Origin of the sequence: Kitasatospora indigofera (assembly GCF_014655955.1) — a bacterium.
GTDB classification, from domain to species: Bacteria; Actinomycetota; Actinomycetes; order Streptomycetales; family Streptomycetaceae; genus Kitasatospora; species Kitasatospora indigofera.
Genome location: NZ_BNBO01000020.1, coordinates 96,373 through 138,329, shown reverse-complemented (window position 1 = coordinate 138,329; position 41,957 = coordinate 96,373). Strand labels below are relative to the sequence as shown.

General features: G+C 74.6%; 39 protein-coding genes. 18 read left to right on the top strand and 21 right to left on the bottom strand.

Annotated elements, in window-relative coordinates:
• The first annotated feature begins 160 nt into the window (after positions 1–160).
• Both IE329_RS19045 and IE329_RS19040 read left to right on the top strand, forming a co-directional pair.
• Positions 161–880, top strand: a complete 720-nt coding sequence (locus IE329_RS19045) for a TetR family transcriptional regulator (protein ID WP_229927578.1) — start codon at positions 161–163, stop codon at positions 878–880.
• A 650-nt stretch (positions 881–1,530) separates the two neighbouring features.
• Positions 1,531–2,040 carry a Zn-ribbon domain-containing OB-fold protein gene (locus IE329_RS19040; protein ID WP_190212109.1) on the top strand — a complete coding sequence of 170 codons (510 nt, stop codon included), beginning with the start codon at positions 1,531–1,533 and terminating at the stop codon, positions 2,038–2,040.
• A gap of 82 nt (positions 2,041–2,122) precedes the next feature.
• On the opposite strand, the gene IE329_RS19035 is transcribed toward IE329_RS19040, so the two are convergent.
• Together IE329_RS19035 and IE329_RS19030 are read right to left on the bottom strand one after the other, a co-directional pair.
• Entirely contained in the window at positions 2,123–2,572 is a 450-nt protein-coding gene (locus IE329_RS19035) for a MarR family winged helix-turn-helix transcriptional regulator (RefSeq protein ID WP_190212108.1), read from the bottom strand.
• A gap of 544 nt (positions 2,573–3,116) precedes the next feature.
• Positions 3,117–3,881 (bottom strand): AAA family ATPase, encoded by a 765-nt coding sequence (locus tag IE329_RS19030; protein ID WP_229927577.1) that lies wholly within the window; start codon positions 3,879–3,881, stop codon positions 3,117–3,119.
• A gap of 250 nt (positions 3,882–4,131) precedes the next feature.
• Here IE329_RS19030 and IE329_RS19025 point away from each other — a divergent pair, with 250 nt between their 5' ends.
• From IE329_RS19025 to IE329_RS19010, 4 genes are all read left to right on the top strand, one after another.
• Positions 4,132–6,048, top strand: coding sequence for a N,N-dimethylformamidase beta subunit family domain-containing protein (locus IE329_RS19025; protein ID WP_190212106.1), 1,917 nt, complete (start codon positions 4,132–4,134; stop codon positions 6,046–6,048).
• Between the two features lie 167 nt (positions 6,049–6,215).
• Positions 6,216–7,616, top strand: a complete 1,401-nt coding sequence (locus IE329_RS19020) for a condensation domain-containing protein (protein ID WP_190212105.1) — start codon at positions 6,216–6,218, stop codon at positions 7,614–7,616.
• A 124-nt stretch (positions 7,617–7,740) separates the two neighbouring features.
• The gene (locus IE329_RS19015) at positions 7,741–9,264 is read left to right on the top strand and encodes a class I adenylate-forming enzyme family protein (RefSeq protein ID WP_190212104.1); all 1,524 of its coding nucleotides are present in this window, start codon (positions 7,741–7,743) and stop codon (positions 9,262–9,264) included.
• A 244-nt stretch (positions 9,265–9,508) separates the two neighbouring features.
• Positions 9,509–9,811 carry an acyl carrier protein gene (locus IE329_RS19010; protein WP_190212103.1) on the top strand — a complete coding sequence of 101 codons (303 nt, stop codon included), beginning with the start codon at positions 9,509–9,511 and terminating at the stop codon, positions 9,809–9,811.
• A gap of 96 nt (positions 9,812–9,907) precedes the next feature.
• Here IE329_RS19010 and IE329_RS19005 read toward each other — a convergent pair whose 3' ends face one another.
• A complete protein-coding gene (locus IE329_RS19005) occupies positions 9,908–10,393 on the bottom strand; it encodes a cysteine/serine endopeptidase inhibitor (RefSeq protein ID WP_229927576.1) in 486 nt (161 codons plus the stop codon).
• 312 nt (positions 10,394–10,705) lie between these two features.
• Between IE329_RS19005 and IE329_RS19000 the strand changes: the two genes are divergently transcribed.
• Together IE329_RS19000 and IE329_RS18995 are read left to right on the top strand one after the other, a co-directional pair.
• Positions 10,706–11,101, top strand: a complete 396-nt coding sequence (locus IE329_RS19000) for a contact-dependent growth inhibition system immunity protein (protein ID WP_229927575.1) — start codon at positions 10,706–10,708, stop codon at positions 11,099–11,101.
• Positions 11,102–11,434: 333 nt separating this feature from the next.
• Positions 11,435–11,983, top strand: a complete 549-nt coding sequence (locus IE329_RS18995) for a DUF6939 family protein (protein WP_190212102.1) — start codon at positions 11,435–11,437, stop codon at positions 11,981–11,983.
• Positions 11,984–12,109: 126 nt separating this feature from the next.
• Here the strand turns inward: IE329_RS18995 and IE329_RS18990 are convergent, their stop codons facing one another.
• The 4 genes from IE329_RS18990 to IE329_RS18975 form a co-directional block, all read right to left on the bottom strand.
• Positions 12,110–13,891, bottom strand: coding sequence for a S8 family peptidase (locus tag IE329_RS18990; RefSeq protein ID WP_190212123.1), 1,782 nt, complete (start codon positions 13,889–13,891; stop codon positions 12,110–12,112).
• A 538-nt stretch (positions 13,892–14,429) separates the two neighbouring features.
• Positions 14,430–15,044 carry a GNAT family N-acetyltransferase gene (locus tag IE329_RS18985; protein WP_190212101.1) on the bottom strand — a complete coding sequence of 205 codons (615 nt, stop codon included), beginning with the start codon at positions 15,042–15,044 and terminating at the stop codon, positions 14,430–14,432.
• A complete protein-coding gene (locus tag IE329_RS18980) occupies positions 15,041–15,640 on the bottom strand; it encodes a helix-turn-helix domain-containing protein (RefSeq protein WP_190212100.1) in 600 nt (199 codons plus the stop codon). Before IE329_RS18980 ends, IE329_RS18985 begins: the two co-directional genes overlap by 4 nt.
• A 43-nt stretch (positions 15,641–15,683) precedes the next feature.
• Entirely contained in the window at positions 15,684–16,688 is a 1,005-nt protein-coding gene (locus tag IE329_RS18975) for a LysR family transcriptional regulator (RefSeq protein ID WP_229927574.1), read from the bottom strand.
• Positions 16,689–16,920: 232 nt separating this feature from the next.
• Between IE329_RS18975 and snpA the strand changes: the two genes are divergently transcribed.
• Positions 16,921–17,568 carry a snapalysin gene (gene snpA / locus IE329_RS18970; RefSeq protein WP_190212121.1) on the top strand — a complete coding sequence of 216 codons (648 nt, stop codon included), beginning with the start codon at positions 16,921–16,923 and terminating at the stop codon, positions 17,566–17,568.
• Positions 17,569–17,674: 106 nt separating this feature from the next.
• Here the strand turns inward: snpA and IE329_RS18965 are convergent, their stop codons facing one another.
• The 7 genes from IE329_RS18965 to IE329_RS18935 form a co-directional block, all read right to left on the bottom strand.
• A complete protein-coding gene (locus IE329_RS18965; RefSeq protein ID WP_190212099.1) occupies positions 17,675–19,144 on the bottom strand; it encodes an extracellular catalytic domain type 1 short-chain-length polyhydroxyalkanoate depolymerase in 1,470 nt (489 codons plus the stop codon).
• A gap of 436 nt (positions 19,145–19,580) precedes the next feature.
• A complete protein-coding gene (locus IE329_RS18960; RefSeq protein ID WP_229927573.1) occupies positions 19,581–20,513 on the bottom strand; it encodes an alpha/beta hydrolase in 933 nt (310 codons plus the stop codon).
• A 37-nt stretch (positions 20,514–20,550) separates the two neighbouring features.
• A complete protein-coding gene (locus IE329_RS18955; protein WP_190212098.1) occupies positions 20,551–21,681 on the bottom strand; it encodes a branched-chain amino acid ABC transporter permease in 1,131 nt (376 codons plus the stop codon).
• Positions 21,678–22,565, bottom strand: coding sequence for a branched-chain amino acid ABC transporter permease (locus IE329_RS18950; protein ID WP_190212097.1), 888 nt, complete (start codon positions 22,563–22,565; stop codon positions 21,678–21,680). The genes IE329_RS18955 and IE329_RS18950 overlap by 4 nt, the downstream gene beginning before the upstream one ends.
• A complete protein-coding gene (locus tag IE329_RS18945; RefSeq protein WP_190212119.1) occupies positions 22,565–23,398 on the bottom strand; it encodes an ABC transporter ATP-binding protein in 834 nt (277 codons plus the stop codon). Before IE329_RS18945 ends, IE329_RS18950 begins: the two co-directional genes overlap by 1 nt.
• A 62-nt stretch (positions 23,399–23,460) precedes the next feature.
• Positions 23,461–24,273, bottom strand: coding sequence for an ABC transporter ATP-binding protein (locus IE329_RS18940; RefSeq protein ID WP_190212096.1), 813 nt, complete (start codon positions 24,271–24,273; stop codon positions 23,461–23,463).
• A gap of 3 nt (positions 24,274–24,276) precedes the next feature.
• The gene (locus tag IE329_RS18935; protein ID WP_190212095.1) at positions 24,277–25,503 is read right to left on the bottom strand and encodes a substrate-binding domain-containing protein; all 1,227 of its coding nucleotides are present in this window, start codon (positions 25,501–25,503) and stop codon (positions 24,277–24,279) included.
• A 326-nt stretch (positions 25,504–25,829) separates the two neighbouring features.
• On the opposite strand from IE329_RS18935, the gene IE329_RS18930 reads away from it, so the two are divergent.
• The 3 genes from IE329_RS18930 to IE329_RS18920 all read left to right on the top strand — a co-directional run bounded on the left by IE329_RS18930 (position 25,830) and on the right by IE329_RS18920 (position 28,265).
• Positions 25,830–26,600, top strand: coding sequence for a CoA transferase subunit A (locus IE329_RS18930; protein WP_190212094.1), 771 nt, complete (start codon positions 25,830–25,832; stop codon positions 26,598–26,600).
• 2 nt (positions 26,601–26,602) lie between these two features.
• Positions 26,603–27,256: a CoA transferase subunit B gene (locus IE329_RS18925; RefSeq protein WP_190212093.1), complete on the top strand. Its 654-nt coding sequence runs from the start codon at positions 26,603–26,605 to the stop codon at positions 27,254–27,256.
• Between the two features lie 349 nt (positions 27,257–27,605).
• The gene (locus tag IE329_RS18920; RefSeq protein ID WP_229927582.1) at positions 27,606–28,265 is read left to right on the top strand and encodes a VIT1/CCC1 transporter family protein; all 660 of its coding nucleotides are present in this window, start codon (positions 27,606–27,608) and stop codon (positions 28,263–28,265) included.
• 40 nt (positions 28,266–28,305) lie between these two features.
• On the opposite strand, the gene IE329_RS18915 is transcribed toward IE329_RS18920, so the two are convergent.
• From IE329_RS18915 to IE329_RS18900, 4 genes are all read right to left on the bottom strand, one after another.
• Positions 28,306–28,539, bottom strand: coding sequence for a hypothetical protein (locus IE329_RS18915; RefSeq protein ID WP_190212091.1), 234 nt, complete (start codon positions 28,537–28,539; stop codon positions 28,306–28,308).
• 101 nt (positions 28,540–28,640) lie between these two features.
• On the bottom strand, positions 28,641–29,786 hold the full coding sequence (locus tag IE329_RS18910) for an inorganic phosphate transporter (protein ID WP_190212090.1): 1,146 nt from the start codon (positions 29,784–29,786) through the stop codon (positions 28,641–28,643).
• A 166-nt stretch (positions 29,787–29,952) separates the two neighbouring features.
• The gene (locus tag IE329_RS18905) at positions 29,953–30,411 is read right to left on the bottom strand and encodes a DoxX family protein (protein WP_190212089.1); all 459 of its coding nucleotides are present in this window, start codon (positions 30,409–30,411) and stop codon (positions 29,953–29,955) included.
• Between the two features lie 563 nt (positions 30,412–30,974).
• Positions 30,975–31,706, bottom strand: a complete 732-nt coding sequence (locus IE329_RS18900; RefSeq protein WP_190212088.1) for a sugar phosphate isomerase/epimerase family protein — start codon at positions 31,704–31,706, stop codon at positions 30,975–30,977.
• Positions 31,707–32,197: 491 nt separating this feature from the next.
• On the opposite strand from IE329_RS18900, the gene IE329_RS18895 reads away from it, so the two are divergent.
• The gene (locus tag IE329_RS18895; RefSeq protein ID WP_190212087.1) at positions 32,198–34,729 is read left to right on the top strand and encodes an RICIN domain-containing protein; all 2,532 of its coding nucleotides are present in this window, start codon (positions 32,198–32,200) and stop codon (positions 34,727–34,729) included.
• 290 nt (positions 34,730–35,019) lie between these two features.
• The gene (locus tag IE329_RS18890) at positions 35,020–35,970 is read left to right on the top strand and encodes a helix-turn-helix domain-containing protein (protein WP_190212086.1); all 951 of its coding nucleotides are present in this window, start codon (positions 35,020–35,022) and stop codon (positions 35,968–35,970) included.
• 527 nt (positions 35,971–36,497) lie between these two features.
• On the opposite strand, the gene IE329_RS18885 is transcribed toward IE329_RS18890, so the two are convergent.
• Positions 36,498–36,938 carry a hypothetical protein gene (locus IE329_RS18885; protein ID WP_190212085.1) on the bottom strand — a complete coding sequence of 147 codons (441 nt, stop codon included), beginning with the start codon at positions 36,936–36,938 and terminating at the stop codon, positions 36,498–36,500.
• A gap of 305 nt (positions 36,939–37,243) precedes the next feature.
• Here IE329_RS18885 and IE329_RS18880 point away from each other — a divergent pair, with 305 nt between their 5' ends.
• The 3 genes from IE329_RS18880 (at position 37,244) to IE329_RS18870 (ending at position 39,557) form a co-directional block, all read left to right on the top strand.
• Entirely contained in the window at positions 37,244–37,489 is a 246-nt protein-coding gene (locus IE329_RS18880) for a hypothetical protein (protein ID WP_190212084.1), read from the top strand.
• A 182-nt stretch (positions 37,490–37,671) separates the two neighbouring features.
• A complete protein-coding gene (locus tag IE329_RS18875) occupies positions 37,672–38,919 on the top strand; it encodes a sensor histidine kinase (RefSeq protein ID WP_190212083.1) in 1,248 nt (415 codons plus the stop codon).
• Positions 38,907–39,557 (top strand): response regulator, encoded by a 651-nt coding sequence (locus IE329_RS18870; protein ID WP_190212082.1) that lies wholly within the window; start codon positions 38,907–38,909, stop codon positions 39,555–39,557. The genes IE329_RS18875 and IE329_RS18870 overlap by 13 nt, the downstream gene beginning before the upstream one ends.
• A 258-nt stretch (positions 39,558–39,815) precedes the next feature.
• Here IE329_RS18870 and IE329_RS18865 read toward each other — a convergent pair whose 3' ends face one another.
• Positions 39,816–40,331 (bottom strand): Imm7 family immunity protein, encoded by a 516-nt coding sequence (locus IE329_RS18865; RefSeq protein ID WP_190212081.1) that lies wholly within the window; start codon positions 40,329–40,331, stop codon positions 39,816–39,818.
• Positions 40,332–40,399: 68 nt separating this feature from the next.
• Positions 40,400–41,353, bottom strand: coding sequence for a helix-turn-helix domain-containing protein (locus tag IE329_RS18860; protein ID WP_190212080.1), 954 nt, complete (start codon positions 41,351–41,353; stop codon positions 40,400–40,402).
• A gap of 179 nt (positions 41,354–41,532) precedes the next feature.
• Between IE329_RS18860 and IE329_RS18855 the strand changes: the two genes are divergently transcribed.
• Positions 41,533–41,957 (top strand): protease inhibitor I9 family protein (locus tag IE329_RS18855; protein WP_229927572.1); only part of this gene is annotated, 425 nt, incomplete at its 3' end.

The following is a 41,957-nucleotide window of genomic DNA, read 5'->3' as shown; positions in this document are numbered from 1 at the left end:
CACCGCCTCCCGGAGCATGTCGTGCTCCTCGGTGGTACGGAAGAGATCGAAGTCCTGGTTCATGGAAAGCTCCCTCGCAATGGCACTCAGTACCCCAAATTATGCACACTGAGTGTCGCCCGGCCCAGCTCCTGAGGGTACTCGGTGCTACCGTCCCTGCATGAGCGAGGTGCGCAAGCAGGACCAGGCGGCGGCCGTCGAGAAGCCGACCATGCGGGACGCGCTGGTGACGGCGGCGTTCCGGCTGTTCATGGAGCGGGGCTTCGAGCAGACCACCATCGACGACATCGTCGCCGAGGCCGGGGTCGGGCGCCGGTCCTTCTTCCGGCACTTCCCCTCCAAGGAGGACGTGGTCTTCCCGGACCACGACGGCTGCCTCGCCGAGATGACCGCCTTCCTCCAGGACGCGGACGACGCCGGCGACCCGGTCGAACAGGTCTGCGACGCCGCCCGGCTGGTGCTCCGCGCGTACGCGGTGAACCCCGCCTTCTCGGTGCAGCGCTACCTCCTCACCAAGAAGGTCCCGAACCTCCGCGCGCACGAACTCTCGGTGGTCTGGCGCTACGAGCGGGCGCTGGCCGCCCACCTGAGGGCCCGCTACGCGGCCCGCGCCGACGGCGCGCTGCGGGCCGACGTGATCGCCGCGGCCGTCGTGGCGGCGCACAACCACACCCTCCGCACCTGGCTGCGCTCCGGCGGCGAGGGCGATGTGACGGCGGCGGTCGGCCAGGCGCTGAGCTTCGTGGCCGAGACCTGGAGCGGCTCGCAGGCACCGTCCGCGCCAGAGTCGCAGGACGACGAGGTCGTGGTGGTGGTCGCGAGGCGCGGGACGCCCATGTGGCGCGTGGTGCGCGGCGTCGAGGCCGCCCTCGACGTCTGACGGCCGCCTGTCGTCCCCCCGTCCGTTGCCCGCTGTCCTTCGTCGGCCGTCGCGTTCCCCGCTGTCCTTGCGTCCGGGGCCCGGGGTGCGCCGCGTCCGGTGCCCTGCTCCTGGCCTGGACTTTTCCGGGGTCGGCAGGGCTGTCGTGCGGGCTGTCACGAGGGTGGATGGCACTGCGTTCCCCCATCGAGGGCACTGAGTGCCTTTACAGGTCGACACCCAGTGCCATATCGTCCGGAGGAGCGGGCCCCTCGGCCGCCGGCTCGGCGCGAGCGGCCGGCCGGGCGGCCCGCCAAGGCGGTGGTGGTCCGCCACGCCCTCCGTCGGCGCCAGGGAGGTACGGCATGGGTGCGAGGACGCCGGACCCGGCCGGGGCCGCAGGTCGTGGCGGGCGGGGCGCGGGGGTGATCGGCCGGTGCGACGGCCGGGGCCACCGCGGGTGCGCCGCCCGCTGACCAGCCCCCACCCCGCCGGATCTCCACGAGCCACCCGGACAGCACGAACAGCAGTACCCGGAGAGGTCCGGCGAAGTGCCGGCCCCGACGACACGGCGTCCGGGAGCGAGCCAGGGGCGGGGGCCGCCCCGGCCCGGCGCCGGACCGCCCGCCCGAGCCCGTCTTCCTGTTCTCCTCACCCCTCAAGGAGTCACCATGGAACTCGCCGTCGCCACCCCCGTCGCCGCCCTTCCCGCCACCGCCCTTCCCGCGGCCGGCCCGGCGGGTGCGAGCATCGCGCTCGCCGACCTTCCGGTCGCCGAACCGGCCTTCCCGGTGGCCGAGTTGATCCACCTGCGGTGCCGCTGGTGCCGTGCCGCGACGGCGCCGACCTGCCTGCTCTGCCCGGTCTGCGGGTCGGCCGACCTGCTCAGGGAGCGCGGCTCCGGCGCCGGTACCGTGCAGCGGCTGCTGCCGGCCGCCCAGCGCGGACAGCACCGCCTGACCCCGTACGTGATCGCGCTGGACGAGGGCTTCACCGTCCGCGCGGCGGTGGTGGGCGCCCTGCCCGGCGCGGTCATCGCCGGCACCCGGGTCCAGCTGTCCGCCGTGACGGGCGCCGGACGGATCCTCACCTTCCAGGTCTCGCCGGACCAGGTCTACGGCCACCTCCGCAACCCGGCGCCGGCCCGGCATTCCGTCAGGTCCAGCTACTGGGACCTGTGACGCCGGGTTCCTCCGACGGGCGCGGCTCCACCGCCCGTTCCCGGCTCCACGGCCCGCTCCCGGGTGCCCGGCCGGCCGGGGCTCAGGGGCGGGGCGGGGTGAGCTGCTCGGCCAGCTGCCAGAGGTCCGGCAGGGCGGCCGAGATCCGGTCCAGGGACTCGGCCGGCAGGTCGGCCAGCGCGTTGGCGACCCCGAGGTGCAGGTTCGAGTCGATCTGCCGGCCGGCGCCGAGCATCGCGCGGGTCGGCCGGAGCTGAGCCGTCCGGCGGTCGTCGGGGTGCGGCGTGCGGTCGAGCAGCCCGTCCCGCACCAGGAGGGTCACCAGGGTGCTGACGTTGTGCGGCTGCATGTGCAGTGCCTCGGCCGCGTCCCGGACGCTGATGCCGGGCTCGTCCCGGACCAGCTGCAGCAGCTCCACCTGCGCCGGTGGGCGGACCTGTTCACCGGCGGGCGGCCGGCCCGCCTGGTTCAGGACGCGGTGGAGCGTCCAGACCAGCCGGGTGAGTTCGGCGGGCACGTCACGGGTGTTCATGCTTCGGATTTTACGTCTGAACTGCGACGATCCGGCTCGGGCGGCCGGTGGCGCGGGCGATCCGGACCGCGCGCGGAACCTGGTGCGGAGGGTGTCTCCCGGGGCGGGTGGGGCGTACCATGCAAATGGCTCTAGCGATAGAGCGTTCCGCCCGGACGGCGGGCGGGCAGCCCCTCCCGGAGCGGGCGGCCCGGACGTGCCGGGCGGGGGCGGTCGCCCGCCCGGGAGTGGAACCCGTCGAGGGACCCGGCCGGACGGCTTCGCGCGCACGGGCCGTCGGCGCCTCCGGTGCCGACGCGCTCCGGTCGTGCGAGACGGCCGGCAGACCGTGGGGACGGGATGCCGGCCGTTCGTGCGTCCGGGCGGTTTCGTGGGCCCGGCTCGGACCGGTGGTCGCTGGTGGCCGGTACCGGTGGTGACCGGCAGGCGGCCGCTGGCGGGTGACCCGTGGCTGGCGTCCGGCGAAGGCGCCGGGGAGGTCGCCCCGCCGAGGCGCCCGGCGAAGGCGTCCCGCCAAGGCGCCCGGCGAGGGCCTCCGGCGGGGTCAGCCCCGGGGTGGCCCCTGGGCCGCCGCCGCGTCCCCGGCCGCAGCGGCCTCCGCCGGCCCGAAGGCCGCCGTGGCGTGCTCCCGGGAGGACCGGTCGAGCAGGAGCACCGAGCTTGTCTCCGCCAGGGCGGCAGGCAGCGCGGTCCTCGCGGGCGTACTCCCGCCGTCGGCCGTCGGTCCGCCAAGGTCGCCGCCCGGCCCGCCGGCGGCCGGGGGCGGCAGGTCCCGCAGGAGCCGCTCCAGGCCCCGGCAGTGGCGGGCGAACACCCGGCGGGAGGCCCACCGGCCGCGCTCCCGCTGCCCCGCGAGGGCGTCGGCGGGGCTGAGGTCCAGCAGGACCAGGTGCAGCTCCCGGCCGCGCCGGGCCGCGCCGGCGGCCAGCCAGCGCCGCAGCCACGGCCGGCTGCCGCAGTCGTGCACCAGGAGCGGGCCGCCGCGGGCCAGGGCCGCGCACAGCCGGCGGAAGTGCAGCAGCCGCGCCCAGGGGCGGTAGACCGCGTAGGGGAGCCGGGCCGGCATCACGGCCTCGCAGGCGAGGTGGACGTCGCGCGGGTCGATCACCGGCGCGCAGGCCGACCAACGCCGCAGCAGAGTGCTCTTGCCGCTGCCGGGCAGGCCCGAGATCACCACCACGGCGTCCGCCGGGTAGCGCAGGACGGGCGTCGCGCCCGGGTGTCCGCGCAGGTCCAGCAGCCCGCGCGGGTGCGGCGAGGCGCTCGCCCCGGCCGGTCCTCCGGCCCCGCCGTGCGGCGCGGTCCGCACTCCCGCCACACCTGCCCGTCTCGTACCGCGCACCGCTGCTCCCTGCCCCGAATCCACTGCTCACAGCCTTGCACAGGGCGCAACCGGACCCTGCGGTGGGCGTCCCGCCGGCCGGGAGGAGCCTTGACGCGACCACTGGTCTATGCCAATCTCCCTCCAGGTCCGGACCTCTGCGGGCGATCCGGAGCCGGCACGACACAGTCTGACGTTCCGTCAGCACAGCTCGCAGCACGGGGAAGGAAGGCGTGACGTGGCCCTGGTGGCGCATGCGGCGGCGACCTCCTGCAAGCAGGGCGGCACCCTGCGGTTCACGGTCGCCGGACCAGGCCCCGGCCTGGTCGTGGTCGAGGACGCCGTGGACGGACGCCCGGTGCACCGCGCCGAGGTGAGCGCCGGGCCCTGGGACCTGGCCGTCCCGCCGCACTGGCGCAGCTCGCTCTACCGGGCGGTCTTCACCCCGGGTGCCGGGGAGGAGAGCGAGGTCTGGTTCGTGGTCCGCCCGGCCGAGCCCGGGGTGCGCTCCCGGATCCTGCTGTCCGTGCCCTTCGCCACCTGGCAGGCCTACAACCGCGCCGGCGTCCCGGGCGAGGGGCTCTACTGGACCGAGGACCCGGACCGGGCGGCCCGGGCCGGCTTCGACCGCCCCGGCGGCGGCCCGCCCCCCGAGCGCTGGGAGGCCGGGCTGATGCGCTGGCTGCGCCGGCACGGCCCCGACGTCGAGTACTGCTCCAACCTCGACCTCCACCTCGACCCGCAGGCCCTGCTGCCGTACCAGCTGCTGGTGGTCAACGGGCACGACGAGTACTGGACCTGGGAGATGCGCGACCGGGTCGAGGGCTTCGTCGCGGCCGGCGGCAACCTGGCCGTCTTCGGCGCCAACACCGCCTGGTGGCAGATGCGGCTGGAGGACGGCGGCCGCACCATGGTCTGCTACCGCGACGCCGTCGCCGACCCGATGGCGGCGGTGGCACCGGAGCGGGCCACCGTCGAATGGTCCAGCCACCCGGTGAACCGCCCGGAGAACAGCCTGACCGGGCTCAGCTTCCGCCAGGGCGCGGGCTGTTGGGGCCCCGGCATGCCGCAGATGTACCGCGAGGCGTACACCACCGCCTTCGCCGGGCACTGGGTCTTCGAGGGCACCGGCCTGGCCGACGGCGACACCTTCGCCCGCGGCGGCCTCGGCTACGAGACCGACGCCGCCGAACTGGACTTCACCGACGGCGTCCCGGCCGCCACCGGCCGGGACGGCACCCCCGCCTCCTTCACCGTGCTGGCCACCGCCGACCTGCGGCACTGGGACGCCTACGGACAGGGCGGCTGGGCCGTGATGGGCGTCTTCGACTCCGGGGCCGGCACGGTCTTCAACGCCGGCACGGTCAACTGGGGCGCGGCGCTGGACGATCCGGTGGTCCACCGGATCACCCGCAACGTGCTCACCCGGCTCGCCGCCCCGCCCCGGACGGACCGGTGGACCGCGATCGGCGCCGCCCACGGGGCCACCGCGCTGGCCGGCGCCGGGGCCTGGCTCTTCGCCGCGCAGCCGGACGGCACCCTCGGCGTCCGCCCGTCCGGGCCGCAGAACCTCCCGCTGCGCCCGCTCGGACCGGCCCCCGGCATCGTGGCGCTGGCCGCCCCCCGCGAGGCCGTCACGGGCGGTCCGCTGCACCTGTACGCGGCCGACGGCGCCGGCCGGCTGCTGCTGCGCCCGGCCCGCCCGGAGGCCGCCGGCTGGACGCCGGCCGGCCGCTGCCCGGCGGGCACCAGGGCGCTCGCCGTCTGCGACGGCCTGCTGTACGCGCTGGACGGGAGCGGCGCGCTCTGGTCCGCCCCGCAGGGACTGCCGGCGGGCTCCACGGCACGGGAGTGGACCCGCCTCGCCCCGCCGTCCCGGCTGGTCGCCCTGACCGCCGTCAACGGGCGGCTCTACGCGGTGACGGCCGAGGACGTGCTGCTGCACCGGCGGCCGGGGCCGGCGCAGGAGTGGCAGGAACTCGGCCCGGCCGGCGGCAGCGTGCTGCTGGCCGGGCAGGCGGGCCGGCTGGTCGGCCTCGGCGTCGACGGGGTTCTGCGCACCCGTGGCGTGCTCCCGGCCCAGGGGGCGGGGCCGGCGCCCGGTGCGGCCCGCCCGGCCGTGGTGGCCGGCGCCCTCGACCGTAGCCGGGCCTGAGGCGCCGGCGGCACCCGGGCCCGGAGGCCGGGCACGGGCCGGGCACGGGCCGGACAGGAGTCACGCAGGGGGCAGCGGCCGGTCACGGCCGGGCCCGGGGCACGGGCCGGCCCCGCCGGGGTGGGCCCGGTGGGACGGACACGCGCACACATGAGGAGCTCAGGAGCATGACGGAACTCGCGGCCGGGGAGCAGGTCCGCCTGGAGAAGGTGGAGTTCGACGGGCAGTCGTCCGGCACCGCTCCGCTGACCTGGGGCCAGCGGGCGATCTGGTCCGCGATCGGCCGGACCAGGCCGGGGGACTGGTACTTCAACTTCTGCCGGACGCTGATGCTGCCGCGCCGGTACGACCTGCCGCAGGTGCTGGCGGCGATCCGGTTCGTCCTGGAGCGGCACGAGTCGCTGCGGACCAGGCTGACCGGAACCGACGGGGAACCGCTCCAGTCGGCCGCCGCGGCCGGGGTGCTGGAGGTCGAGGTGCTGGAGGTGGCGGCCGGTGACCGGGAGGCGGGCGCCCGGGTGGCCGAGCGCTTCGCGGCCCGGGGCTTCGACTACGAGCGGGAGTGGCCGGTCCGGATCGCGGTGCTCACCAAGGGCGGGGTGCCGGCCGAACTGGTGATGGCGTTCTGCCACCTGGCGGCCGACTACGAGGGCACCGGCTACCTGCTGCGGGACATCCGGGCCGCGCTGGCCGGCCGGACGGCGGATCTGCCGCCGGCCCCCCGCCCGTCCGAGCTGGCGCTGCACCAGGAGTCCGCCGAGGGGCGGCGGTTCGCCGAGGCGGCGGCCGCCCACTGGGAGCGTGCGTACCGGCTGATCCCGGTGTCGATGTTCCCCGCGGGGGAGTACGTGCCCGCCGAACCACGCTACCAGCGGCTTGAGTTGATCTCACCCGCGCTCGCGGTGGCCGTCCCGGCGGTGGCCGGGCGGCTGGCCGTCAGCACCTCGACCGTGCTGCTGGCCGCGGCCGGCGCGGTGCTGCGGGGCCGGACCGGGCACGACACCGTCGCGATGCTGGCGATCTCCGGCAACCGGGTCGCGCCGCGGACCAGGGAGATCGTCTCCACCCTGTCCTTGGAGGCGCTGGTGGTGCTGCCGTTCGAGGGCGTCACGGGCTTCGAGGAGGCGGTCCGGGCCACCGGGCGGGCGGCGATGGCGGGTTACCGGTTCGGCCACTACGACGAGCGCGACCGGGACCGGGTGGTGGCCGCCGAGAGCGCCCGCCGGGGCGAGCCGGTGCACCCCTACTGCTGTGTCAACGACCTGCGGGGCGCCGGGCAGGGGGCGGCGGTGGGGCGCGGGCCCGCCGGTGTCCACCCGGCGGCGCTGCTGGACGGGACGCGGCTGCTGGAGCTGTCCCCGCTGGAGCAGCTGAGCTGCCGGTTCTGCCTGCATTTCGACGACGCGCCGGGGGCCTTGTCGATCCGGCTGACCGCCGACACCGGCTGCCTCCCGCTGCCGGCGATGGCGCGGTTCCTGCGCGAGACGGAGCGTCTGCTGGTCGCCGCCCACGACGGTGAGGTGTCGCTCGCGGGGTTCGGTGTCCACGGACCTGAGGATCCACGGTAGTTGGCGTCCTCTGATCCTTGACCCCTCAGATGGTCTATGCCAATCTCTCTGCAGGTCTGGACCAGTGCTCCTTGTCTGAGGGGCCGGGGCCGACCCGCAGACCACGGGGAGAGTGGCACGTTCCATGCACAGAACCAGATCCGGCGATCCCGGGAACCCCCTCACGGGCACGTCCGCCGGGACGGTGCACGGGTTGCTGGAGGCCAGGTCGCAGGCCCAGCCCGACCGGGTGGCGATAGCCACCGACGACGGCCGGTCGCTGACCTTCGCCGACTGGCACCGGCGCTCGACCGCCGTCGCGCACGCCCTGGCCGGGCGGGGGATCGGCCCCGGGGACCGGGTCGGCCTGCTCTTCGGGCTGCGCGACTGGCCCGAGTACGCGCTCTGCTACTGCGCGGTGACCAGGGCCGGCGCGGTCGCCGTGCCGGTCTCCGGCCGTCAGCCGGCCGAGGCGGTGCGCCATCTGCTCGACCACTGCGGCGCGGCCGGCCTGATCACGGCGCCGGGGGTGGACCGGCCCGAGGGCACCTGGTGGACCGGCCGGCTCGACGAGCTGGAGGCCGAGGCCCCCGCGCACCCGCCGGAGCTGCCCCCGGTCACCGCCGCCGACCTCGCCCAGGTGCTCTACACCTCGGGAACCACCGGGCGCCCCAAGGGCGTTGCCGCCACCCACGGCAACCTCACGTACGGCACCCGCCCCACCGCCCGGCACCGGCCGCTGGCCCACTCCGAGCAGTTCCTGCACTCCTTCGCGGTCGGCACCAACGCGGGGCAGACCATGCTGGTCAACGCCCTGGACGCGCACGCCGGCGCCCTGGTCGCCACCCACTTCACCCCCGGCCGGTTCGCCCGGCTGATCGAACAGCGGTCCGTGGGGAGCGTGTTCGTGGTCCCCGCGATGGCCGCCGAACTGCTGCACGCCAAGGTGCACACCCGCTTCGACCTCTCCTCCGTGCGGCTGCTCGGCTCCACCGCCGCCGCACTGCCCCCCAAGGTCGCCACCGGACTCACCGGGGCCTTCCCCAACGCGACCGTGGTCAACTACTACACCTCCACCGAGGCGGCCCCGGCCCAGACCGCGATGATCTTCGACCCGGCCCGCCCGACCGCCCTCGGCCGGGTGGCCCAGGGCGCCGTGCTGGTGGCCGGCCCCGACGGGCGCCCGGTGCCGGCCGGCACGAGCGGCGACGTCCACCTGCGATCACCCGGCTCCCAGCGCTCCTACTACCGGGACGCCGAGGCCGGCGCCCAGGTCTTCCGTACCGGCTGGGTCCGGATGGGCGACATCGGCTTCCTGGACGAGGACGGCTACCTGCACCTCGTCGACCGCGAGTCGGACGTCATCAAGTCCGGTGCCCACAAGGTCTCCACGCTCCAGGTGGAGGCCGCAGCGCTGGAGCACCCCGCCGTCGCGGAGGTGGCCGTGGTCGGCCTCCCGCACCCCGTGCTCGGGATGAGCGTCGCCGCGGCCGTCGTTCCCGCCGCCGACGTGCCCTTCGACGCCGCCGAACTGCGCGCCTTCCTGGCCGGACGACTGGCCGCGCACGAGATCCCGTCCCGGATCGCCACCCTGGCCGAACTGCCGCGCAACGAAGGCGGAAAGCCGCTCAAGCGAGCCCTCCGCGACCTGCTTGCCGCACCCGCGTGACCTGTCCCGTCCTGACCTGACCTGACGCCCCGTCCTGACCTGCCCGTCCTGACCTGCCCTGACCTGACGCCCCGTCCTGACCTGCCCGTCCTGGCCTGACCCGACCTGTCCCGTCCTGGCCGGGCGGGCCGCCGGGGGCGAGCCCGGGCCGCGCCGACCGGGGCTCGCCCCCAGTGCCCCACCAGTCCTGCGTCAGTCCGACATCCCGACCGTGGCCGGCAACGCCAGGCCGTCAAGGAGCACCATGACCGACAACCGCACCGTCGTGACCGTCCCGGCCGAACTCCGCACGGCGCTCGCCGCGCTGGCCTCCGAGGCCTGCGACGGCGAGCTGTCGGCCGCCGAACTGCTGGCCGCCGGAGGTACTCCGTTCGTCCTGCTGGGCGTCGGCTCGCTGGCCCAACTGCGCCTGCTGGACGCGGTGGAGAGCACCTACGGGGTGTTCTTCGACCTCACCGGCCCGATCGGCTTCCCCGACGGCCTCGACGCGCTGGCCGAGAACCTGGTCGCCGAGCACGGCGTCACCCCGACGGCGGACGCCGGCTGAGCCGTGCCCGGTGCGACGCCGGACACCCCGGGTGCGCCGCCGGACACCCCGGGTGCGCCGCCGGACACCCCGGGGGTGGCGGCGGCCCGGCGTCCGTCAGTGCCCGAGGACCGAGCCCGCCACCGGCTCCGAGACCGGCACCGCCTGCCCGGCGAGGCCGGTCCTGACGAACTGCCAGGTGATCCCGTTGATCACGCCCTGGCCGAGCGGGGCGAACCTGGCGAAGGCGGGCTGGCTGAGGTCGATGTGGGTCGAGTCGCAGGACGGGCACTTGTCCCGGACGGGCACCGTGAGGGTCTTGCCGCCGTAGCTCACCTTGACGGAGATCCCCTTGCAGAGCGGGTCGTTGTTGGGGTTGGCGGTGGTCCACCAGCTGTACGGGACGGCGACCAGCAGCTGGGTGGCGGCGTTGATCTGCGTGCCGCAGGCGCCGTATCCGCTGTCGTTGTAGTAGGTGGCCCTGCCGGTCATCGGCTGGTTGACCGGTACGGCGGCGCCGGCCGTACCCGCCCCCAGGGCGACCAGCGCGAGGGCGGCGAGCGGGGCGCCGGCCGTGATCCTGAGGTTCCTGGTGATGCGCACATCGGCCTCCGGTCGGTGTCGAGGACAGGGCGGGGTGCGGGCGGGAGTCGCGGACACATGCGCTTCGAAGCGGCGGAGTCGGTTGTGCAGACGCCCGCTCCGGGGCGAACCTATGCCGGGTCCGCCGGGGAGGTCCAGACCTTTGACATGTTGTCATGAACACAAGGCAGGATTCTTTACCAACTCGCCCGGAGCGAGGACGATGCGCGTCCTCCGGGCGATGTGCGGCTCGTCCGGAGGCCGGCCGCGCCGCCGGCCCCTTCGGGCGATCGCTGAGACCACGTCCGGAACCCGGCATGCGACGATCGGTCGGTGACTCGACCCGTGGACCGTGAACGCTCCCTGGAGGAGCTCGACGGCGACCGCCGGCCGGCCCCGCCGGGTGGCGGAACCCGGCTGACGGCGACCGTGCACGAGCTTCGGGGCAAGCCGATCGGCGGCCTGACGGTCGAGGACATGCGTTTGCTGATCAGGCAGGACGTGGGCCTGGCCCACCTGCTGCCCCTGGCGGTGGAGGTCCTCCGGGCCGACCCGACGGCGGCAGGCGACATGTATGAGGGTGATCTGCTGGCTGCCGTGCTCACCAGGAGTGCGGAGGCCTGGCGCGAGTTCCCCGAACTCGGGCGGGAGGTCCGCCTCATCGCCTCGGCGTCGGCGGAGACGCTGCCCGCGCTGCGACGCGAGGTCGAGGGGTTCTTGGCCCGGTAGCTCGCGGGCGGCGGCAGCCGCCGTCGCCCAGGGTCAGGGCTCCCCGGTACGACCGACGCCGTTACAACCACCCCGGCGCCGCACTCCCCGGCCCCCGGCGGCCCGCTCCGGACGTGGTCGTCCGGACAGGTCCACCGTCGGTCCCCGGGCGCACAACGTGGCCCGGCCGAACGGGTCCGGGACCGGAGGCGGGGCAGCGGCGGGAACGGCGCCGGACGGGCTGCGGGCAGCGGCTCGGCGAACCGGAGGCCGGGGCAGGTCCGGCGGCGGCCGCCCGTTGTCAGTGGTGTCCGCGATGCTGGGGCCGCAACCGTCGACGCAGGAGGGCACCCGATGACGATCCATGTGGCCGGCCGCCGCCGTTCGGCCGCCTCGCTCGCGGCAGCCTTTCCCGGGGCGGAGGTCATCGACGTGACGTCCCGGGCCGGTGAGCCGTGGGTGCGGCTGAGTCCGTTCCATCCGCACGGGGGTGTCCCGGTGCCGTGGTCGGAGGGAGTGGCGGGGCAGTCCGTGGAGGGTGTCTGGCAGGCCCTGAAGGTGTTCGAGGGCAGCGATGTGGACCGGTCGAAGCTGGCGATCACCTCGATGAAGGGCCTGAAGCGGACGGTCCGCCGGTACGGGCCGGTCCGCGGCCACCGCGCCGGTCTGGACGGGGCCCGGCTGCTCGGGTACGAGGAGGCCCGGCGGCGGATCTACCTGCCGTCCTACCGGTGGGTCCTGGAGAACCGGGTGGCCGACCTGGTGGAGCGGATCCGGGCGAAGCCGGAGGTGGTGCTGCTCGACCACACCACCAACGGTGACGTCACCGACCTCGCCACCCCGCTGTCGCACGCCGCCCTCGTCCGGCTGCACGTCGAGGGCCGTTGGCCGTCCGAAGGCTGAGGCGTCGTCCGGCGGCCGGGCCGCCGGCGGCCGGGCCGCCGTCGTCCGGCCGTCGGTGCCGGGTGGTGGGGACAGCCCCGGGCGCGGCCGTGCTCGGCCTGCCCCCGGGGCCGTCCCGCCGGTGCCTCAGAAGGTGAGGTTCCAGGCGTCGATCTTGCCGGTGTCCTGGCTGGCGATGTCGCGCACGCGCAGCTTCCAGGTGCCGTTCGCCGCCTCGGCGGAGGCGTTCACGGTGTACGTCTTGATGACGTTGTCGGCGCTGTCGCTGTCGGTGAAGTCCTCCAGGAGGTAGACCGTGCCGCCGGGGGCGACCAGGGAGACCACCAGGTCACCGCGGTAGGTGTGCTTGATGTCCACGCCGACCTTCAGGGTGGCGGGGGCGTTGCCGCTCACGCCGGTGACGCTGACCGGGCTCTCCACCGTCGCGTTGTCGGCGACGGTCACGTCGGTGAGGTTCTCGAAGTACTTGCCGGGCGGCGGGGTGGCGCCGACCGCCTTGAGCGCGTCGACCTGGCCCTCGCCGAAGAAGGCGTTGGTGGCGGTGGTGCCGGTGCAGCGGCTGTCCGAGGGGCAGGCCGTGTCGGTGGCCTGCGAGGCGAGCCTGGCCCGCAGATCGGCCGGGGTGGCGGCGGGGTCGGCACTGGCCAGCAGCGCGGCGACGCCGGTCACGTGCGGGGAGGCCATCGAGGTGCCGTTCTTGCTGCCGTACTTGCCGCCGGGGAGCGTGGAGTAGACGCCCGAGGAGCCGTCGCCGCCGGGGGCGGCCACGTCGATGACGCCGTTGCCGAAGTTGGAGTAGGAGGCCTTGACGTTGCCGTTGCCCATGGCCGCGACGGTCACCACCCCGGGCAGCTCGGTGGGGATGTCGAGGCAGGCGTTGGTGATGGTGCGGGTGCCGGGGGTGGAGTCGTTGGGGCTGGCGGTGTCGGTGGTCTTGTGCGCGAGGTCGTAGTCGGAGTTCCCGGCGGCCGCGACCTGCAGCGAGCCCTTGCCCTCGGCGTACGCCTGGGCACGCCGGACGCCCTCGATGATGGCGGCCTGGTCGATGTTGTCGGGGCAGTTGAACTGCCACGGGTCCGTGTAGTAGCTGTTGTTGGTGACCTTGAAGCCGTGGTCGCCGGCCCAGACGAAGCCGCAGACGGTGTTCTCCGCGAAGAACAGGGTGCTGGTCGGCTCGGCGATCCGGACGGAGGCGATCTTCACGCCGGGGGCCACCCCGACGACGCCCTTGCCGTTCTTGGCGGCGGCGATGGTGCCGGCCACGTGGGTGCCGTGGGTGTCGACGTCGCGCCAGGCGCCGGTCCGGGTGTCGGCCTTGCCGTAGGCGCAGGAGACCGAGTCGGCGGCGTCGAAGTTCGGTGCGAGGTCCTGGTGCAGGTCGTCGACGCCGGTGTCGAGGACGCCGACCTTGACGGCGGGTGAGCCGGTGGTCACGGCCCAGGCCTGGTCGGCCTTGATCTGGCTCATGTCCCAGCGGACGGTCTCGGCCAGTGTGGTGGTGGCCTGCGTCGGGGTGGCCGGCAGTGCGGGGTTGTAGGCGTCGGCCGGGACGTCGGAGGTCCGGGTGGCGCCGACCTGCTGGACCCCGCTGACGGCGCGCAGCGCGGCGGGGAAGCCGGCGGCGGCCGAGTGGGCCACGATCACCCCGATCGCGTCGTAACTCGCGAAGACCGTACCGCCGTTGGTCGTCACCGCCGCCTGTGCGGAGGAGGTGGCGCCGGGCGCGGTGATGACCAGGTAGGCGCGGGTGCCGGCCACCCAGGCCGAGGGGGCCGCCGCCGGTGCGGCCGGCCGGGCGGGGGCGGCCGACCGGGCCGCCGGGGTCGGGGAGTCCGAGAGCGGGGCGGCGTGGGCGGCCCCGGTGGGGGCGACCAGGGTGACCGCCGCGCCGAGGGCGGCGACGGTCACGGCGGAGCGCCGCAGTCGGCCGGCTATGTGGGGAATCAATGCGTCCTCCGGAAGCCATGCGGCTCGTGGTGCGGTGGCACCGAATGAGCCATGTACATGATGTGATGGACGCAAGATGTCAGATGATCACCCTGGAAGGGAAGCCCTCATCCCCTTCCGGGAATTCCTTCGGATGCGACCCGATCGGCCGTTCCGGTAAGGGAGTTGGCGGCGGACGCGGAGCGCTCCGGCCCGGAGCCGCCCACGTCGCCCGGGGGAGGCGTAGACCGGCGGGCGGCGGTGCCGGCGCCCGGCCCGGCCGGGAGGGGCCCGGGCGCGGCGCTACTCCAGTACCCGGGCGAGTGCCGCCCGGCCGGCCGGGCCCCAGGTCACCGTTCCGCCGGCCGGGCCCAAGGACCTCGGCCCGGCCGGCGCCGATCAGCGGCTCGGCCGGTCGCCGCCCCCTTTTCCGGCCGCCGGTATGACGCATGCTCATGCAGCTGCTACGGCCGGACGCGGATCGTCCCCGCATCCCGGTCCCTCCGCCCGGGATGCGGGGTCAGGCCAGGCGCTTGTAGTAGAAGCTGCAGTCCTGGAGGGAGCCGGCCGGGTCGGCCGCGTAGTCGGGGACGATGCCGTACCTGGTCCAGCCGGCGGCCCGGTAGAGGTGGTCCGCCGCGCTGCCGGTCTCGGTGTCCAGGAGCAGCAGGGTGGCCCCGGCCCGGACGGCGGCCTCCTCGGCGACGGCGAGCAGCGCCCGGGCCAGCCCCCGGCCACGGGCCTCGCGGTGCACCATCAGCTTGACGATCTCGCCCCGGTGCCGGCCGTTGGCCTTCTGCTCCAGGGTGAGGCTGACGGTGCCGCTGAGGCCGTCCGGGCCGTGGCTGACCCAGACGGTACGGCTGCCGTCCGCGACCGAGGGCAGCTGGGCGCGCCACCAGTGTGCCGCGGCCTCCCGGTCGAGCGGGGCGAGGAAGCCGAGCGAGGAACCGCCGGCCACGGCGTCGGCGAGCAGTTCGGCCAGCCCCGGCACGGCGGCCGCGAAGGCGTCCCTGTCCAGGCGGGTGACGGCGGGCCCGGCGGAGTCCCCGGAGGCCGGGCCGGGCACCGGGTGCGGGCCGGGGTCGCCGGCGGGGGCCGGCGGGAGCCCGGGCGTACCGGGCCGGCCGGTCATGGCAGCACCACCAGGACGGCGTAACGGACGGGGCCGGCACCGGGGTTGCGGAACCGCGAGCGGCCCCAGAGGCGCAGCCGCAGGCAGTCGCCGGCCCGCAGCGGGTGCTCCCGGTCGCCCGCGGTGACCTCCAACTCGCCTTCCAGCACCCAGATGTGCTGTTCGAGTCCGGGCACCGGCGGCCCGTCGTAGGAGATGTCCGCGCCGGGCCGGAGGATGCCTTCGACGACCTCGCCGCGCAGCCCAGGGTGCGGCGGGGAGACCGAGCGCCGGGTGAAGCCGGACGCCTCGTCCCGCCACACCGCCTGCCGGCCGGCCGGCACCAGTTGCGGCGGCTCGGACTCGACCTCGGCCAGCAGCTGGGACATCGTCCGCCGGTAGGCCGAGCAGAGTTTGCCGAGCAGTGCGGCGGTGGGGCTGATCTCGGCCCGTTCCAGCCGGGACAGGGTCGAGCGGCTGATGCCGGTCTGCCGGGCCAGCTCGTCCAGCGACCAGCCCTGTTCGGTCCGCAGGGTGGCCAGGCGGGCGGCCAGCCGGGCCTCCAGCTGCTCGGGCTCGTGCTCCCCGGGCGGCGGGCCGTCCTTGCTGATTCTCATGGTGGAGACAGTATCCCATATCAGGGACAGGGTCCGGAGCGGGTCAGCCGCCGGGCTGCTGCGCCGCCGGGAGCTGGAGCGGCGGGCCGAGCAGGTTCAGCAGGGAGCGGTTGTGCTGGAGCAGCCAGGTCAGATAGGCGGGGTTCACCCGGGCCAGGTCGGTGTAGGCGGCCCGGAGGTCGGTGTGCAGGGCGTCGAGCGCCGCCCCGCTGAGGGCCCGGGGTCTCCAGGCGAGCAGCAGGCGGACGGCGAACGGATCGCCGTGGACGGGCCGGACGACCGTGCCCGGGCCGGGGGTCGAGGTGGGCTGGCACGGACGGACGGCCTCGCCCGAGGCGACCAGTTCGGCAGCGGTGGCGTTGTCGCGGATCTGCAGCACCCGCGGGTCGAGCCCGGCCTCGCTGAAGACCCGGCGCAGCGCGGCGTACTCGTGGTCGGCGGCCGGGTCCACCATCCAGGTGTCGTCCGCCAGGTCGGCCAGCCGCACCACCGGCTGGGCGGCGGCCGGGTGGCGGACGGAGAGGGCGACGAACTGCGGTTCGCGGGCCACCACCACGCGGTGCTCGGCGCCGGCGGGCACCGGCAACGGGAACCCCTCGCTCTCGTGCACGAAGGCGATGTCCAGCTGCCCGGCGGCGACCATCCGCAGCAGGGCGATGGCGGAGATGTCGATGTGGATGGTGGTGTCGGTCTCCGGCAGCCGGTCGTGGACCCGGCGCAGCCAGGCGGCGACGGCCCGGCTGCCGACGCTGCCGATCCGCAGCTGCCGCTTCGCGGTGCCGGAGGACTCCTGGCGGGCGGCGGTGACCAGGGCGGCCAGGTCGGTGATGATCGGGCGGGCGCGGGAGAGGACGGAGTGGCCGAGCGCGGTGGGCTGACTGCCGGTCTGCTCGCGGGTGAACAGCGGTCCGCCGACGGTGCGTTCGATGCGGTGCAACTGGGTGGTGAGGGACGGCTGGGTCATGCCGAGCTGCTGGGCGGCCTTTCGTACGCTGCCGGTGTCCGCGATCGCGCACAGCACCCGGAGGTGTCTCACGTCGAGCTCCACCCGGGGAGCATATCGGGATGGCAAACGAACGACAAGGACATGTCAAATTGTCGAATACCCGGATTCCCGGATCCGGGACGATTGGCCCGAGCTATCGCAGGTTGGCATCATCCGCTCACCCGTTCCGCTGAACGAAGCTCTGCGCATCAGAAGTTCACCCGCCGCTCCACGGTCACCGATCACCCCCAGGGCCGTGGAGCACGCGAACGGAGTCCCCCACGTGAAGCGCTCCATGATCTCCCTGTCGCTGACCATCGGCCTCGCCCTGGGCACCGGCCTGGCCGCCGTGCCCGCGTCCGCCGCGTCCGCCGACAGCGCTCCCCGCCAGCACTACACCGCGTCCTCCTACGCCGGGACGGCCGAGGAGGAGGCCGGCAACCAGGCCTTCTACGAGGCCGTGATGAAGTCCGCACTCGCCAAGCAGGCGGCGACGCCCTTCCTCCAGACGGTCACCGTGACCTACGACGCCAGCAGCGCACCGACGTTCCGCAACCAGATAGCCAGCAGCGCGCAGATCTGGAACGGCTCGGTGCGCAACGTCCAGCTCCGGGCCGGCACCAACGCCGACTTCCGGTACTACGAGGGCAACGACTCGCGCGGCTCCTACGCCAGCACCGACGGCCACGGCCGGGGCTACATCTTCCTGGACTACAAGCAGAACCAGCAGTACAACTCCGTCCGCGTGACCGCGCACGAGACCGGCCACGTGCTCGGCCTGCCGGACCACTACTCGGGCCCCTGCAGCGAGTTGATGTCCGGCGGCGGCCCCGGCACGTCCTGCACCAATGCGTACCCGAACACCACCGAGCGCAACCGCGTCAACTCGCTCTGGGTCAACGGCCTGAGCGCGAACGCCGGGGCCCTCACCACGGTGCGCTGATCCCGCCGCACCGGAACCGGAAGGCCTGACGCCGGACGGCTCGGCCCCGATCGACCGGGGCCGGGCCGTCCGGCGTCGTGCTGCGCGGCGACGCGGGTGCGCGGCGTCAGGCCGGGCAGCCCGCGTCGGCGAGCACGAACCAGCCGGGAGAGGTCTGCGCCAGGGTGTGGGTGACGAAGGTGTTCCACAGGCCCAGGTTCTGGTTGGAGCCGTTGGCGTACGCGATGCCGCCGCTCTGGTGCGCCCGGCCGGCCGCCACATGGGCGTAGTTGCTGGCGGTGAAGCACTGCGGCCGGGAGCCGGTGGTGGTGGCCGTCACGGCGGCGGAGCGGGCACCGGTGTTCCCGGCGGAGTCGACCGCCGCGACGGTGTAGCCGTAGGAGGTGGCGGCGGTCAGCCCGCTGTCGGTGAACGAGGCCGGGCCGGTGCTGCCGGCCGCGGAGCCGTCGCGGTAGACGGTGTAGGAGACCGCGCCGGGGACGGCGGTCCAGGACAGCGAGACCGTGCTGTCGGTGCTGCCGGTGACGCCCAGGCCGGCCGGGGCGGGCAGCGTACCGGTGCCGCCGCCGGTGGGAGCACCGTCCAGGCCCCAGAACTTCGCCGTCCAGTAGCTGGAGCAGATGGTGCTGAGGAAGTACGCGCCGGTGCTGCCGCACTGGTCGGCGCCGGAGCCGGGGGCGATCGGCAGGCCGTGGCCCATCCCGGCCACCGAGTACAGCTCGACGGCGGGCTTGCCGGCCGTGTCGTTGTAGACGGACAGCGTGGTGCTGCCGGGCAGGGACTGGGTGCTGGAGGCGCTCTGGCCGATGCCCCAGACGTTGGTCCACTGGTCGCGCAGTTCGCTGGCGTTCACCGGGTAGACGGTGTAGTCGGCGGTGCCCTGCCAGATGGCGACCCGCGGCCACGGGCCGGTGTAACCAGGGTTGGCGGCCCGGACCTTGTCGCCCCACTGGGCCGGGGTGAGGTTCTGGTTGTTCTGCTGGCAGCCGGAGGCGGCGGTCAGCGTGGTGGCGCACTGGGCCGGCAGGCCGGAGTCGACGGCGCCGCCGGCGAACACGTCCGGGTAGGCCGCCAGCAGGTCGGCGGTCATCCCGCCGCCGGCCGACAGGCCGGTCACGAAGACCCGGTGGGTGTCCGAACCGTACTGCGCCGCGGCGGTGTTCACCATCTGCACCACCGAGGCGGCCTCGCCCTTGCCCCGGGTGTTCCTGGTCGCGTCGAACCAACTGAAGCAGGAGGAGCTGTTGTTGGCCGAGTTGGTCTGCGGGAAGACCACCGCGAAGCCCCACAGGTCGGCGTACTTCTGCCAACCCGAGTGGGTGAAGTAGTCGTTGGCGTTCTGCGTGCAGCCGTGCAGGGCCACCACCAGCGGGGCGCCCGCCGGCAGGCCGGTCGGCGTGTACGCGTACATCGCCAGGTTCCCGGGGTTGGTGCCGAAGTTGCTGACCTGCTGGAGGGAGCCGGCGGCCGCGGCCGGGCCGGTGGACGCGGTGGTGACCAGCCCGGTGGCGACCAGGCCCAGCACCGCGGTGAAGGTGACGCGGCGCAGGAGTCTGCGCAGGACGGAGGGACGCACGGGTACTCCTTGAGTGGGGTGGGGGAGGCGGCGGCCGCCGCGGTCCGCGGGGACCTCGGCGGCGGGGGCCGCCCACTCATGTTGCTGATGCCGGACGGTACGGCCGGCCGGGACCGGGCCGATACGTGGCGGCCGCACACACCGGCCGGTCGCGGATGGCAGGCGGCGCCATTGTCCGGGCGGCCGGCCGCTCCCATCCTGCTGCTGTCCCTGCTGTCCCTGCTGTCCCTGCCGTTCGGGCGGTCCGGGTGTTCCGGGTGTTCCTGGTCCTCCCGCCGTTCCTGGCGGGCCGGGTGCGTGGCCGGCCCGGGCGCGGGCGCACCGAAGCGCCGCCCCACCGCCCGCCCGGCGGCGGGCGGGCACGTGGGGCGGGCGGTGGGGCGGGCACGTGGTGGGCGGCGGGCGGTGCGGCCGCCCGGGTGCGGCTGCCCGGGCCCTACCCGAGTCGGTCCGCCGGCAGGCCGGCGGCCGTCAGCAGGTGCCGGGCGACCACGCCGGCGCCGTCCTCCCCGATCAGCAGGGTGTAGTGGTTGGTGCCGGGCACCTGCTCGGCCGGCACCCGCTCACGGTCCAGCCCGGCGGCCTTCAGGCGCTGCTCGTCGTACAGGCCCTGCGGCTCGTCCAGCAGGCCCCGCTCGGCCCACAACAGGCGGGCGGGCAGCGGGATCCGGTGCACGGCGGCGAGCACCTCCGGGGCGAACAGGCCCACCCCGTCCACCCGGACGGCGTCGATCAGGCAGGAGGAGCGCAGCTCGGGCTCGTGCCCCACCAGGTCGCGCTGGACGTAGGCGTCGACCGACGGCGACCAGCTCCCGGCGAAGGCCGGGTGGGCCTGCCAGAAGGCGCGGTAGGCGTCCCGGTCGGGGAAGGTCATGGACAGCCGCTGCATGGCCGGGCCGATGACGGCGGTGATCAGCTCGTCCGGCGTCAGCCCGGTCGGGGCGGGGAACCCCACGCCGCCGTCCACCAGCAGCACCGAGGCGAACCGCGCCGGGTCCCGGACGGCGGTCAGCGCGGCGACGAAGGCCCCCATCGAGTGGCCGGTGAGCACGGCGTCGCGCAGGCCCAGCGCCTCGGCGAGCGCCGCGACGTCCGCGGCGTGCGCGGGGATCCCGTACGGGCCGGGCAGCCCGGCGCTGGCCGCCCGGCCGCGCAGGTCGGGGGCGATCAGGGTGACCCGCCCGGCCAGCAGCCGGGCGACCGGGCCCCAGGACAGCGCGTTGGCGGTGATGCCGTGCACGGCGAGCACCACCGGGGCGTCGGGGGTGGTGGCCGGCCAGCGCAGCACGGCCAGCCGGCCGCCGGTGACGGGCACCGTCAACTCCTCCGGCCGGCCCGCTGCGTCGCCCTCGGGCGTCTGGTACGTCAAGGTGGTCTCCTTCGGTCGGCCGGCTGCCCGCCACGGGTCACCGGGTCACTCGGCGGGAACGCTCCGTCACTCGGCGGGAGCGCTCCCGAGCGGCCCGCAGCCGGCCGGGCAGGCGCACCACGCCGCCCGGCAGCAGGTAGACCACCAGCACGAACAGTGTGCCCAGCAGGAACAGCGGTTGCGAGAGCGGCACCCGCAGGACGGCGGGCAGGCCGGCCACCGCGCCGGAGCCGGCCAGGTCGCCCAGGCGGTGGTCGGCCCAGGTGTAGAGGACGCCGCCGACCAGCGGGCCCCAGCGTGTCCCGGAGCCGCCGAGGACGACCATCACCAGCAGCGAGAGGGTGAAGTCCGAGGTGGTGGTCTGCGGGGTGGCGCCGCCGGTGAGCAGCAGGTAGACGATGCCGCCGAGCGCGGCCAGGGTGCCGGCCAGCACGAAGGCCACCAGCTTGAACCCGTACGGGCGCAGGCCCAGCACCTCGACCCGGCGCTCGTTCTCCCTGATGCCCTCCCAGACCCGGCCGGTGCGGGAGTGCACGACCCGGTGCACCACGGCCAGGGTCAGTACCAGGTAGGCGAGCGCGATCCAGTACAGGTTGGCGGTGTGCTCGATCCCCACCAGGGCGGCGGGGAGCTGCTCGGCGGGGGCCGCCCGGCCCTCCTCGCCGCCGGTGAAGCCGCCCGGGTCGCGCTCCACCAGGATCGAGCCGGCCTGGGCGAACGCCAGGGTCACCATGGAGAAGCCGATGCCGCTCATCCGCAGGCTGACCGAGCCCAGCAGGGCCGCCAGCGCGACCCCGCCCAGCAGCCCGAGCAGCGCGGACGGCAGGAACGGCAGGCCGGCCTGCAGCATCACGGTGTTGGTCGCGTAGGTGCCGGTGGCGAAGTAGAGGGCGTGGCCGAAGGAGAGCAGTCCGGTGCGGCCGAGCAGCAGGTCGTACCCGGTCGCGAGGGCGCCGAACAGCAGGCACAGGGCGATCAGTTGGAGGCTGCCGGGGCTGCCGAGCGGGCCGTCCAGCAGGCCGGGCAGCGGCAGCGAGCTCCAGGGCGCGGTGAGCAGGACGAGCAGCGGTGCGGCGGGCCACCAGCGGGTCAGCCGGCGCAGCCGGTCGGCCGCCGGTGCGGCGGGCGGGGCGCCCACCTCGGTCTGCTCGGGCGTGGCGGTGGTCATGCGAGTCTCCCGGTGAGTCCGCTCGGCCGGACGAGCAGCAGGGCGGCGAGCAGGACGACGACGGCGAGGTCGCCGAGCCCGGCGGTGGTGTAGTAGTTGGCGAACTGCTGGACGAGCCCGACGGCGACGGACGCGAGGGCGGCGCCGCCGACCGAGCCCATGCCGCCCATCACCACGACCACGAAGGCGAAGATGAGCAGCGAGGTGCCCTGGCCCGGGTCGACGGAACCGAAGTAGAGGCCGCCGAGCGCCCCGCCGAGGGCGGCGGCCGCACCCCCGATGGCGAAGACCAGGGTGAACGCCTTGCGGACGTCGATGCCGAGCGCGGTGACCATGGCCCGGTCCTCGACGCCGGCCCGCACCACCAGCCCGTGCCGGGTGCGCCCGAGGAACAGCTTGAGCACCGCCAGCACGGCGAGCGCGGCGGCGATCAGCACCAGCCGGTTGACCGGCACCTGGGCGCCGAGCAGCCCGAACGTCCCGGTCAGCGCGGCGGGCCCGGGGAACGGGCGGGCGTCGGCCCCCCAGATCGCCGAGAGCAGGGCCGGCAGGGCCAGGCCGACGCCGACGGTGGCGAGCACCTGTTCGCGCGGGCGCTCGTACAACGGGCGGATGACGGCCAGTTCGAGCAGCACGGCGGCGAGGGTGCCGGCCGCCGTGCCGAAGGCGACCGCCAGGACGAAGCCGGGGCCGTCGGCGCCGGCGCCGGGCAGGTGCCCGGAGGCGGCCCACCAGGTGCCGTACGCGCCGACGCTCAGCAGGGCGCCGTGGGCGAAGTTCAGGACGTCCATCAGGCCGAAGATCAGCGACAGGCCGGAGGCGACCAGGAAGTACAGCGCTCCCAGCCCCAGCCCGGTGAGGGTGAGCAGGACGACGGTCGACATCAGTGTTCCCTGTCGGTGTGGGGGCGGGCGGCCGGCGGCGCGTCGACGGCGGTCCGGTCGGCGGACGGACCGCCGGTGGGGGCCCGGTCGGTGGCGTCGGGTCCGGTGGCGTCAGGTCCGGCGGCGCCCTGGTGGCGTCCGACGCCGAGCAGCCGGCGGGTGGCCTCGGCGTCGGTGAGCAGTTCGGCGGCGGGGCCGTGGTGCGCGGTCCGGCCGTCGGCCAGCACGACGCAGTGCTCGGCCAGCCGGCGGACCATCGCGAGGTTCTGCTCGACCAGCAGGACGGGGACGGCCTCGGCCGCCCGCTCCAGCACCTGGGCGACCTCGGTGACGACCTTGGGCGCCAGGCCCTTGGTGGGTTCGTCGGCGATGATCAGACGGTTGCCGTTGAGCAGGGTGCGGGAGATCGCGACCATCTGCTGCTGGCCGCCGGAGAGCGTCCCGGCCGGCTGCCGGGCGCGCTGCCGCAGCTCCGGGAACAGCTCGTGCACCAGGGCGTACGCGGGCTCTCCCGCCCCCGGCCGCTCGGCCAGCCGCAGGTTCTCGGCGACGCTGAGCCCGGCGAACACGCCCCGGTCCTCGGGGGCGTAGCCGATCCCGCGCCGGACCAGGGCGTGGGTGGCCAGCCGGACGGTCTCCGTCCCGTCGAACAGCACGCTGCCGGTGCGCGGCACCAGGCCGAGGATGCCGCGCACGGTGGTGGTCTTGCCGGCGCCGTTGCGCCCGAGCAGGGCGGTGACGCCGTGCGCCCGGACGTCCAGGTCGACGCCGTGCAGGATGTGCCGGCCGCCGATCACGACCCGCAGGTCCCTGACCCGCAGCAGGCTCGCCACGCTCTCGGCGCGACCGCTCAGGGCCTGACCGCTCAGGGCCTGACCGCCCTGGGCTTCGGCGTTCACAGTTCCTCCCCGAGGTAGGCCTGCTGCACGGTGGCGTCGGCCATCACGGCCTGCGGCGTGTCCAGGGCGAGCAGGGTGCCGTGGTGCATCACGGCGAGCCGGTCGGCCAGGCCCAGCAGGACGTCCATGTGGTGTTCGACCATCAGCACGGTGCGGCCCTCCTCGCGGTGCAGCGAGCGGATCAGCTCGGTGAGCGCCGGGACCTCCTCGGCGCTCACCCCGGCCATCGGCTCGTCCAGCAGCATCAGACGGGGATCGCCCACCAGCAGGACTGCCAGTTCGAGTTTGCGCTTCTCGCCGTGCGAGAGCTCCCGGGCCGGGGTCTCGGCGCGGTGCCCCAGGCCGGTGCGCTCCAGGGCGCCGCCGACCTGCCGGGCGTACCCGCCGGCCCGGCGCCAGATCCGGTACGAGCCGCCGCCGGCGGCCTGCGCGGCCAGCCGGACGTGATCGGCCACCGACATGGCCGGCCACAGGCTGGAGGTCTGGAAGGTCCGGCCGAGGCCGAGCCGGGCCCGGGCGTGCGCGGGCCGCGCGGTGATCTCGGCACCGTCGAGCTCGATGCTGCCGGCGGTGGCCGGGTTGAGGCCGCTGATCAGGTTGAACAGGGAGGTCTTGCCGGCGCCGTTCGGGCCGATGAAGGCGAGGAACTCGCCCTCCTGGACGTCGAAGGAGACGTCCTCGACGATGGTGGCGCCACCGACGCGCCAGCCGAGGCCGCGCAGCCGGAGCACGGGGGGCGCGAGGGCGGCCGCCCGCCCGCTCCCGGCGCCCCCGGCGTCACCCCGTGGTGCGGTGTTCGGGGATGCCATCGGTCAGCCCGCGATCGTCTTGACCGTCGGCGCGGCCGCCGACATGGGCAGGACGTGCAGCAACTCCGGCTTGGCGTCGGGCCCCTGGCCGTTCAGCCGGGCGGTGAACATCGGCTGCAGCAGCGCGTGGTCCTCGGCGCGGACCTGCTCGTCGCCCTTGGGCCCGGCGAACCGCCAGTCCTCCAGGGCCTTGACCATGGCGGCGGTGTCGGTGGGGCTGCCCGCCTCGACGGCGTGCACGATCATCTGGGCGGCGGTGAAGCCGTCCGGGTTGAACAGGTCGGGCGTGCCGCCGGCCTTGGCGACGCCGTCCAGCATCGCCTTCTCGGCCTCGTTGCCGCCGGCCGCGCCGGGGAAGTAGTGCGCCAGGAAGGAGATCTTGGCGGCGGCCGGCCCGAAGATCGGGTACGAGGCCGTCCCGGCCAGCCCGGTCACCACCTTGCCGGCGTCCAGGACGCCCTGCTGGTCCAGCGCGGTCCACAGGGCGGGGGCGCTGGCGCCGGCCCAGGCCACGTAGACCAGGTCGGGGGAGCCGGCCTTCACCTGCTGCGCGAACGGGGTCAGGTCGGTGGCGCTGGGCGGCGCCAGCACCGAGGTCACCACGGCGCCCTGGCCCTCCAGCGCGGACTTCACGGCGGCGACGTTGGCCTGGCCGAACGCCGAGTTCTGCGAGAGGACGGTGACCTTCTTGTCCTTGGCGCCGAGCAGCAGCGTCCCCGCCGCGAGGACGTCCTGGTAGGACTGCCGCCCGGAGCGGAAGGTGTACTTGTTGATGCCGGTCAGGGCGTCGGTGGCGGCCGCGCCGCTGATGAACAGCAGGTGGTTCTGCGCGGCCAGCGGGGCCACCTGGAGGGCCACCCCGGAGTCGGTGCTGCCGGCGAGGATCTTGTAACCCTTGCCCGCCAGGTCCTTGGCCGCGGCCACGGCCTTCGCCGGGTCGCCGGCGTCGTCCTGCTCGGTCACCTCGACCGGATGCCCGGCGACCTTGTTGGTGCCCTTGGTCGCGTAGGCGAGACCCGCGGTGAAGCCGTCCAGGTACTGCTTGCCGTACGCGGCCAGCGGACCGCTGCGCGAGTACACCAGGCCGACCTTGACGGGGGAGCCGTCCCCCGCGGCGGCCTTGTCGGACCCGGCCGTGCCGGCGGCGGCGCAGCCGGTGAGCAGGGCGCCGGCCGTCAGCAGGGAAAGCGCCTGCAGGGGTCTGCTGCTGACGACGTGTGCGGTGCGCATGCGCATGGTGGTCGGCTCCCGGGGGGTGTGTGGCCGTCCGCCGCCGCCCGGGGTGCGGGAGCGTCCGTGCGGACGCCCCCCGAGGGTCACGCTCCGGGTGGCGGCGGGGTCATGGTGGGTGGTTGGTGAGACCTTAGGAGCGGCGGCCGGGCCCGGACATGTGGGCGGCAGCAACACCTGGGCCCGGCGCCATGTGGCGGGCGCACATGGCCGAGCCGCGGGCGGTGCCGGAACAGTGAAAAGGGCCTCACCGCCCCGGCCTGCGCGGATTCCCGCCGCCGGGGGGAGGCAGCGAAGGCACGGCTCCCCGGACGGAAGGCAGGAACATGGACAAGGTGGTGACCTCGGCGCGGGCGGTGGCGGACATCCCCGACGGGGCGACGCTCGCCGTCGGAGGCTTCGGTCTCTGCGGCATCCCCTCGACGCTGATCGACGCGCTGGCCGAGGCCGGCCCGACCGGGCTGCGGGTGGTGTCCAACAACTGCGGCGTCGACGACTGGGGTCTCGGCCTGCTGCTCCGGGCCGGCCGGATCGCCCGGATGACCTCCTCCTACGTGGGGGAGAACAAGGAGTTCGCCCGCCAGTACCTGAGCGGCGAGCTGGAGGTGGAGCTCACCCCGCAGGGGACCCTCGCCGAGCGGCTGCGCGCGGGCGGCTCGGGCATCCCGGCGTTCTTCACGCCGGCCGGCGTCGGCACCCAGGTCGAGGAGGGCGGCCTGCCCTGGCGCTACGCGGCCGACGGGTCGGTGGCGCTGGCCTCACCGCCCAAGGAGGTACGGGAGTTCGGCGGCCGCCGGTACCTGCTGGAGGAGGCCGTCACCGCCGACTTCGCCCTGGTGCGCGCCGCCGTGGCGGACCGGCACGGCAACTGCGTCTTCCACGCCGCCGCCCGCAACTTCAACCCGCTCTGCGCGATGGCCGGCCGGATCACCCTGGTCGAGGCCGAGCGGATCGTCGAGCCCGGTGAACTGCCCCCGGACGCCGTCCACCTGCCCGGCGTGTACGTCGACCGGGTGGTCGCCGCCGGCCCCGCCGAGAAGCGCGTCGAACGCCGTACCGTCCGCCCCGCCGTCCGCGGCGCAGCCGAGGAGATCTGACCATGCCGCTCGACCGCGACCAGCTCGCCGCCCGCGCCGCCCGGGAACTGCGGGACGGCCAGTACGTCAACCTGGGGATCGGCCTGCCGACCCTGATCCCCAACCACGTCCCGCCGGGGGTGCACGTCGTCCTGCACTCCGAGAACGGCATCCTCGGGGTGGGCCCCTACCCGTACGAGGGTGAGGAGCACCCGGACCTCATCAACGCCGGCAAGGAGACCGTCACCACCGCCGACGGCGCCTCGTACTTCGACTCGGCGTTCTCCTTCGGCATGATCCGGGCCGGCCGGATCGACGTCTCGGTGCTCGGCGCGATGGAGGTCTCCGTCCACGGCGACCTGGCCAACTGGATGATCCCCGGCAAGATGGTCAAGGGCATGGGCGGCGCGATGGACCTGGTGCACGGCGCCCGCCGGCTGATCGTGGTGATGGAGCACACCGCCCGGGACGGATCGCCCAAGATCGTCCAGGAGCTCTCGCTGCCCGCCACCGGCCGCCGGGTGGTCGACCGCATCGTCACCGACCTCGCGGTCGTCGACATCACCCCGGACGGCCTGCGGCTGGTCGAACTCGCCCCCGGCACCACCCTGGAGGAGGTCCGCGCGGCCACCGGCGCGGACCTGGTGGTCGGCACCGACCTGGTGGCGGGCGTCTGACCGCGGCTCCTCGTCGTCCGCAGTCGTCCGCGGTCGTCCACCGTCCTCCGCAGCCGGGGCCGGGGACGGTCCGCCCGGTGCCCCCGTCCCGCCGTGTGTCGCTGGGTCGCAACGCCGGGCCGGGCCGGGAGGATGGCGGGGACCGGGGCCCGCGGGCCCGCCCGGGCGGGACGGACCGAGGAGGGGCCAGGTGCCGGAGACCGAGCCGACGGACAGGCCGGGTCGTGACGGCAGCCGTAGCGGCGGTGGCGGTGGCGACGGTGCAGGCCGGAGCGCAGGCGGCGGCAGCGGTGGCGCGGACGAGGACGCCGGGCACCGCGAGGCGCACGGCGGAGCGCTCGGCCCCCGGCTGAACTGGCTGCGGGCCGCCGTCCTCGGCGCCAACGACGGCGTGGTCTCCACCGCCGGCCTGGTGATGGGCGTGGCCGGCGCCACCACCTCCGAGAGCGCGCTGCTCACCGCCGGCCTGGCCGGGATGCTGGCCGGCTCGCTGTCGATGGCGGTCGGCGAGTACGTGTCGGTCAGCAGCCAGCGCGACTCCGAACGGGCCGCGCTGCGCCAGGAGCAGCGCGAACTCGCCGAGGACCCGGTGGCCGAACTCGCCGAACTCGCGGGCTTCTACCGGGCCAAGGGCCTCCCCGAGCCGCTGGCCCGTGAGGTCGCCGTCCGGCTCACCGAGCACGACCCGCTGGCCGCCCACGCCGAGGTCGAGCTGAAGATCGACCCCGAGGAGCTGACCAGCGCCTGGCAGGCCGCCTGGGCGAGCTTCGTCTCCTTCACCGTCGGGGCGCTCTGCCCGCTGCTCGCCGTCCTGCTGCTGCCGTCCTCCGTGCGGGCGCCGGCCACCGCGGCCACGGTGCTCTGCGCACTGCTGGTCACCGGACTGCTGAGCGCCCGGCTGGGCGGGGCGCCGCCCCGGCGGGCCGTCCTGCGCAACGTGCTCGGCGGCGGGCTGGCGATGGCGGTCACCTACGCCCTGGGCGTCGGCCTGGACGCGGCCGGGGTGTGACGGCACCGGGGCCGCCGCCCGGCCGGCCGGCCGGCCCGGCTCAGTCGTGGAACTGCGGGATGATCAGATACAGCCCGTAGAGCACGGCGGCCCCGCAGGCCAGGAAGCACACCGCGGCCCCCGCCAGGGCGGCGGCCGAACCCCGGCCGCTCTCCCTGGCGTCCTGGTGGTTCAGCATCGCCCGCACCCCCAGGGTGAAGACCACGGCGACCGCCACCGTCGCGCCGATGCTGACGGCGGCCACCTCGCCCAGAGCGCTCCAGTGCAGTGCCACGGCGGCGTCCTCCCTCTCGGTTGCCGGGCCGGGTTTCCCCGCGCCCCGGTTGCCGGGCCCGGTTCCCCGCGCCCCGGCTGCCTGCGTCCGGTCGCCCGCGTTCAGTTGCTCGCGGGGGCGGGCTGCGGGTTGACCGTCACGTTGCGGGCGTCGTTGACGTTGTCGGCGGTGACCGGGCTGCGCCGGGAGAGCAGGTAGATCAGCGAGGCCGCGGCCACGGCGACCACCGCGACCGCCACCGTCCCGGCCGTCCCGCCGTGCACCACGACGGCGGAGGCGGCGCCGCCGATCAGGCCCGCCGCCGGCAGCGTGATCAGCCAGGCGACGGCCATCCGGCCGGCCGTGCTCCAGCGGACCTGCGCGCGCCGGCGGCCGAGCCCGGCCCCGATGATGCTGCCGCTGCAGACCTGGGTGGTGGAGAGCGCGAACCCGAGGTGGGCGGAGGTCAGGATGACGGTGGCGGAGGCGGTCTCGGCGGCGAACCCCTGCGGCGAGCGGATGTCGGTGAGCCCCCGCCCGAGGGTGCGGATGATGCGCCAGCCGCCGAGGTAGGTGCCCAGGCCGATGGCCAGGCCCGCGGTGAGGACCACCCAGGTCGGCGGTCCCGAGCCGGTGGGCAGCGCACCCGCCGAGATCAGGCTGAGGGTGATCACGCCCATGGTCTTCTGCGCGTCGTTGGTGCCGTGGGCGAGCGAGACCAGCGAGGCGGACCCGATCTGCCCGAACCGGAAGCCCCGGGTCACCGATTCCTCGTCGGCGCGCCCGCTGAGCCGGTAGGCCAGCCGGGTGGCCAGCAGGGCGGCGAGCCCGGCCACCAGCGGGGCGGCGAACGCCGGGATGATGATCTTCTCAAGGACCTCGTAGAAGTCCACGGCCCGCAGCCCCGCGCCGACCCAGGCCGCGCCGATCAGCCCGCCGATCAGTGCGTGCGACGAACTGGACGGCAGGCCGAGCAGCCAGGTCAGCAGGTTCCAGAGGATCGCGCCGACCAGCCCCGCGAAGATCATGCCCAGGGTGATCAGTCCGTCGTTCACGATGCCGCCGGAGATCGTCTTCGCCACCGCCGTGGACAGGAAAGCGCCGACCACGTTGAGCACGGCGCTCACCAGCACCGCCACCCGTGGGCGCAGCGCGCCGGTGGCGATCGAGGTCGCCATGGCATTCGCGGTGTCGTGGAAGCCGTTGGTGAAATCGAACGCCAAGGCTGTGATGATCACCACCACGAGAAGGAACGTGATGTGGGCCATGCAGCCAGTAGAACAGCGTGTCGAGCAGGCGGGCGGTGCGACACTCGCTGCGGCCGGACTGATTGTCGGACCGCGGATTGCATACGGACGACCCCTCCCGGCCGGGGTCGTCCGAGCACGCTCGGTCCGCTCCGGCCGGGAGGGGGCCGGGAGGCCGGCGCCCGGGCTACGCCTGGTTCCGCGCCGCGGTCAGGCCCGTCCGCCCGCCCGCCGCCGGGCGGCGCAGCAGGGTGTCGAGGGCGAGGCTGCCCGGTCCGGTCACCGCGAGGGCCAGGAACGCCCAGCAGAACAGCACGGCGAGTTCGCCGCCGTTCTGGATCGGCCAGAGCGCCTTCTCCTGGTGCACCGAGAAGTAGGCGTAGGCCATCGAGCCGGAGCACAGCAGCGCGGCCGGCCGGGTGCCGAGCCCCAGCAGTACCAGCACGCCGCCCGCCAGCTGGATCAGTGCGGCCCACCAGCCGGGCCACTGGCCGACCGGGACGGTACCACCGCCGTGGGTGCCGCCCAGCACCCCGAACAGCGAGGCGGCGCCGTGGCAGGAGAACAGCAGGGCGGTGACGATCCGGAACAGCGCCAGCGTGTGGGGCCTGGCGGGATCGAGCACGGTACGGGGTTCGAAGGACACGGGGACTCCTCGGTCGGCGTCCGGCCGGCGGCCGGTACGGGGATCGTGCGGGCCCGGCGCCCGGCCCCACTCCGGCGCCGTCGGACAGGTCGGTGACCACCCGGGCGCGGCCCCGGACCGGCGCACCCGGGTACGGCTCGACGGCGCGGGACGGGCACGCCGCCGGGCCCGCGGGCATCCGGCGCCGGCGGCAGCGGACGGCGTCCGGTCCCGCCGGTCGGTGACCTCGGAACCTGGTGCGGCCGTGCGGCGGCCGCGCCGGGTGATCGATTGACCTGGCACCGACAATTCTGGCGTACCGTCAGGTGTTCGCGGGAGTCCTGCGAACCTCAAGGATTCCTCAAGTCACCGTCCGCCGTCCGTCATCCGGTGCGCGGCGTCCGCCGGCGGGGGATTCACGGGCCCGGCCCGCGTCCTGGTCGGGGATCCCGGATCCGCGGACGGCCGCCGCGGCGGCCGGAGGCGAGCTGCCCGGGCGGTGCTCCCGCTGTCCGCCGGCCGGACCCGTCCGCCGGACTCCCGGCCGGCCTGCCCTCCGTCGACCGGCTCCCTCGATCAGACTTTCAGCCGGCGATCCAGTCCAGCGCGCCGGGCAGGACGTGCTCGACCGGCGGGACGTCCGGGTACCAGGTCCGCTCCCACTCCAGCGACACCCAGCCGTCGAACCCGTCGAGGAGCTTGCGGGCGGCGGCCAGCGGGACGCCGCCCGTCCCCAGCGGGACGGGCGTGGTGTCGGTGGCCGAGGCGGCGTCCTTGATCTGGACGCACACCAGACGGTCCCGCAGGTGCCGCAGGGTGTCCGCCGGGTCCTCGCCGTGCCGCCAGGGGTGCAGCAGGTCCCAGATCGCGCCGGCGCGCGGGGCCCGTGCCAGCAGGGCCGCGACGGCGGCGCCGGTGGGCAGCGCGTCGTGCGTCTCGACCAGCACGCGCGGTCCCTCGTCCGCGACGGCGGCCAGCCTGCGCGCCCCGGCGTCCAGGTCCTCGCCGCCGGGGAAGACCCGGACGTGTCCGGCGCCGAGGTCCCGGGCGAGCCGGAGGTCGGCCCGCAGCGCCTCGATCACCGGCTCGTCGTCGCCCGGCTCGCAGATCCGGACGTATCCGGAGAGGCAGAAGGCCGGGAGGCCGCCCAGCGTCCGGAGCACGGCGGCCCGTCCGCCGGCGTCGAGGCCGGCGTGCACCCCGGTGTCGGGGTGCAGTCGCAGCTCCAGCCCGTCGAGGCCGAAGCTCCGGGCCAGGGCGACCGAGTCGGCCAGGGACGCCCCCGGGGTGCCCAGGGTGCTCAGTGCCAGTCGCATCTCTGCCTCCGGTCGGACGGTGGATCTCGGTGTCGGTGTCGGTGTCGGTGACGCCGGCCGGCGAGGCGGCGGCACCGGTCGGCAAGACTATCGGAAAGCGGTTACCGCGCAACGGAGTGGTCCGCGCCGGGGCCCCCGGCGCGGACGGGGCGGCTCGTGGTGTCGGACGGGGGTGACGGGTGGGCCGGCGGCCGGCCGTCGCGGCCCGCGGGCGTCGGTGGCTGCTTCGCCGCGACCGCGACCGCGACCGGGACCGGGGCGTGCGGGGTGCCGTACCCCGCATCCTCCGCAGGGTGACGGCCGGCGTCAAGGCGCAGCGATCGAATGATCTCAAAGCGTCCAGGAGAGCGAGAATCTGTCGAACAGTCAGAAGTGCGATCGTTTCCATTGACTCGATCAGAACTCCGCTCCTAGGGTGCCGGGCGGATGCCGAAGCCCCTCACGGGATCCGCCAACTGCCCATCCCTGCAAAGCTGGAGACGCATCCACCGATGTCCACGGCACTGCGGACACCACTCCGCGCACCCCATCGGACCAGGACTTCCCGGGTCCCCGTCCTCACCGCCCTGGCGCTCTGCTGGTCCCTCTTCCTCGGTTTGAGCGGCATCGCACCCGGCGCCGCCACTGCCACCGCCGCACCGGTCGCCGCCGCCGGGACGACCGCAACCGCGACGACCGCCGCCGCGACGACTGCCGTCACCGTCGACGGCGGCAGCGCCGGCCGCGTCTTCGACGGCGTCGGAGCGATCAGCGGCGGCGGCGGGAACACCCGGCTGCTGTACGACTACCCGGAGCCGCAGCGCTCCCAGGTCTTCGACCACCTCTTCAAGCCCGGCTACGGCGCCGCGCTGCAACTCCTCAAGGTGGAGATCGGCGGCGACACCAACTCCACCGACGGTGCCGAGAGCAGCCATGAGCACACCAGGGGAGCGGTCAACTGCCTTTCCGGGTACGAGTGGTGGGTGATGGAGCAGGCCAAGCTCCGCAACCCGGACATCAAGCTGTACGCCCTGTCCTGGGGTGCGCCCGGCTGGATCGGCAACGGAAAATTCTGGTCCCAGGACATGATCGGCTACCTGATGGACTGGCTCGGCTGCGCCCGGCAGCACCACCTGACCGTCGACTACCTCGGCGGCTGGAACGAGCGCGAGTTCGACGCCGCCTGGTACAAGAACCTGCGGGCCACCCTGAACGCCCAGGGCTACGCCGCCGTCAAGGTGGTCGGCGCCGACGACAACTGGGACATCGCCACCGCGATGCGCTCCGACAGCGCGCTCGCCGAGGCGGTCGACATCGTCGGAGTCCACTACCCGTGCAAGTACCGCTCGGCCATGACCAGTTGCGCCAGCACGCCGGACGCCCTGGCCACCGGCAAGCAGCTGTGGGCGGCCGAGAACGGCTCCGACGACGCCAACGCCGGAGCCCCCGCCATCGCCCGCGGCGTCAACCGCGGCTACCTGGACGCCAGGATGACCGGCTTCCTCAACTGGCCGCTGGTCGCCTCGATCTACCAGAACCTCTCGTTCAACACCATGGGCCTGGTCGTCGCCGACCAGCCGTGGTCCGGCGCGTACACCGTCGGCCGCAGCGCCTGGGCCACCGCCCACACCACCCAGTTCACCGAGCCCGGCTGGCACTACCTGGACACCGCCTCCGGCTACCTCGGCGGCAACCGCGCCAACGGCAGCTACGTCAGCTACCGCGCGCCGGACGGGTCGGCCTGGTCGACCGTCCTGGAGACGATGGACGCGACCGCCCCGCAGACGCTGACCCTCAGGGTGGCCGGCGGGCTGCCGGGCGGCACCCTGCGGGTGTGGTCCACCGATCTGTCAGGACCAGCCGCGCCCGGCCGGATGGTCCGTGCGGCCGACCTCACCGCCTCCTCGGGCACGTACACCATGACGCTGCGGCCCGGCCGCCTCTACACCCTGACCACGACCACCGGCCAGGGCGCCGGCGCCGCGACCGGCCCGGCCCGCTCGCTGCTCGCGCTGCCCTACGCGGACACCCTGGCCGGCAGCGGTCCTGGCCAGGAGGCCCGCTACTTCTCCACCATGAACGGTGCCTTCGAGACTGCGCCGTGCGCGGGCGGGCGGTCCGGGACCTGCCTGCGCCAGCAGGCACCGCTCTCCCCGATCCGCTGGACCGACGAGGCGAGCAACCACCCGTACACCCTGATGGGCGGGCTCGACTGGGCCGACTACACGGTGAGCGCGGACGCCCTGCTGGAGCAGTCCGGCACCGTGGAGCTGCTCGGGCGGGCCGGCACCCAGCGACGCAACAACAAGGGCCTGAACGCCTACCACCTGCGGCTGTCCGACACGGGGGCGTGGTCGCTCACCAAGTCCGACAGCAACTGGGCCTTCACCACCCTGGCGAGCGGCACCGTCGCGGCCCCCGGGACGGGCAGCTGGCACCGCCTGGCCCTGGCCTTCGCGGGCCGTACGATCACCGCCCGGATCGACGGTACGGCCGTCGGCACCGCCCAGGACGGGGACTGGGGCGCCGGCCAGATCGGTCTCGGCACCGGCGGCTACCAGGGCGCGCAGTTCGCCGACCTGGAGATCACGCCGGGCGCCCGGCCGGCCCTGGACGGGACGTACACCCTGGTCGACGTGAACAGCGGCAAGGTCCTGGACGCCTCCGGCCGGGGGACGGCCGACGGCACCCCGGTCATCCAGTGGGACGGCAACGGAGGCGCCAACCAGCAGTGGCGCCTGACGGCCGTCCCTGGCGGCTACTGCACCGTCACCGGGGTGGCCAGCGGGAAGGTGCTCGCGGTGGCCGGGAACTCGGTGGTCCCCGGCGCCGGGCTCAACCTCCGGACCGGGGACGGCAGCACCGGGCAGCAGTGGCTGGTCGCGCCGTCCGACGGGGGCGGGTACCTCCTGGAGAGCCGCTCGGACGGGCAGCTCGCCGACCCCGGCGGGTCGACGGCCGCGGGCGCCCAGGTGGTCCAGCAGCCCGCCAACGGCAAGGCGCAGCAGCGCTGGAAGCTGGTGCCGGTCACCGGCGCCGCCTGACGGCGTGGGGCCCCGGGGCCCGGACGGCCGGCTCGCCGTCCGGGCCCCCGGTGCTCCCCGGCTCAGACCGGTTCAGTGGCCCGCGGGTGGCCGGCCCCGGCCGGCCCCGGGCCACCGGCCCTCCGCGGGCCACCGGCCGTGGCGGGCTCAGGCTGTCGGTTCGGCGACACCGCCGGTTTTCCGCCGTTCCGGCGGCGGCTCCCGTCTCCTATCGTGGCGACTCGCCCCGGTGCCGTGGCCGTGGACAACTCCTGCCCCGGCAGCTCCGGGCCGAGAGCGGGAGTGGTCACATGCTGCTGGGCGCGTTCGGGGTCGGCGAGGCGGAGGAACGGGTCTACCGGGCCCTGCTCGGCACGACGGAGAGCACCCTCACCGAGGTGTCCGAGGCCGCGGGCTGCACGGCGGCGCAGGCGGGCCGGAGCCTGCGGGCGCTGGAGGGGAAGGGGCTGGTGCACCGCACCCCGCACCCGACGAGGTACCGCGCCGCGCCGCCCGGGCTGGCTATCGAGGTGCTGGCCCTCGACCGGCACCGGCAGATCGAGCAGGCCCGGCTGGCGGCCGTCGAGTTCACCGAACTGTGGAGCGCCGGCGAGCGCGGCCGGCAGGTGCCCGTCGAGGTCGTCCAGGGGCACGACGTCAACACCCAGCGCTTCCTCCAGGCCCAACGCGCGGCCGAGCGGGAGGTGCTGACCCTCGACCGGCCGCCCCACCAGGAGGAGGGGATCACGCCCCAGCACGTCCTCCAACTGGAGCGGATGGCGCAGGGCGTGACGTACCGGACGGTCTACGACCGGCTGTCGCTGTCGGAGCCGGGCCAGATCGAGCGGGCGCACGAGCTGGCCCGGGGCGGGGAGCAGGCGAGGGTGTACGACGGGGTGCCGATGAAACTGCTGATCACCGACGGCTCCGGCGCACTGGTCCCGTTCGCCGTGCACGGCACCAGGCGCAGTGTGGTGCTCGACCGGTCACCGCTGCTGGACGGCCTGCTCACGCTCTTCGAGCTGCTGTGGGAGTGCGCCGCCCCGCTCTGGCCGGCGCGTGGCGTGCGCGGCCTGGACCCGACGGACGAGCGGCTGCTGGGCCTCGCCTCGGCGGGTCACACCGACGAGTCGATGGCCCGGACGACCGGCATGAGCAAGCGGACGGTGGAGCGCCGGATGCGCGTCCTGATGGACTCGCTGGACGCCCGGACCCGCTTCCAGGCGGGCCTGCAGGCGGGCCGCCGCGGCCTGCTCGGCTGACCGCCCGGAAGCCTCGCCGGGGACCCCGGCGGGTGGGCGCGGGTGGGGGCCGCGGTCGGCGTGAGGGTCCTCGTTCGTCAAGCCTTCCGACCCGCCCGCCCTCGTGACGGTCACGGCCGGGTGGCGGCGAGTACAGCGAGCCTGGGACTCTGTGGTCCGCGCAGTCGGTTCCCAGCCCGTCCATCGGAGCGTTACCCGACATCGACATATGCTGCCGGTGTCCTGAGCGTGGCGTGCGTGGTGGGCGGCGAGCTGCGTCTTGCCGACCCCGCCGGTACCGGCCAGCACCAGGACCCGCGCCGCCGTGCCCCCGTCGGTCACCGCCTCCTGCAGTTCCGTGACCACTGCGCGGTGCTGGAAGCAGTCGGCCTCCCGGGGAAGGACCCCAACCTGGTACGGCCAGGACACCGGGCGTCGCGGCGAGGCGTAGAAGTGGTTGTCCTGCCGGTTGCCGTCGCCGAACTGCATGGCGGCCGGGCCGTGGAACGCCGTTCCGGCACCCCCGGTCCTGCCGGTGCTCGGGTCGGTCATGCCCCCGATCCGAAACGGTTGTCCTGCCGGTTGCCGTCGCCGAACTGCACGGCAGTCGGGCCGTGGAAGGTATTGCCGGACATCCCGCCGCTGCCCGGTTGTGGGCGCGGGTCCTCCTCGTGAAGCAGGATCCGCAGCTCGGCGGCGACCTGCTCGCGCTCGACGTCGGTCAGACTCTCCAGCAGTGCCTCGAAGCGGGTCTGCCAGGAGGCCTCCTGACGGATCCGTACCTGCTCCGCCTCGCCCGGTCCGACGGCCTCCAGGACGTCAGCCGTCCGGTCGAGGCGCTCCAGCTCGGCATGCTCACGCTGCCCGTCCCCGCGACCGATCAACCGGGCCACCCGCGTACGAAACCCGTTCCACGCGTCCGTGCCCGCAGCCTGGACCACCGCCGTACCACCTGCCGCGGCCAGCGCCGCCAATGCCGCTTCCAGCATCCACGCCCCCTCGTCCGTACCTCCGATCCTGCGACCGTACCGCCGCCTCGGCACACGTGTAGCGACTCCGCCGAAACAGACTCGGCCACGTGCCGGCCGTGGCGGCCTGCTCGTCCTCGGATACGAAAGTGACCCGCTCCAACCCTTGTCCGGCGCCGACCGGACCTGAAGGCTCACCGCGCCGGCCGGGTAGAGCCCCCGGCCGGCCCCGGCCGGCGACGCCTGGCATGATCACACCTGGGGAGCGCCCGCAAACTGTGAAGCGGTCTGCGGGGCGGGCTCCCCGGGAGATGGGAAGGGGAGCCATGACGACCGCCCTGGCAGGCAGTCAGGTGGCGCACAGCGCGACATCCGGCCTGCTGGCAGCCGGTGAGCCACCGGCCCCGGGGGAGAACCCCGGCGGCGAGGGGCTGATCGTCGCGGTCCTGGAGCGGGTGGGCTGGACGGTCGGCATGGTCGTGCTGGGCGTGCTCGTCACCCTCGCCGGAGCCGCGTGGATGTGGCGCCGGACGCCGAACGCCACCGGCGAGGAGCGGCGCAGGATGCGCTAGGCCGAGATCCTGCCGCCTGCCGGCGGCCGGCAGAAGCCGACCCGCCGACGTGCCGACCTGCCGGCCCGGAATGCTGTCCGCCCACAGGCCAAGATCAAGATCTGCAGCTGGTACTAGGTTCACCATGAGATCGGGTACAGGTTTCATGGCACCGTCCTCCTGCGGTGCCTTAGCGTCGTGCCATGACGATTCCAGCCGGACTGAGACGCACGGTCCTCCGGGCGCGGCGGGACACCGGCTTTCTCGCCGCTGGTGTGCTGCCGCACCTGGCGCTGGTGCCCGTGTGGGCCTGGGCGGCGGCGACCGCCGCCAGGACGGGGAACTGGCTCCTTACGGTTTCCGTGTCGGCCGCCCTGGTCCTGCTCGGCACCCCGGTGCTGACGGCCGTTCAGCGGGCTCGCCACCGGGTGCTCATCGGTGTGGACGTCCCCCGGCTCACCCCCACCGCGCCGGAACGACGGACGTGGGCCTCGACCGCCCGGTGGCTCGCGGCGACGCGGCCTTGGCGCAAGACCGGCTACCACCTCCTGCTGGGCCCGCTGCTCGCGCTGCTTGAGCTGCTGGTGCTCGCGGTGGCAGCGGTGTGCCTGGCGGGCGTCACCGCCTACGCCTGGTCATGGGCGCTGCCAGCCGGAATCCGCCAGGACTGGTTCGGATACCTGACCCAGCTGCCGGCGTACACAGCGGCTGGACTCCTCGTCCTGCGTGCCCTGCCCTGGACCGCGCGGGCAGTGGCCCGGGCCGAGGCGCGGCTGGCGTCGGGCCTGCTCGGGCCCAGCCGGGCGCAGCGGCTCCAGGAGCGGGTCGATCAGCTGGCCGTGAGCCGGACCGACTTGATCGAGGCCGTCGACGCCGAGCGCCGCCGGATCGAGCGCGACCTGCACGACGGCACCCAGCAGCGGTTGGTGTCTCTCGCGGTCAACCTGGGTCTGGCCGTCGCCACCCGCCCGGACCTGCCCGGTGATGCCCGCGAGGTGATCGCGAGAGCGCACCTGGAGGCGAAGGAGGCGATCGCCGAACTCAATGACCTGGTGCGGGGGCTGCACCCGGCCGTGCTCGAAGACCGAGGTCTGGACGCGGCGTTGTCCGGGCTGGCTGCCCGCACGCCCCTGCCGGTGCGGCTGCGGGTCGATCTGGAGGAGCGGGTGGCGCCCGACGTGGAGTCGGTCGCGTACTTCGTGATCTCCGAGGCGCTTACCAATGCAACGAAGCACGCCGACGCGATGCGTGCGGATGTGACGGTCAGTCAGATCGGTGAGGTGCTGCGAGTGCGCGTTACCGACGACGGGCTGGGCGGTGCGGACGCCGCCGTCGGCACGGGGCTGACCGGGCTGGCCAAGCGGGTCGGCTCCCTCGACGGGGCCTTCCACGTCAGCAGCCCCGTCGGCGGGCCCACCACCATCACCGCGGAGCTGCCGTGCGCGCGGTGATCGCCGAGGATTCGGTGTTGTTGCGGGTCGGCCTGATCAAGGTGCTGGAGACGGGCGGGTTCCAGGTCGTCGCGGAAGCCGGTGACGCGGAGGGGCTGTTGGCGGCAGTGGCGGAGCACCGGCCCGAACTCGCCCTGATCGACGTCCGGATGCCGCCCGGCTTCACCGACGAGGGGGTGCGGGCGGCGATGGAGATCCGTCGGCGCTGGCCGGGAACGCCGGTGCTGCTGCTTTCGCAGTACGTGGAGGAGCGGTACGCGGCTGACCTGCTGTCGGCGAACACCAGCGGTGTGGGCTACCTGCTCAAGCAGCGGGTCGCCGATGTCGCCGACTTCGTGACGGCGGTCCGGCGAGTGGCGGACGGGGGAACGGCCCTGGACCCGCAGGTCGTCGCCCAGTTGCTGCTGCGGCGCGACGGCGACCCGCTCGTGCGGCTCACGCCCCGCGAACGGGAGGTGCTCGGCCTGATGGCCGAGGGGCGCTCCAACGCGGGCATCGCGCAGGCGCTGGTGGTCAGCGAGAGCGCCGTGGCGAAGCACATCAACAACATCTTCGCCAAGCTCGACCTGCCCGTGGCCGACGCGGACCACCGCCGTGTCCTGGCCGTGCTGCGGTTCCTCGGAGCGTCCCGGGCCTGACCTTCCCGTCCGTGATCACGATCCATGGCCGGAGTGCCAGGCCGGCAGGCGGATCAGGCCCGAGCGACTTTGCGCACTCGCGGGCCCCGCCCTGGCTCAGTCGGCCGCCGGTGACCGGCGTACCTGATCTGCCCCCGGATGTCTGCCGGGCGCGGGTGCCCCAGGCTCACTTGACCTGCATACCTCACAGCCCTGGGGCCCCGGATGCACTCGCGCCCACCGCGGTCCGCCGCAACGGCCCGCACTGCGAACAGTCGATCACCGTCGGCGCCCTGCTGGCAGCCGTGCCGGCCACCTCGGAACCACCTGCCGAGCGTCCTGCAACCGAGCACCGGCGCCGTCCTCCTGCGCCGGGTCGGAGCGCCTCGGGCCCTGCTCCTCGAACGGATCCTCCAGGACAGGGATGCAGGGCGACAGCAGCGGCTCCGAGTGCTCGGTCACCCGCCCGCGGACCATCCTGATGACGAGGACCTCGTTCTCCCGAGCGGGGTCCTCGTCGTCACGCACATGCAGCAGGCCGTACGAGCCCGGAGCCCGTTCGCCGACCTCTCCGAAGAACCTCACGATCTCCGCGTCACGGTGGTTGGGGCAGCCCCCGAAGTGGATGAACGCCTGGCCGTTCATCCACCGCAGATCAAGCAGGTACGGGCTGGCGATCTCCCCGATGCGCCGCTCGATGCCCTCGACGATCCCCCGCAGACGGCGCTCGTCGTGGTCGTCATCGTCGGCGCGGGCGCTCTCCAGAACGTTGATCCAGCCGTGGTACTCGAACATGGCCGCAGCCTACGCACACAACCCGCCAGCAGCCCAGCCACCAGGGCCGGGCGGTCGGCCGGGGTGCGTCAGCCCAGCAGCCCGCGCCGCGCGGCCTGCAGCCCGGCCTGGAACCTGGTCCGGGCGCCGAGACGGTCCATCAGCCGCCGCATCCGCCGCTCCACCGTCCGCTTGTTGACCCCGATCCGGCGGGCGATGCCCTCGTCGGTGAAGCCGGCCGCGGCGAAGCCGAGCAGCTGCACGTCCTCCTCGCTGAGATCGTCGGCCGGCCCGCCGCTGCTCCACAGCGGGGTGGCCCGCTCCCACTGGCTCTCGAACAGCGCGACCAGCCCGTCCAGCAGCGGGGAGGAGCGCAGCACCACGGTCTGGCGCTCCTCGGTCAGCGCGAACGGGACGAGTGCGACGGCGCGGTCGGCGATCAGCAGCTTCATCGGCAGGTCGTCTGCCACCCGCGCCTTCTCCCCGTGGCCGGTGAGGGTCCGGGCCAGGGCCAGTTCGTCGGCCCCGGCCAGCGCCGAGCGGGCGTAGACCGTCCGGTACGTCACTCCCCGGGCCATCAGCTCCAGTTGGACCTCGGTCTGGCCGGCCACCCCCGCCAGCACGTACGGGGGCATGTCGAAGGTCAGGACCTCGGTGGTCGCCGACCGCTGGACCTGGTGGAAGTGCTGGATGTTGGCTTCGCGCCCCTGGATGATCTGCACCGGCGGCTCGTGCTCGACCCGCCCCTCGCGCCAGAGTTCGTCCAGCCGGGCGGCGGCCAGCCTGGCCTGGTCGATGCGCTGGTGCAGGCTCCGGGCGAGCACGTCGAAGCCGAGGTCGGGCGGGGTGGGGCGGAACCGGGCCGGCCGGGTCGGGGTCTTGGTGACCAGGCCCTTGAGCTCCAGCTCCTGCAACTGGCGGCGTACCGCCGCCGCCGGCAGTCCGACGGCCTCCGCCAGTGCGGCCAGGCTCTGTTCGGGGCGGCGCAGCAGCACCCGGTAGACCCGTTCCTGCTGCTCGGAGACTCCCAGGGCATCCAGCACCGTGCGCTTCCCTCCGTCGGCGACGTGCACATCCTAGGCGCGCCCGACGCCGGGCCCGACGCCGCCTCGGTGCTCCGCACGCGCTGTCGGAATGGCGACAGCGACGGGTTGCCGCCATTTTCCGGGGCCGATTCGGCCCTAGCCTTCTCGTCAACTCCCGACCCCCACAAGGAGGAAGCATGAAGCGAACCGCGATATCCGCCGGCCTGGTGCTGGCAGCGGTCGCAGGATTCGGAGCCGTCCCGGCCACCGCCCAGGGCGCCGGCTCCGCCGAGCAGCAACCCGCCCGGTACCTGGTGGTGCTCCAGGACGGCACGGCGGCCGACCCCGTCACCGTCGCCGGGTCCGCCCCCGGCGTGCGGCTCGGCTCGGTCTACCGTTCGGCGCTCAGCGGCTTCTCGGCCGATCTGACCCCGGGCGCGGTCCGGGCGCTGCGGGCCGACCCCGCGGTCAAGTACGTGGAGGCGTCGGCCGTCGGTCACGCCGACGGCCAGGAGGTCCCGAACGGCGCGGCCCGCGCCGGTGTCCCGGGCAATGCGGGCCTGAAGGCCGGCGACGGCCTGGACCAGCGGGTCGACGTGGACGTGGCGGTGATCGACTCCGG

Bases quoted from the DNA above. Each gene is read 5' to 3' on its own strand.
- snpA (WP_190212121.1), top strand. From the start codon at position 16,921: ATGATCTCCCTGTCGCTGACCATCGGCCTCGCCCTGGGCACCGGCCTG.
- IE329_RS18910 (WP_190212090.1), bottom strand. From the start codon at position 29,786: ATGGCCCACATCACGTTCCTTCTCGTGGTGGTGATCATCACAGCCTTG.
- IE329_RS19015 (WP_190212104.1), top strand. From the start codon at position 7,741: ATGCACAGAACCAGATCCGGCGATCCCGGGAACCCCCTCACGGGCACG.
- IE329_RS18930 (WP_190212094.1), top strand. From the start codon at position 25,830: ATGGACAAGGTGGTGACCTCGGCGCGGGCGGTGGCGGACATCCCCGAC.
- IE329_RS18865 (WP_190212081.1), bottom strand. From the start codon at position 40,331: ATGTTCGAGTACCACGGCTGGATCAACGTTCTGGAGAGCGCCCGCGCC.
- IE329_RS18995 (WP_190212102.1), top strand. From the start codon at position 11,435: ATGACGATCCATGTGGCCGGCCGCCGCCGTTCGGCCGCCTCGCTCGCG.
- IE329_RS19045 (WP_229927578.1), top strand. From the start codon at position 161: ATGAGCGAGGTGCGCAAGCAGGACCAGGCGGCGGCCGTCGAGAAGCCG.
- IE329_RS18875 (WP_190212083.1), top strand. From the start codon at position 37,672: ATGACGATTCCAGCCGGACTGAGACGCACGGTCCTCCGGGCGCGGCGG.
- IE329_RS18895 (WP_190212087.1), top strand. From the start codon at position 32,198: ATGTCCACGGCACTGCGGACACCACTCCGCGCACCCCATCGGACCAGG.
- IE329_RS18985 (WP_190212101.1), bottom strand. From the start codon at position 15,044: ATGACCGGCCGGCCCGGTACGCCCGGGCTCCCGCCGGCCCCCGCCGGC.
- IE329_RS18890 (WP_190212086.1), top strand. From the start codon at position 35,020: ATGCTGCTGGGCGCGTTCGGGGTCGGCGAGGCGGAGGAACGGGTCTAC.
- IE329_RS18880 (WP_190212084.1), top strand. From the start codon at position 37,244: ATGACGACCGCCCTGGCAGGCAGTCAGGTGGCGCACAGCGCGACATCC.
- IE329_RS18900 (WP_190212088.1), bottom strand. From the start codon at position 31,706: ATGCGACTGGCACTGAGCACCCTGGGCACCCCGGGGGCGTCCCTGGCC.
- IE329_RS18955 (WP_190212098.1), bottom strand. From the start codon at position 21,681: ATGACCACCGCCACGCCCGAGCAGACCGAGGTGGGCGCCCCGCCCGCC.
- IE329_RS19040 (WP_190212109.1), top strand. From the start codon at position 1,531: ATGGAACTCGCCGTCGCCACCCCCGTCGCCGCCCTTCCCGCCACCGCC.
- IE329_RS18980 (WP_190212100.1), bottom strand. From the start codon at position 15,640: ATGAGAATCAGCAAGGACGGCCCGCCGCCCGGGGAGCACGAGCCCGAG.
- IE329_RS18950 (WP_190212097.1), bottom strand. From the start codon at position 22,565: ATGTCGACCGTCGTCCTGCTCACCCTCACCGGGCTGGGGCTGGGAGCG.
- IE329_RS18940 (WP_190212096.1), bottom strand. From the start codon at position 24,273: ATGGCATCCCCGAACACCGCACCACGGGGTGACGCCGGGGGCGCCGGG.
- IE329_RS19035 (WP_190212108.1), bottom strand. From the start codon at position 2,572: ATGAACACCCGTGACGTGCCCGCCGAACTCACCCGGCTGGTCTGGACG.
- IE329_RS19010 (WP_190212103.1), top strand. From the start codon at position 9,509: ATGACCGACAACCGCACCGTCGTGACCGTCCCGGCCGAACTCCGCACG.
- IE329_RS18885 (WP_190212085.1), bottom strand. From the start codon at position 36,938: ATGCTGGAAGCGGCATTGGCGGCGCTGGCCGCGGCAGGTGGTACGGCG.
- IE329_RS18925 (WP_190212093.1), top strand. From the start codon at position 26,603: ATGCCGCTCGACCGCGACCAGCTCGCCGCCCGCGCCGCCCGGGAACTG.
- IE329_RS19020 (WP_190212105.1), top strand. From the start codon at position 6,216: ATGACGGAACTCGCGGCCGGGGAGCAGGTCCGCCTGGAGAAGGTGGAG.
- IE329_RS18935 (WP_190212095.1), bottom strand. From the start codon at position 25,503: ATGCGCACCGCACACGTCGTCAGCAGCAGACCCCTGCAGGCGCTTTCC.